Raw genomic sequence first — 57160 nt, 5'->3', positions numbered from 1 at the left:
ATTTTTCGACATCCTTATATATAAAATTTTAAAACAAAAAAACCTCATAATATCTTCTTATCCATGGATATTATGAGGTTTAAATCAGATTTCGTTAAATTGAACCTGTTACTTTTTCTATCAATTCTGCTTGGAAATTCATGCGGCTCATAAGCTGCTCAACCATCTGTCTTTTTCGGCTTGTATTGTTATTAGTAATAACCCAAAAAGGACTTTGTGGAATAGCTTTAGGCTTAGTCGTGTTGCCGTTTGCTAGCAACGTCGCTTCGTTATCTGCAAAGTAAACGCGCTTACGGCCTTTTACTTGAGTTGCTTCTGAAAAGCTTAAAGGGTCGATTTTATGCAGTGTTGATAACACAAGCATGAAACGATCAATGGCTTTCTTTAGTGATGCAAACTCATCTGATATTAGTAGTGAGCGCATTTCTTTAACGCCATCGAACTTCTCTGGAGTAAAGCCTACCTCTTTGCTAACAACGATACCTTTTGGCTCAACGATCTCTTCGATCGGAGCCATGCCTTGGCTATCAACCTGTAACAAGCGGCGCAGAATATCTGAAGCGCTTTCGCCAATACGTTCTGTCTGACCCGCAATAAAACGGTATAGGTCCTCATCAACCTCAATTGTTTTCATTCGCTTTTCACAATCTCAATGTTTAAACTCTGGGGGATTATAGCGAGATCCGCGCGGATACTCTACGTCAAACCCACCATGAATAAGATAAAAATGTCAGTACAGCTCAACTATAAAATTGAAGGTGAGGGTCACACCATTGTTTTGATCCATGGATTATTCGGTAATCTGGACAACCTTGGCTTGCTCGCTAGGGATCTAAAAGCCGATCATCAGGTACTTAGTATCGATCTCCGCAACCACGGTCAATCCTTCCATAGTGACACTCATAACTATCAAGCGATGGCACAAGACGTGGCTCAACTGCTGCATGATCTTAAGTCAGAAGACGTCACTGTGATTGGTCACTCGATGGGTGGCAAAGTAGCGATGGCACTGACACAACATCTTGCGCTGCATAAATTGATTGTCTTGGATATGGCTCCGGTCGCGTACACTCAGAGTCGCCACGACAACGTATTCGCAGGCCTGCAAGCCGTGATAGAAGAAGAGCCGACTTCACGCTCAGATGCACTCAAGGTTCTCGCAAAACATATCGAGATCGATGGCGTTCGCCAGTTTTTAACCAAATCTTTGTTCAAAACAGAGCAAGGCATCATGGAATGGCGCTTCAATGTTGCTTCGTTATTGAGCAACTACCCACATATTATTGGTTGGGAACCGATCGAGAAAACCTCGGTCAAAACCTTGCTCATTAAAGGTGGGGATTCAGATTACCTAACCGCAGAACATCAAGCAGCCGTTCAGCAGCAATTTTCTAACGCAAAAGCGCATGTCATTGCCAACACAGGTCACTGGCTGCATGCTGAAAAACCAGCAGAAGTACTTAGAGCAATTAGAAAATTCATCGCTTAACTGCGCTTTTTCGTGCAGATAAATGAGAGCTGTGTAATTACTGCAGATTAACTTTATCTCACAACAGTGATATAGTGCGCCCAAGCAAAATTGGTATATAAGGTTCCCATGCTTTACGACTACATGAACATCATCGAATCTGTTGGTTTAGATCTCCTGTTTGCCGCGATTTTCTTTTTAATCGGTATGGCAATTAAGGACGTTCTCAAGCAGGGAAATGTTCCTCCATTTGGTCGTCGCATCGTATGGTTAGTACTTTTCCTTGGCTGTGCGGGTTTTATCGCCAAAGGGATAATCCAACTAAGCTGGGAAGGAACTGGGATCTAACGATTCTCTTCCGAACTTTATTACACCGACAACAGACAAAATGAAAGGTAATGATTCTATGGCAAGTGTAGGTCTCTTCTTTGGTAGCGATACAGGTAACACTGAAGCTGTTGCTAAGATGATTCAAAAGCAATTGAGCAAACAGCTCGTTCACGTTCAAGACATTGCAAAAAGCAGCAAAGAAGATATCGATAACTTCGATCTACTGCTGCTTGGTATCCCTACGTGGTACTACGGCGAAGCACAATGTGATTGGGATGACTTTTTCCCAGAGCTAGAAGCTATTGATTTCTCAACTAAGCTTGTTGCTATCTTTGGTTGTGGCGACCAAGAAGATTACGCAGAATACTTCTGTGATGCTATGGGTACTATCCGTGACATCGTTGAAGCGAAAGGCGGTACTATCCTAGGTCACACATCAACTGAAGGCTACGAATTCGAAGCATCGAAAGGTTTAGTTGAAGGCGATGACAGCCAATTCGTTGGTCTATGTATCGATGAAGACCGTCAACCTGAGCTAACTGATGAGCGCGTATCTAACTGGGTTAAACAAATCCACGAAGAGATGTGCCTAGCAGAGCTAGAAGACTAATTCTCTAGTGGTTGTTAATTGTTACAGTTAATAACCATTATGTAGATATGAAAAAACCTCCTTATAGGAGGTTTTTTGCTATTTAAAATCTATTAATTAGCACTCAGCCTCTAATGCTTCATCATCATCTCTAAATTGCGGCTTCTTTCTTACATAGAGGGTGCGTTGAATTTCTGAAACCACATTACCCTGCTTATCTTTCACGTGAATAATAAATTCGGGGAAACACTTTTCACCGAGTTGCGTCTGACGATAGATATCGTCAAGCTGCCCTTGCCTTATCTCAAAATCTGCATACAAGTCCGATTGCCCCGGCTTGATGAAGTTAATGCTCGCTTCTTTATCCCAAACATAATATCGTTCACCTAAAATTCCCATTAACATCAATGAGTAAACGGGATCGGTAAGAGAAAAGATACTGCCGCCATATTGAGTACGATTGGCGTTCTTATTCCACCAGCGTAGCTTAAGTACTGTCTTAACAACCCTAAAGTCAGTGCTAATGTGGGCTATTCGAATACCCGCTCCCCAAAAGGGAGGCCAAATATTAAGAGCAAATTTTACAATGTTGGGTTTATATATTTTTGCGAGTTGCTTATTCATAACAACATTCCATGTTCATATCAGAAACACCGTCACCTTGACTGGTCGTACCTCCACTATAAGTGAGATACTTCCAATTTACAAAACAGATTGTGATGTCAGTAAGTAACCCTTTGAAGTTCGTGGTTTATTGTTATGCCTGACTAAACTATAATGGTATTAATATTGAATTCTGTTAATTGCTGCAGATCATCAACAGGAAAGTATATGTCAGACAATAATCAAGCGCTAAAAGATGCAGGTCTTAAAGTGACCCTTCCACGGCTCAAAATTTTAGAAGTATTACAACAGCCAGACTGCCAACATATTAGTGCTGAAGATTTATATAAGAAGCTGATCGACCTAGGTGAAGAAATCGGTCTTGCAACCGTTTATCGAGTACTTAACCAATTCGATGACGCTGGCATTGTAACTCGTCACCACTTCGAAGGCGGCAAGTCTGTATTTGAACTTTCTACACAGCACCACCACGACCACCTTGTATGTTTAGATTGTGGCGAAGTGATCGAATTCTCTGATGACATCATCGAAGAAAGACAGAAAGAGATTGCTCAGCGTTACAACGTGCAACTAACAAACCACAGTTTGTACTTGTACGGCAAAAGCATTAACGGAGATTGCAAAGGCAATCCAGACGCGCATAAAGCGAAGTAGTAATACAGAACGCTGGCTTAGGCCGGCGTTTTTTATATAGGGCATCATAAAGTATCCATGAAAAGAATCCCGCTAGTTAAGGCTTTTACTTTAATTGAGATGTTGGTTGTTGTAGTGATTATTGCAGTGCTTGCTATTGTTGCCCTTCCCCGTTTTCTTAACATTCAAACCGATGGCCGTATCGCTCTGTTTGACGCTGCTCAATCTCAATTTCAAACTGCGATCACGTTTGCTCACAGTAAATGGCTGGTCAGCGGCGGCGGCAACGCTGAAATGAATGACATGCCAGGTTTTGGGGAAGACGGAGACGGCAATGCTCAATTGGACATAAATGACGTCGGCTACCCACTCGGCGTCGATAAAGGCAACCCTATGGGGCAGCCTTACAACATAGGTCAAGGTGACCAAGGGTGTGTGTCAATATGGAATGCCATTATGACAACCGACCTGACCGCTACTACAGACCCGAACCAGTCCAACAATTTTGATTTTATTACCCGCCGTCAAAACCATAGTTTTGTTGCCAAAGACGGTACTCCTCAAAACAAACTCGCGCTTTGCTACTTCATCTACACTGGAGTCGATTTCGACAGCGATCCTGGTAATGCAGGTTATGTTTTCTGGTACAACTCACGCACGGGTGAAGTAACCCAACAAGACCCTAATAATCCCTAAAACTCTGGCTCTAGTGCTTAAAACGCTAGTTGGTCACTAGAAACACCTTGGTAATCAAATTTAAGACACAAAAAAACCGGCTCTAAGCCGGTTTTTTATTGGGTCGTTTTTAACAAACTAAATACTCAAGCATTAAGCTTCAGTTTTACCCCATGTGTCACGTAGACCAACCGTGCGGTTGAAGACTAGTGCATCTGCTTTAGAGTCTTTCGAATCCACACAGAAGTAACCTGTACGTTCAAACTGGTACGCTTGCTCTGCCACACCTTCTGCTAAGCTAGGTTCAACAAAACCATTTAGCGTAACAAGAGATTCAGGGTTTAGCGTTGCAGCGAAGTCATCAGCAGCGGCTGGGTTTGGCACTGTGAATAGACGATCGTACAAACGAATCTCAGCAGGCAGTGCTTTATCAGCAGATACCCAGTGGATAACGCCTTTCACTTTGCGGCCATCTGCAGGGTTCTTACCCAATGTTTCATTGTCGTAAGAACAGAAGATAGTCGTAATGTTGCCTTCTGCATCTTTTTCGATACGTTCAGCTTTGATCACGTAAGCACCACGCAGGCGAACTTCTTTACCTAGAACCAAACGCTTGTACTTTTTGTTTGCTTCTTCACGGAAGTCGTCACGTTCGATCCAAACTTCGCGTGTAAATGGAACTTCACGAGTACCCATTTCTGGCTTGTTCGGGTGGTTTGCAACCGTTAGCGTTTCTACTGTATCTGCTTCGTAGTTTTCGATAACGATCTTAACTGGATCCAGAACAGCCATTGCACGAGGTGCATTTTCGTTCAGATCATCACGGATGCAAGATTCAAGTGAACCGAACTCAATCATGTTCTCTTGCTTAGTTACACCAATACGCTTACAGAATTCACGAATCGAGCTTGAAGTAAAACCACGACGACGTAGGCCAGAAATAGTAGGCATGCGTGGGTCATCCCAACCTTGAACTAGGTTTTCAACCACAAGTTGGTTCAGCTTACGCTTAGACATCACTGTATATTCAAGATTCAGGCGGCTAAACTCGTACTGACGAGGTTGGCAGTCAATCGTGATGTTATCTAGAACCCAATCGTACAAACGACGGTTATCTTGGAATTCAAGCGTACAGATAGAGTGCGTAATACCTTCCAGCGCATCAGAGATACAGTGAGTAAAGTCGTACATTGGGTAAATGCACCACTTGTCAGCCGTTTGATGGTGGTGAGCAAAACGAACACGGTAGATAACAGGATCGCGCATAACCATGAACGAAGAGCTCATGTCGATCTTAGCACGTAGACACGCTTTACCTTCTTCAAAGCCACCGTCACGCATTTTTTCAAACAACGCTAGGTTCTCTTCAGGGCTGCGGTCACGGTATGGGCTCGCTTTACCAGGCTCTTTTAGCGTGCCACGGTACTCACGGATTTGATCAGGACTTAGCTCGTCAACATACGCTAAGCCTTTATTAATTAATTCCACAGCATAAGCATAAAGCGTATCGAAGTAGTTTGATGAGTAACAAATATCACCAGACCATTCGAAGCCTAACCAGCTTACATCATTCTTAATTGACTCAACGTATTCAACGTCTTCTTTTTCAGGGTTTGTATCATCGAAACGAAGATTACATTGTCCCTGGTAGTCCTGAGCAATACCAAAGTTCAAGCAAATAGATTTAGCGTGACCAATGTGCAGGTAGCCATTTGGCTCCGGCGGGAAACGAGTATGCACGCTACTGTGTGTACCATCCGCTAAATCTTTATCAATAATTTGGCGAATGAAATTCGATGGACGAGCCTCAGCTTCACTCATCTATAGCACCTCTATGTATTTAGTATTGTCAGAGAAAGTTATCTTTCGTCCCCAAGAAAACGGTCGCTTATAGCGCCAGTCAAAGATAGAAAGATCATTGTTGCTAATCATCCACAATTCTTAGCCTTTGCACAATAAGAACCGTCCGTTAATTGCGATTATTTCTGCTATTCGATGAAGAATAGAACGAACCGTGTTCGCTGGTCTTAAGCTGCAGGCACAAAAAAGCCTCCCATGTGGGAGGCTTTCAATTTGACACTTACTTAAGAGTAACTTTACGTCTTAACTAAGTACTTCCCTTACTGTGGAAGTTTTACATCAGATAGGTCTTCGCCTGCACCAATAGCTTTCATTTCGCCAGCTACGATTTCAGCTAGTGGGCCTAGGATAACCTGTAGGTTGTTTTCACCTAGTTTAACCACACCTTTAGCACCAAGTTTCTTAAGAACAACTTCATCTGCAACAGAGCGGTCTTTAAGAGTTAGACGTAGACGAGTGATACAAGCGTCGATTGAAGTTAGGTTGTCGTGACCACCTAGAGCTTTAAGGTATTGACGTGCAAGGTCGCCCTTTGGTGCTTCGCCAGCAGGAGCTGCAACAGCTTCGTCATCATCTTCACGACCTGGCGATTTCAAGTTGAAAGCGCGGATTGCGAAAGAGAAAGTGAAGAAGTATAGAGCACCGAAGCCAAGACCGATTAGTAGTAGTACGAATGGTTTAGTTGCTAGACCCCAGTTCAATACGAAGTCGATAAGACCAGCAGAGAAACCGAAACCGTGCAGAGTACCAAACATGTTAGCAACTACTAGAGACAAACCTGTAAATACAGCGTGCATTGCGTATAGAGCAGGAGCTAGGAATACGAACATGAATTCTAGCGGCTCTGTGATACCTGTTAGGAATGAACAGAATGCAACTGAGAATAGTGCGCCACCAACTTGGCTACGTTTTTCAGCAGGAGCAGCTAGGTACATTGCAAGTGCAGCACCTGGTAGACCGAACATCATTACTGGGAAGAAACCGTTCATGAATACGCCAGCGCCTTTATCGCCGCCGAAGAAACGGTGTAGGTCGCCAGATTTAACTGTTTCAGTTACTTCTTTAACAGTTGCAACAATTTCTGGGTTAACTGAGTTAGCAAATTCAAATGTGTACTCTTGACCAACAACTAAAGTTTTAGCTAGTGCAGGGTCAACACAAAGTTGAGAGAAGCCTTCTGCAGCAACTACGATCTCTTGACAAGAGCCCATACCGAACCAGAAGTACGAGTTCAGTACATGGTGTAGACCTACTGGGATAAGTGCACGGTTAAGAGTACCGTAAACAAATTGACCGATAGCGCCAGACGTTGAAACTGCGTGAGCAAGTGCATCTAGACCAGATTGAACAGCAGGCCATACAACACCAAAGATTGCGCCAGCAACTAGAGCAAATAGACCAGCCATAATAGGAACTAGACGTTTGCCAGAGAAGAATGCTAGCCACTCTGGAAGACGAGTCGCGTGGAATGCATTGTAAGAGTGACCTGCGATGATACCTGCAAAGATACCGCCGAAGAATGACATATTTACACTAGCATCGATGTTTGTTGCGGTTGCTGTCAGAACAAAGTAAGCAACTGCACCAGCAAGACCTGCTGCGCCGTTACCGTCTTTAGAAAGACCAATAGCTATACCCAAACCAAACAATAATGGTAGTTGACTGAAGATTGCGTTACCAGCAGATGCCATGAATGCGATATCGAGTAAGTCTGGTTGACCCAGACGTAGCAGCAATGCCGCAATCGGAAGCGTTGCGATTGGTAGCATTAACGCCTTACCAAGCTTCTGCGCATATCCTAGAATATTCACCAGTTGTTTCCCCCTATAGGATTTTTTAGAATTCGTTTGAGAAACTTATTTTAGTCGCTCAATTTAGTCCTATTCAGTGTATTCAATTAATTTTGCTCCGCAAATTAAAACCTTACCATTTGTGATCCTAATCACCAGTTTTTACCAAATCCAGAGGTTTTTGCTAGCGAGATCATAAAACTTATTTTATCATTCAAAAAAATGAACATTTATGGATAAAATCCAAATCTAATCATTAGGCAAAAAGATGGTAACTCCGGGCTTATAGAGCACCGTGAACAATCATTATTGATGAACCTAAATGTATAATAAAAATCAATCGTTCATATGTTTTTCAACAACTTAAATCGCTTATCATTTTGAAGCCGTTTGCCCATAAAAGATAAATCGTTACGTAAATGATGCTCGCAAACTAAGTCCGCATTTAGGTAACGAACGAATTTAAAAGATCTCACGAAATAAGGATTAGCTGACTATGTACGCGCTAAGTAACTGTAAAATTTACACTGGTAGTGATGTTCTAACCGATCATGCTGTTGTAATCGAAAACGAACTGATCAAAAAAGTCTGTCCTATCTCTGAATTGCCAGAAGGAATCGAGCTTCGCGACCTAGACGGAGCAAACCTAAGCCCAGGTTTCATTGACCTACAACTGAATGGTTGTGGCGGTGTAATGCTTAACGATGAGATCACTGCAGAAACCATGCAGATCATGCACAAAGCAAACCTGAAATCTGGCTGTACTAGCTTCCTACCAACGCTTATCACCTCTTCAGACGAAGATATGCGTGCGGTTATTACGGCAGCTCGTGAATACCATAACCAGTACCAAAACCAATCTTTAGGTCTGCACCTTGAAGGCCCTTACCTAAACGTTGCGAAAAAAGGCATCCATAGCGTCGATCACATTCGTAAATCTGACAACGAAATGATTGAGCTTATCTGTGAGAACCGTGACCTTGTTGCAAAAGTAACATTGGCTCCAGAGCTTAACGACCCTGAACACATCGAACGCCTGCACAAAGCTGGCGTTGTCGTTTCTATCGGCCACACCAACGCAACTTACGCAGAAGCGCGTCAAGGTTTCGAATCTGGTATCACGTCCGCCACTCACCTGTTCAATGCAATGACGCCGATGGTTGGTCGTGAGCCTGGCGTTGTTGGCGCGATTTACGATACTCCTGAGGTTTACGCTGGCATTATTGCCGACGGCTTCCACGTTGATTACGCAAACATCAGAATTGCGCATAAAATCAAGGGAGAAAAGTTGGTATTAGTGACGGATGCCACAGCTCCTGCAGGTGCTGACATGGAATACTTTATTTTTGTCGGTAAGAAAGTATATTACCGTGATGGTAAGTGTGTTGATGAAAACGGCACACTGGGCGGCTCAGCTCTGACTATGATTGAAGCAGTTCAGAATACAGTTGAGCACGCTGGTATCGCTTTAGACGAAGCTCTTCGCATGGCTACGCTATACCCAGCTACGGCTATCGGTGTAGAAAGCAAGCTAGGTCGAATCAAAAAAGGCATGGTTGCAAACCTAGCTGTATTTGACCGAGACTTTAACGTTAAAGCGACTGTTGTTAACGGACAATACGAGCACAATTAAGTATGAATGGCGGACAAATAGGTAACGTAGACTTAGTTAAACAACTAAACAGTGCGGCGGTATACCGACTTATAGACCAACAGGGACCTATCAGTCGTATACAAGTGGCTGATGTAAGCCAACTCGCACCGGCAAGTGTTACAAAAATTACCCGCCAACTTTTAGAGCGCGGCCTAATTAAAGAGGTTGCGCAGCAAGCGTCTACTGGCGGTAGACGCGCTATCTCCCTAACCACAGAAGTAGAGCCTTTTCATTCTGTTGCTGTGCGTTTGGGTCGAGACTACATTCAAATAAGCCTGCATGACCTTGGTGGTCGTGAATTGGCTTTCCAACAGCAAGACCTGAATTATTCAGACCAATCAGACCTTACCCAAGGCTTGGTCAATAACCTCAAAGCTTTCATTGCTGAGCATCAACCAAAGATCGATCAACTGATTGCTATTGGTGTCACGCTTCCAGGCTTGGTTAACCCAACGACCGGTGTTGTTGAGTACATGCCGAATACCGACATCGATAACCTCGCATTAAGCGACATTATTCGCGATACATTCCATGTTGCTTGTTTTGTTGGTAACGATGTTCGTGGAATGGCGCTTGCTGAGCACTACTTCGGTGCAAGTAAAGATAGCCAAGATTCTATTTTGGTCAGTGTTCACCGTGGTACAGGTGCAGGTATTATCGTTAATGGTCAGGTTTTCCTAGGTCATAACCGTAATGTGGGTGAAATTGGTCATATCCAAATTGATCCGCTAGGCGAGCAATGCCAATGTGGTAACTTCGGCTGTCTTGAAACAGTAGCGGCAAACCCAGCTATCGTTGAACGCGTGCAGAAGCTGATTAAACAAGGCTATGAGTCTTCTTTAACAGAGCTTGAGCATATTACGATTCAAGACGTTTGTGACCACGCGATTAATGGTGATGAGCTAGCCAAGCAAAGCTTAGTTCGAGTAGGAAACCAGTTAGGTAAGGCTATCGCGATGACGATTAACTTATTTAACCCTCAAAAAGTTATCATTGCTGGTGATATTACCAAGGCACAAGAGATTGTTTTTCCTGCAATTAAGCGCAATGTAGAGAATCAGTCGTTAACGACTTTCCATAGCGGCCTGCCTATTGTAGCATCACAGATCGATAAACATCCTACGATGGGAGCTTTTGCTATGATTAAGCGCGCCATGCTTAACGGCGTGTTACTGCAGAAGCTTCTCGAAGACTAGAGAAAACAATTCTGATTTTCCGCGGGCCGTGTTTGTATAAACACGGCCCGTTTTTTTAAGCTAGGGAACTACAACAACAAGTTATGGAACTTATATTAATATCCACTGCGTTTATCGCAGGATTTATTGCTTTAAAGTGTCACCTTCCCCCATTAGTTGGTTTTTTGGTTGCAGGCTTTGGGCTTTTTGCCTTTGGCTTTGAAACCAATGACACCATCATTACTTTAGCTGACCTTGGTGTCACGCTGCTTCTATTTACTATCGGCTTAAAGCTCGATATCAAAACCCTATTCTCTAAAGAGATCTGGGCTGGCGCGACAATCCACAACCTTTTGTCCACTCTGTTTTTCGCCGTCGCCCTGTTTGGCTTTAAGTTCTTAGGTATTTCATCGCTAGCTGCCATGTCGGTAGAACAGATCGTTCTGCTCGGTTTTGCTCTTTCATTCTCTAGTACTGTATTTGCGGTTAAGACTCTGCAAGAGAAAGGCGAAATGAATGCGACCTACGGAACGTTAGCGATTGGTATCTTGGTCATGCAGGATATCTTCGCCGTAGTATTCTTAACGGCTTCTACGGGCAAAATACCTGAGTGGTATGCAATTGCTCTGTTTGCCCTACCCTTATTACGCCCACTGTTCTACAAAGTGCTCGATTGGGTTGGTCACGGTGAGATGCTGGTTCTTTCCGGCATCTTCTTCGCATTAGTCGTCGGTGCTGGTTTATTCCATTTGGTTGGTGTGAAACCAGATTTGGGGGCTCTTGTTCTAGGTATGTTACTTGCTGGTCACCCAAAAGCCTCAGAATTATCAAAGTCGCTGTTTAACCTTAAAGAACTTTTCCTTGTCTGTTTCTTCTTGAATATTGGTCTGTCAGAGCAACCAACCATTCAAGGCTTTATGCTCGCAATCTTGTTCTTGCTGATGCTGCCAGTGAAAGGTGTTCTCTACTTCTTGGTACTCAACCGCTTCAAGTTCCGTGTTCGAACGTCTCTACTTGCCTCGCTATCACTGTTTAACTATAGCGAGTTTGGCCTCATCGTTGGTGGTCTCGCCTTCAAGATGGGTTGGATGTCGGGTGATATCTTAGTTGCCGTTGCCATTGCAGTTTCACTGTCTTTTCTAATCGCTGCTCCTTTAAACCGAGCTGGTCATAAGCTTTATCAGCAGTCAGGTAAATGGCTAAAAGAGCATGCGTCAGAAAAGCTTCACCGACGTGATAAGCGAATTGACCCTGGTCGTGCCCAAGTGCTTATTCTAGGTATGGGCCGAATTGGTACCGGTGCTTATGACGAATTACGTACTCGCTATGGCAAGGTCAGCCTAGGTGTAGAAGTGCGTGAAGAAGCCGCGCACAACCACAGAAGCCAAGGCAGAAACGTGATTTCTGGCGACGCGACTGACCCAGATTTCTGGGAGCGAATTCTAGATACAGCAAACGTAAAGCTGGTGATTTTGGCAATGCCTCACCACCAAGGTAATCAAACCGCTTTAGAACAATTAAAGTCACGTAACTTTAAAGGCCAAATTGCGGCTATTGCTGAATATCCCGATCAACTCGAAACACTGAAAGAGAATGGCGTTGATGCGGCATTTAACATTTACAGCGAGGCTGGTAGTGGTTTTGCTCGCCACGTTTGCGAACAGTTAAATCCAAATATCAATAAAATCTAGTATTAGACAGTGTTCAACTAAACCTCTCAAAACTGCCTATTTTTCGCACTTTTGAGAGGTTTTTGTTTAAAAAACCAACCGCAATTAAACATCACACACCAAAAGCACATAAAAATTAGATAATTTCTAACAGAACACCCTTTATATTATTTTTTTGCTCACATCCGGTTGCTTTTTTTAGCCAGAATGGCAAATTGAATGCAGTTGATTTGGAAATTATTTAAAAGGAAGTTCTATGTGTTCAGTATTTGGCATTCTCGACATTAAAAGTGATGCCGCAGCACTTCGCCCTATTGCTTTAGAAATGTCTAAGAAGCTTCGTCACCGTGGTCCAGACTGGTCTGGTATCTATGCTGGTGAAAAAGCAATCCTTGCTCATGAACGTCTTGCTATTGTTGGCTTGAACAGTGGTGCTCAACCACTATACAGTCAAGACAAAAAGTACATTCTTGCAGTAAACGGTGAAATTTATAACCACAAAGAACTTCGTGCACGCTATGAAGATAAGTACCAGTTCCAGACTGATTCTGACTGTGAAGTTATCCTAGCGCTATACCAAGAGATGGGTGCAGACCTTCTAGAAGAGCTTAACGGTATTTTCGCATTCGTTTTATACGACGAAGAGAAAGACGAGTACCTAGTGGGCCGCGACCATATTGGTATCATCCCGCTTTACCAAGGTTACGATGAGCACGGCAACTACTACGTGGCTTCAGAGATGAAAGCATTGGTTGAAGTATGTAAGACGATCAGTGAATTCCCTCCAGGTAGCTTCTACTCTTCGAAAGATGCTGAACCTCAACGCTACTACATCCGCGATTGGAACGAGTACGCTGCGGTACAAGGCAACAGCACAAGCAAAGAAGAACTGACTGAAGCGCTAGAAGCAGCCGTTAAACGTCAACTAATGACTGACGTTCCTTACGGTGTACTTCTATCTGGTGGCCTGGATTCATCAATTACTTCAGCAGTTGCAAAACGCTTTGCGGCAATGCGTATCGAAGATGATGAGCAATCTGAAGCTTGGTGGCCACAACTGCACTCGTTCGCTGTTGGTCTTGAAGGCGCACCAGACCTTATCGCTGCTCGTGAAGTTGCGGACAAGATCGGAACTGTGCACCATGAGATGACTTACACTATTCAGGAAGGCCTAGACGCAATCCGTGACGTTATCTACCATATCGAAACTTACGATGTAACGACGATTCGTGCATCAACGCCAATGTACTTGCTGGCTCGTAAGATCAAAGCGATGGGCATCAAGATGGTACTTTCAGGTGAAGGTGCTGATGAAATCTTTGGTGGTTACCTGTACTTCCATAAAGCGCCAAACGCGAAAGAGTTCCACGAAGAGACAGTACGTAAACTGCTTGCTCTAAGCATGTTCGACTGTGCTCGTGCAAACAAATCGCTAGCGGCATGGGGTGTTGAAGGCCGTGTACCATTCTTGGATAAAGAGTTCATCGATGTCGCAATGCGTCTGAACCCTGAAGATAAGATGTGCGGTAACGGTAAGATGGAGAAACACATCCTGCGTGAGTGTTTTGAAGACTACCTACCAGATTCAATCGCATGGCGTCAAAAAGAGCAGTTCTCTGATGGTGTTGGCTACGATTGGATTGATACATTGAAAGCAACGGCTGAAGCAAAAGTAACGGATCAACAAATGGAAGCTGCTAAGTTCCGTTTCCCTTACAACACGCCAACAACCAAAGAAGGTTATGCTTACCGTGAAATCTTTGAGGAGCTATTCCCTCTAGAATCTGCGGCAGAGTGTGTACCTGGTGGTCCTTCAGTTGCTTGTTCATCAGCGAAAGCGATTGAGTGGGATGAGTCATTCAAAAACTGTGTCGACCCATCAGGCCGTGCAGTACAAGCCGTTCACAACGATGCTTACAACGCTTAGAGCGTTTTGAACAAATCCTAAAGACTAAAAAAGGCGCATTATGCGCCTTTTGTTTTAAGCCTATTTTTATTACTGCAGTTATGCGCGAGCTTGTAGTGCTTCGTTCTCAATACTGATTGGAACGACTTGGCTGATCATTTTCACCAGCATAATCGATCGAGCCTCACCGTCTTTCTGATCGAAAATAGCTTCAACCCCAGCAAATTGGCCACTCTGAATCTTAACTACCTGTCCAGATTCAAACTCAACACAACAATCTTCCACTTCGTTACTGCAGCACTTCTCAAACTCTTTAAGTTCAAACACCAAGTCTCCTTGGACCTCGTGCGGCAGTGAACCGAACTTAATAAAGTCCACAACGCCACGTGTTGAACGAACGGTCGTGAAGCTAGGACCTTGCTCATAATCGAAGCGAACAAAGATGTAAGACGGAAACAGCGGTTCTTTGACCTGCTTTTCTTTCCCTCTCACCACCTTTTTGACTTCTATTTGAGGGTAAAAGCACTCTACCCCCTGATTCTCTAAGTGCTGCTGAGCGCGTTTTTGATCACCACGCTTACAGTAAAGCAAATACCAACGTTTCATTTAACTAGCCATTTTATATTTTTAGATATTTTACCACATGCCTAAAACGGTTGAATCGCCATTAATAAAATGAATCGTTGCTAACGAAAAATAATGCGTAGCAGACCAATTTATCAACAAAAAGTTATAGGTGTCGGAGTGGTTAAGCATTGTACAGAGATCATTTAGAGATCAAAAGACTCATTGTTGTAAGCATATGTATACCCCACCTAATGAGCACACCACTCCCTTTAAACTCAAAATGATACACCAGAGCAATGCATCTAAAGATTTTTATTCAACACGACTTTAATAAAGGTTATTAACCAACCAGCTCAAATCTGGAAAATTAGTTTGCAGCACACTTAAAATGGGCAACATTAAAAGTAAAGATGATTAATATCAATACCTTAGCTAAACCAAGTTGTCGTAACCATAAAATACGTCTATTGCAGACTTTTATCCCACTGTGTATACATGAATGACCATAAAATCTTTTAATACCTAAAATTAGTAAAACTTATGCCAAGCAACCACAACATCTTTGGCCACCCTAGAGGCCTATTTCTACTTTTTAGCACAGAGCTATGGGAACGTTTCTCTTACTATGCGATGCGCGCCATCCTTGTCTTATTTTTGACTGACACTACCCTCAACGGTGGACTGGGTTGGTCAACGAAAGACGCACTCGATCTCTACGGTATTTACACCGGTTTAGTCTACATCACACCATTAATTGGTGGCTGGATTGCCGATAACTACCTAGGTCAGCGTAAATCAATTCTGATTGGCGGTGTATTAATGGCACTTGGCCAATTTACACTGGCTCTACCTAACGGCTTCATCGGTTTAGACCAAGTGAACGCTCTGTACCTTGGTTTAGCACTGCTAATCAGTGGTAACGGTATGTTTAAGCCGAACATCTCAACCATGGTTGGCGATCTGTACCAAGAAGGCGATAACCGCCGTGACGGTGCTTTCACCATTTTCTACATGGGCATCAACTTAGGTGCGCTGCTTGGTGGCTTAATTTCAGGTGCTGCTGTCGATTCATTCGGTTGGAAAGCAGGTTTCCTAGCCGCTGGTATTGGTATGGTTATTAGCTTGATCATGCAAGTGACAATGGCTCAGTCTTGGTTAGGCAACATCGGTTCTGTACCTGCTGCTGCAAGAGCGAAAGCACTGAACAAATCTAAAGAAAAAGCGCCACTGACCAAAGAAGAGTTCGACAGACTAAAAGTGATTCTTATCATGGGTCTGTTCGTGATTGTATTCTGGGCGGGCTTTGAACAAGCTGGCGGCCTAATGAACATCTACACTCAACAATATACTGACCGTATGATTGGTGGCTTTGAAGTTCCTGCTGCGTGGTTCCAATCTTTGAACCCATTCTTCATCATTACACTTGCTCCAATCATTGCTGCGTTCTGGGTGAAACTGGGTAAGCGTGAACCCAACTCTCCTGTGAAGTTTGCAATGGCATTGTTCTTCTTAGCACTGGGCTTTGTGTGCATGATGGGCGCGGTAATGGAGCAAGGCGGTGACCTAACAGTGAAAACATCAATGCTATGGCTAGTCGGCGCTTTCTTCTTCCATACCCTTGGTGAGCTTTGTCTATCTCCTATTGGCCTGTCGTTGGTCACTAAGTTAGCTCCGCTTCGCCTAGCATCATTGATGATGGGTGCATGGTTTGGCTTCAATGCGGTGGCAAACTACGTGGCAGGCCTGGTTGGTTCTCACGTTGGTGAGCTTGGTGCTATGTCAATCTTCAGTGGTATTGCTATCACAGCAACGGTGAGTGGCATATTACTGCTGCTTTGTGCTGGTAAGCTTGTGTCATGGATGCACGGCGTAGAAACCAACATGACGCTTGAAGCAGAGCCTAAAGCTAAGCAAGCAACAGAGACATCTGCGGCTTAACTCTCAAGCTGTTTCAAAACGAAATATCCTGATCAAAAAGGGCTGCTCAATGAGCAGCCCTTTTGTTATTTGTATTATGCGCCTTAATGCTAACGATAAGTCATAATCAAGGCTCAGCATCTGTTAGCGATACAGCGCCACTAACTCTGCCATCATATCGATGTGCGAATCTCTGTCGTTCAGACACATAATGTAGCTAAAGTCCGAACCACCAGCGTCAATGAAAGTCTCTTTACACTGGTCTGAAATCTCTTCCAACGTTTCCAAACAGTCAACCGAAAAGGCAGGTGCCATAATGTCGATCTTCTTGATGCCTTTACTCGGCAGTGATTCAAGTGTCTCGTCAGTGTATGGCTTCAACCACTCTTCTCGACCAAATCGCGATTGGTATGTCATTGTGATATCGTCCGCTGACAAACCTAACTCTGCCGCAAGCAGCTTTGTTGTCGCTTCACAATGCTGAGGGTAGATATCGCCTTCATCAGCCAGTCGCTTCGGAATACCGTGGAAAGAACACACTAAATGATCGGCTCTGCCATTTGAATCCCAATGACTGCGGACGCTTTCAGCCAATGCTTTGGCATAGCTTGGGTGCGCGTAGTAGTCGCGAATAAAGCGATAGCTCGGGATAACTGGCATCTGCTTAAAGGCTTTGGTTAAACCATCAGAAACCGCCGCTGTGGTTGTACCAGAGTACTGCGGATATAAAGGCAGTACGATGATGTCCTCAACGCCCTGCTCCATCAGTTGCTCAACACCAGTCTTTAGGCTTGGGTTGCCATAGGTCATACCCAGTGCAACAGGCATCTCTAGCTTCTTCTGGAGCTTTTCAGCTTGTCTTTGAGAGTACACAAGCAGTGGTGAGCCTTCATCCATCCAGACAGACTGATACAGCTTAGCAACTTTAGGCGAGCGAATCGGTAAAATCACCCCATGTAATATAGGACACCAAAGCCAACGCGTTAGGTTTACAACTCGCTTGTCGTGTAAGAATTCACTCAAAAATCGACGAACGCCAGCGGGGGTCGCCGAATCTGGAGTTCCTAAGTTCACCAGTAAAACACCCTGCTTTTTATTATTTTCCATAGATACCTGAGACCAATATGTGATTTTCTGGAAAGTAATATACTAATCTGCATAAGTTTAAGATCATTGCGCCTCAATGAAAGTCTGAATAATCACTCTTCATATGAGATACACAACATCCACTCTCAATTGCTAGCCACTGCCATCGGGTCTGAACCGTTCTGAATCATGTGCAATCAAATTATCTAGATTGGTATCGTACTAAAAATTGAAACAAAAAAGCGACCCTTAAGGTCGCTTCCAATATATCAAATTCTAAAACTGGCTGTTAGCCAATTATGCTAGTGCTTTCTCAAGTTCTGCACTAACTTCAGCAACTTGCTTAGTACCATCAAACTTAAGGTACTGAGTGTTGCCTGCTTCAGCTTCTTTACCGTAGTAAGAGATTAGCGGAGCTGTTTGATCGTGGTATACACCTAGACGTGCACGAACTGTTTCTTCTTTGTCGTCATCACGTACCACTAGGTCTTCACCCGTTACGTCATCTTTACCTTCTTCTTTAGGCGGATTGTACACAGTGTGGTATGTACGACCAGAAGGAAGGTGAGCACGACGACCAGCCATACGCTCAACAATCACATCGTCAGCTACGTCAAATTCAACAACGTAATCAACAGCGATGCCCATTTCTTTTAGGCCATCAGCTTGTGGGATTGTGCGTGGGAAACCGTCTAGTAGGAAACCTTTCTCACAGTCATCTTGAGCGATACGCTCTTTGATAAGACCAAGGATAATTTCATCAGAAACTAGCTGACCAGCGTCGATTACTGATTTTGCTTGCTTACCAAGCTCAGTACCCGCTTTGATAGCAGCACGTAGCATGTCACCAGTTGAAATTTGAGGGATACCAAATTTGTTCATGATGAAGTTAGCTTGAGTACCTTTACCCGCGCCAGGAGCACCTAGAAGAATGATGCGCATGTTTAATCCTCTTATAAAATTATGATTTATACCGAAGCTCACTATCCCTCCATTCTTGCTCATTTTTAGGATGAACAGAAAGCGTTAAGTAACCATTGAGGCTAAGCAAAACTGTGAACAGAAGCAAAACGGTAAGTTTCGGTATAACGTTTAAAAATCATACAACTGGAGATAGTCGCTTCTTAGCCCCAGCTGATTAGGTCGAGCATTCTATCACATTAATATTCAATTTGGCTGAATTTACGACTAAAGAATGCATCGACAACATTTGTTGTGACGATAACGGTGACGTTGACCACGTTAGGTCAATTTTCAACGACGTTCATAAAAAAAGCCCGCATTTGCGAGCTTTTTATTGTAATTGTTGGCTTAACCTAAAGTCGAAAGACTAACGCTTTGTTAGTAGCTCGTTGATTGCACCCAAGAATTGTGACGGATCTTCCATTGAGCCCTTTTCAGCCAGCATCGCTTGACCAAGTAGCAACTCAACCCAACGACTAAACGCTTGCTCGTCTGCTTCGTCAGCCATCTGTTTAACCAGTGCGTGCTCAGGGTTAATCTCGAAGATGTACTTCACTTCCGGTGCCGCTTGACCCGCAGCTTCAAGAAGCTTCGCCATTTGCGTGCCCATTTCGAAGTCGTCAGTCACAACAACCGCAGGTGTTGTTGCTAGCTTGAAGGTCGTACGAACTTCTTTAACACGACCACCTAGGTAAGATTGAGTGCGCTCTACAACAGATTTGAACTCTTCTTCTGTCTCTTTTTGCTTCTCTTTCTCTTCTTCACCTTCAAACTTGCTTAGGTCTAAGCCTGCTTTAGTGATCGATTGGAACTGTTTACCGTCGAAGTCAGTCAGGTAGTTCATTACGTACTCATCAATACGATCGTACATTAGAACCACTTCAATACCTTTAGCTTTGAACTGCTCCAAGTGTGGGCTGTTCTTAGCGGCAGCGTAGCTATCTGCTGTCAGGTAGTAAATCTTATCTTGGCCTTCTTTCATGCGCTCAACGTAAGATTCTAGGCTGATGGTTTGTTCAGCAGAATCCACTTCCGTTGACGAGAAACGAAGTAGACCAGCGATCTTCTCTTTGTTCGCCATATCTTCAGCCGGGCCTTCTTTCAATACTAGGCCGAACTCTTTCCAAAACTCTAGGTACTTATCATTGTCATTCTTCGCCATGCGCTCAAGCATAGTCAGTACACGCTTGGTACATGCGCCACGAAGAGACTGAGTTACCTTGTTGTCTTGCAGGATTTCACGAGACACGTTCAATGGCAGATCGTTTGAGTCAATCAAGCCACGAACGAAACGCATGTAAGATGGCATGAACTGCTCTGCGTCATCCATGATGAATACACGCTGCACGTAAAGTTTCAAGCCACTCTTGTGGTCACGGTTCATCATGTCCCAAGGTGCTTTCGCTGGGATGTAAAGCAGGCTTGTGTAATCGTTCTTACCTTCAACCTTGTTGTGGCTCCAGGTTAGTGGATCAGCAAAGTCGTGAGATACGTGTTTGTAAAACTCTTGGTACTCTTCTTTCTCGATATCAGACTTGTTACGAGTCCAAAGTGCTTGCGCCTTGTTGATCTGTTCCCAATGTTTCTCTTCGGTGTCTTTACCTTCGTCATCTTTCACTGCTGTGAAGATAGAAACAGGAATGCCGATGTGGTCAGAATATTTACCAATCACTTCACGCAGACGCCACTCATTTAAGAACTCTTTACCGTCTTCACGCATGTGCAGAACGATGTCAGTACCACGAGACTCTTTAGTGATGTCTTCGATTGTGTAATCGCCTTCACCTGCAGAGTGCCACTGAACAGCTTCATTGTTCGGCAGGCCAGCTGCACGTGTGCGAACCGTTACCGCGTCTGCGACGATGAATGCAGAATAGAAACCCACACCAAATTGACCAATCAGTTGAGAGTCTTTGCTTTGGTCTTCAGACAGCTTTGAGAAAAAATCTGCAGTGCCTGACTTAGCAATCGTACCTAAATGCTCAATAACGTTGTCGCGGCTCATACCGATACCGTTATCAGAAATGGTTAACGTGTTTGCTTCCGCGTTGAAAGAAAGTTTTACACCTAGATCTGCATCACCTTGGTAAAGGTCACCGTTCGATAGAGCTTGAAAACGGAGCTTATCAGCCGCGTCAGATGCGTTAGAGATCAGCTCACGTAGAAAGATTTCTTTATTTGAATACAGTGAGTGAATCATTAGATGAAGTAGTTGTTTTACTTCAGATTGAAAGCCACGAGTCTCTTTATTTTGCGTTGCCGTTTCGCTCATTTTTACTCCAAAACATCTATACTTTATGTTGAATAATCATAGGGGCGTAACACTTGATGCCACTCTTCTGTTCATTAACATGAGGATGACAAATGTAAATTCAAGGTCAAAAATCATAAAAACACTGTTTTTTTGATCTGTTTTTATTATCCTTGAGTCTGATAAATATAAAAGAACATAAAAGAAGCCATGATTTGGTGAAGAATTAACGGAACTTCACCTGAGATTTGTCTATTTCGCACCCAAAACAATCAAAAATAGAAGAATTCAATGAGCAATATCGGCACAAAGTTTATTCTCGCACAGCGGTTCGTATTCGACCCAAACAGCAATTCACTTGTTGATCAAATGAGCGACGGTGAAGTCGTTCGTCTTGGTAGCAATGAAAGCCGCATTCTCCTGATGCTGTCAGAAAGACCCAATGAAGTTATCACTCGCAATGAATTGCATGAGTATGTTTGGCGAGACCAAGGCTTTGAGGTGGATGACTCAAGCTTAACGCAAGCCGTATCGACTCTGAGAAAGATGCTCAAAGACTCGACTAAATCTCCTGAATTCGTAAAAACAGTACCAAAGCGCGGTTACCAATTTATTGCAACCGTTGAACGCTCTGCACCACTTTCATCAAATGATCAGCCAGCAGCGGCTGAAATTGCAGAAAATGACGTAGAACCTATCTTAACGTTTGCAACGCCTACAATGACCGAAGAAGCAATGACTGAAGCTGTCGAGCCCGAGTCAATTACAAAGTTTCAAGAAACCAAAGTTGAAGTGGAACCAGCAACAACACCAACTGCTACCCCGGTTAAAGGCACCAATAAGTGGTTAGCGTTTTCGTTATTGCTTGCGGCTTTCATCATGCCAATTCTGGTTTTAACGTTTACTAACCCCGCAGAATCCGAGTTCAGAACATTGACTGAAGTGGATGGTGTAAAGATTCAAACCCCAATCAATCATCCTGATCTCAGTAGTTGGCTCCCTGCGATAGAGAAGTGTGTATTGCGCTACAACACTAATCACACTGGCATGCTGAAACCGACTGAGGTGATTGCAACAGGTGGACAAACCAACAACCTTGCCCTCAACTACATTCACCCGCAAGATTACTCTAGCGAAAATGTAACCCTAAGAATTTACGCAAACCAGTCGGATGTAAACGACATTTGTAACGGTGGTCAGTAACATGAAATTAAAAGTATCGATTATTTTACTGGTTCTATCTGCATTCTTAAGTGGTTGGTTATATTGGGGCAGCGACGCAAAAGTAGAGCGCTTGCTCACTCAGCATGAGTGGCAATCGAAAATGGTGACTCTGATTAGCGACAACAAGCAAGCTGATGCAATCGGCCCGCTGCGTAGAGTTGAACTATCATCGAATGCGAAATACCTACCAAATGGTACGTACCTGAGAATGTCAGTGGTTAGGCTGTACAGCACTCAAACTGCACCTGCGAATGTGATCAACATATCAGAAACAGGTCAGTGGGATATTAACGATAACTACTTACTGGTTTCGCCAACGGAGTTTAAAGATGTGACCTCGGCTCAGCGCCAAGACTTTTCAGAAGAACAGCTAGAGCTGATCACTCAAGTCATTAAGATGGACGCAGAGCAAAGCCGCCGCATAGATATTGTTAACCCGAAGGCACTGCTACTGACTAGCTTAAATCATGGTTCTACCGTATTGTTTTCAAACTAAGATTGGATCGCTATTTACTGTTTATGAATTTACTGTTTATGAATAGCTGAATACCATGAAACGGTAAACCAATAGAAAAAAGGGGCATGAAGCCCCTTTTTTGTTAGCCGTTGGTATCAAATTACGGATGTAGCATTTTAAGGATTAACCATGAAAACGGAACAACCTAATCTGGCGCCAGCGAAAGAGACAGCAACAAAAGCCACAATCGCGATACACTATTGCCGTCAATGCAATTGGATGCTTCGCTCTAGTTGGTTATGCCAAGAGCTACTGCATACCTTCAGCGAAGAAATTGAACAAGTGAGCTTACACCCAGACACAGGAGGCAGGTTCGAAATCTTTTGTAATGGTGTGCAGATTTGGGAAAGAAAAGCAGATGACGGTTTTCCAGAGGCGAAAGTTCTGAAGCAAAGAGTACGAAACATCATTGCTCCAGACAGAGATCTCGGCCACGTGGACTCAAAATAAGCCTTTCACAGCCGATCCAATGATTTAAAGCTGACCACTCACGAGAACATCACCTTCAAGGCTAATGACTTTGAAGGTATTGTTTTCATAGATGCCATAGCTTGCCGCGTGTCCCTCTCGTGGGAATGTCACCGAGCTAGGGTTAAAGATAAAGATGTCATCTTGGTATTCGGCGACAGGAATATGGGTATGACCGTGTGCAATGATATCGCCCGCCTTCAACGCAGGGCGTTTATTGGTGTTGTACAAATGGCCATGCGTTAGGAAGATACGCTGGCCTGATTCTAATAGCACCCACGAGTAATCCATCATCATTGGAAAAGACAACAACATCTGATCCACTTCGCTATCGCAGTTACCACGAACGGCAATGATCTCTTGAGAAAACGCATTCAACTTATCTGCAACCGCCGGCGGGTTGTATCCTTCTGGAATCGGATTTCTTGGTCCATGATTCAGAATGTCACCCAATAGAACTAAATATTGCGCACCAGATGCTTGGTAGAGTTCTAATACCTTTTCTGTTGCTGGCAGCGAACCGTGTAGGTCTGAAGCAAAAAATAATTTCACACGTACTTCTCCATAAAATTTATGAGCCTATTGTACGTATCTAAATGCTACACGTCATCTCTCGCCATACCATTGATCACGATATTATTGTAACTAACCATACCGACTATCTTGTTATCACGAACTACTGGCGCACGACTGATACCAAAGCGTTCAAACAGGCGAGCGCAATACTTTACGTTCATCTCAGCAGACACGCTTAGCGCTGGCTTGGTCATGATCTCATAAACATTGGTTCGCTTTGGAGATCGGTTCTTAGCCAGTACTTTCTTGGCAATGTCATTCATCAATACGATACCGTATTCGTCATCTTCGTGGCGTTTATCGACAATGATTGCCTTCACTTTGTGCTTTTTAGCCATCTCTATCGCTTCTAACACCGTGGTTAGCCCATCGATAATCACATACGTATTGGCCATGACATCGCCTACTCGGATCTTTTCACTGGTACTCATAGCTCATCCTCCACAACCTTTGTTAACGTCTCGACTTGATGCGCAACCCCGACTGCGTCTTCGATATCGATCTGCACCGCTATACCTTGTCCTGACTCCTGGTCAAACTCGCCGACTTCGCCAATAGTTTCAAGAATATGCCTAGCTAAGTGTTCCTCAACCACAAACAGCAACACATCTTTTTGCACCTCTAACGTTAAGCCGAAGAAGGTGGTTTTTTGGTTTAAGCCTTGCCCTCTGGCGTTATTAATCACCGTTGCTCCAGTCGCGCCCGCATCACGCGCGGCATCGAGCACAGTGTCGGTCTTGCTCTCTTCTACAAACGCTAGGATAAGTTTAAAGCGCATCTTTGCTCTCCTTAGAGGTATGTAAACGGTTTAACCATTGTGTTATTTGGGCATAGCCCATCACTGAAATGATGGGAAATAAGCTGGCAAAGGCGATCAATCCAAAGCCATCAATGACAGGATTTCTTCCTGGTACGGTTGAAGCAAGTCCAAGCCCGAGCGCCGTCACTAAAGGGACTGTCACCGTTGATGTAGTGACGCCACCCGAATCGTAGGCTAATGGGATAATGAGTTTTGGGGCGTAAAAGGTTTGAATGACCACGACGACATAACCAAAAATGATGTAGTAATGGATCGGGTCACCCGCAACGATACGGTAGCTGCCCAGAGAGATACCGATAGCAACGCCCAATGCCACGGCGATCCTCAGCCCATTGACGCTGATACTGCCACCGGAAACTTGGTTCGCCTTAATCGCTACAGCTATCAAAGAAGGCTCGGCTATCGTGGTGCTGAAACCAATACAAAACGCAAACAGGTAAACCCAGTAATAATCAAACCAAACCAAAGCAAGACCAGAACTGATCTTAAACTCAGTCAAAAAGCTTGGCTCGGTGAGTTGCATTGCCATCGTCTCCCCTAGAGGGAATAACGCGAGCTCCAATCCCATCAAAAAGAGTGATAAGCCAAGAATGACGTAGAAGAAACCGATCAGCACTTTGGCTAGGTTATTGACTGGCTTTCGTAATACCGCCAACTGAAAACCGAAGATGATGATCGCAATCGGGATCACATCCATCACAGTGCCGAGAAAGGTGTCGATAAATTGTTGAACACTGATCATGTCACCACCATCCCGTACACCATGACAAACATCATCGGCAGCAACGAAGCAAACGCGATCAACCCAAAACCATCTATCATCGGATTACGCCCTTTAATTGCCGAGGCTAAACCCACCCCTAACGCAGTTACTAATGGGACGGTGATCGTCGATGTCGTTACTCCACCAGAGTCATACGCAATTCCAATGATGTTTTCCGGAGCAAATGCAGTGAGCACGACCACTCCAATATATCCACCGATGATCATGTACTGGATTGGCCAACCTTTTAAGATTCTCAGCACACCGAGTAAAATAGCGATACCGACTGACAGTGCCACAGTAAAGCGCAGGCCATTGGCATACTGCTCCATTTCATCTAACGTATTGGGGATTACACCTCCCTCAGCTGCCACTTCTGCGGCTTCGGCAGCGACTGCGGTTAACGCTGGCTCGGCTATGGTGGTACCAAAACCCAAACAAAAAGCGAAGATCAATAACCAGAACACACTCCCCTTTCTGGCAAATGCTTGAGCCATCGATTCGCCAATTGGAAACAACCCCATTTCAAGGCCAAAGATAAAGAAAGTGAGTCCAAAAACGACGAGCACTAAGCCAGTCAGAATAGATAAAAGATGAGGAAGTGGCTCTTGTAAGACAGCAAGCTGGAAGAAAGCGATTACCGCCACGATTGGCAATAGATCCCTCAGGCTACCTAACATGGATCGAAACAAAGCAAGCACCGCCGTCATCGCAATTCCTTGTCGCTGATTATGAATTAATAATAATCATGGCAAATCCTTATCATTGCTTATGTGACAAATATTACGCAGTTGGTAACATATCCGAGTAAAGTGCATAAGTGTGATGACGGTACACATCCTGACTTGATGAATTTAATTTCACTCCTTTGTAAATTGAAAAAGGCGTAATTTGGGCATCACACGATTGAAACCTTATGATCGTTATAGTGATTTTTTCGTATTGATTGGCGACTAAAAACAAGCCATGTCTATAATTATGTTTAATAGGGAGATTGGTATGAAGATATTGTTAACGGGTGGTACTGGATTTATTGGCTCTGAATTGGTCAAGAGTTGGAACACTGACGACGTGACATTGCTGACGCGGAGTCCTGAAAATGCGAAGCAAAACCTAAATCACCTCAACCAGAACAACCTTCATTACATTCAATCCCTTGATGAGCTCAGTGATCTCAATGACTTTGATGTGGTGGTCAACCTCGCGGGTGAACCGATTGCCGATAAGCGTTGGAGTACAGAGCAAAAAGAGAGGATCTGTAACAGTCGCTGGCACATCACTGAAAAGCTGGTCGAATTAATTCATGCCAGTAACAACCCGCCACACGCTTTTATTAGCGGTTCAGCCGTCGGCTACTATGGCGATCAACAGCAGCACCCATTTGACGAGTCACTGCAAGTAGAAGATGAAAGCTTTCCTCATAAAGTCTGTGCCCACTGGGAAGAGATAGCCAAGAGAGCACAATCAGAAAGCACACGCGTGATACTACTGCGAACAGGGGTTGTACTTGGCGAGAATGGCGGCGCACTCAAGAAGATGCTATTGCCTTATAAACTCGGCGTCGGTGGTCCAATAGGTTCAGGTGAGCAGTACATGCCATGGATTCACATTCTCGATATGGTGAGAGCCATCAATCACTTGTTGTCACTCCCCCACGCTCAAGGGGAATTCAATATGTGTGCCCCTCACCCTGTGACCAACAAACTGTTCAGCAGCACGTTAGCGAAACAATTAGGCCGACCGCATTTCTTATTCACGCCGAAATGGGCAATGTCGATTCTCATGGGGGAATCATCTTGTTTGCTATTTGACAGCATTCGCTCCAAGCCGAAGAAACTCACTGAGATGGGATTCATCTTTAGTTACTCAAGAATCGAGCCAGCACTAAAAAACTTGTTACAACATCAAGACTAATTCTTTACCCTAGAGCGATAGAGACTCTAATAAAGGATTAAGTGTGAACAAGTCGATTCTGATTACCGGTTGCTCAACAGGTATTGGCTATACATGTGCTCATGCACTTCAAAAGCGTGGTTTTCATGTCATTGCATCTTGTCGTGATCCACAAGATGTTCAACGCCTTCAAGATGAAGGCCTCACCTGTATTCAATTAGATCTTTCCAACCAAGAAAGTATTGAGCATGGCGCCAAGCTTGCTATTGATCTCGCACCTAATGGATTGTATGGATTATTCAATAACGGTGCTTACGGTCAAGCAGGGGCACTAGAAGACTTACCGACCCAAGGACTCAGAGAACAATTCGAAACCAACTTCTTTGGTTGGCATCATCTCGTCTGTCAGATCCTTCCGCACATGCGCGAGCGTGGCGAAGGTCGAATCGTACAAAACAGTTCCGTATTAGGTTTTGCAGCCATGAAGTATCGTGGTGCTTATAATGCTTCTAAATTCGCGATTGAGGGTTGGACAGATACCTTACGATTAGAACTGCATGGCAGCGGTATACAGATCTCATTACTGCAACCAGGGCCAATTGAGACTCAATTTAGAACCAATGCCTTGAAAGCGTTCAATAAATGGATCAACATTTCTGGCAGCGCCCACCAAGACGCTTACCAACAACAAAAAGATCGACTCGAAAAAGAATCATCGAATAACGCTTTTGTCCTGCCTCCAGAAAGTTGTATTGAGCCGGTATTCCATGCTCTCACCGCCGACAAACCCAAGCTAAGATACCGAGTTACGACCCCGACTAAAGTGTTCGCGGTATTGAAAAGGATTCTACCGAGTCGCTTGCTAGACCCTATTTTGAGAAAAGCTGCATAAATTACTAACTTTGAATGCAGAGTCGCAAACTTTAATGTAACGATGTAATTTTTCCGTAACAATAAGATGTCATGATTATCCTATCCCATCAGTTATTCCCAATTGATGGTTCTACTCTGGAAATCTCATGACTTTAAACCGCCTTAATTGGGTAGGTGTGGGTCTGGCAATTACGCTGTTTATACTGTTTTGAGTATCTCACGCAACGCCTCACTGACTACCTCGATGATAACGCTATGCCTTCCATGTTGAGATAACAACTCTATCAACATCGAAGCATAGCGTTTTTCTATTTTTGGTTCTTTTTATCCGAGATAACCGAGTTAGATCTTGAAGTTACCGACTAACCCCCCCATATTTGCAACGTATCCACAAAACAAACCTCAAGGAACGTAAATGCAATCTCCGCATATTGTTGAACTTAATGAGCAGAACTTTCGTCAAGTATTAGAAGGTTCGATGCAGACCCCTGTACTCATCCATTTTGGGGCACCAATGAGCCAAGAGAGCGCCCAAGTCATTCCTGAACTGCAAACTTTAACTCAGCAATACAACGGTGCCTTCACCTTAGCCCTGCTCAATTGCGAACAAGAGCAAGCTATTGCTAGCCAGTTTGGTGTTCAAGCACTGCCCACTATTGCACTGTTTGTTAATGGTCAGCCAGTCGATGGGCTCGGTGGCCCTCAAAGCATAGAAGCTATTGTCGATATGCTCAGCAAACACCTTCCTAGCCAAGATGAACTTGCTTTGCGTCAGGCTCTTGAGCAAATGCAAGCTGGCGAGCACACACAGGCACTAGCAGCAATGCAGCAACTTCCAGCAGAGCTGACGAATAAAGGTGAAGTAAAACTGGCGATCGCAGAGTGTTTGTTAGAAACGCAACAATTTGACCTTGCTGAAACTCAGCTAGCAACTATCCCTCTTGAGTACCAAGACAACTACTACAAAGGCTTAGTTGCAAAGCTTAAACTTCATAAACAAGCAGCAGACAGCCCTGAAATACAAGCATTAGAAGCAGCTCTTCAGCAAAATCCGAGCGACGCTAAAACAGCATCTGAATTAGCATTGCAATATCACCAAGTGAACCGCAGTGAAGAAGCTATGGATCTATTATGGTCTTTCCTAGCCAAAGATCTTAATGCTCTCGATGGTGACATGAAGAAAGAGTTCATGGACATCTTGAGTGCGCTTGGACAAGGTAACCCAGTTGCCAGTAAGTACCGTCGACAACTGTACTCTCTGCTTTACTAGTTAAACCTAAAAAGCCGTAGATTAAACATCGAAAATTGACAATTCAATCAATTAGTTTATCGCATAATAGAATGTAAAATGGGCCATAAAATCAATATTTTATGGCCCATTTCTCGTTTATAAATTTGCTCAGAATTTAAATATGAGCCAGTATCAATACTGAACTATCAAAAACTCAAACTTGCAAAGGATTTTGTATGCCTATTGATACCTTGATTACTATCGGCGTCTTTACTGCCGTCGCACTGTTATTTATCTTCGCTGGCGTAAAAACCGTTCCACAAGGCAACAACTGGACCGTTGAACGCTTCGGGCGATACACACACACCCTTAAACCGGGTCTTAACTTAATCATTCCATTTATTGATAAAGTTGGACAGCGCATCAGCATGATGGAGCGTGTTCTCGACATCCCAGCACAAGAAGTCATCTCCAAAGATAATGCTAATGTCATGATTGATGCTGTCTGCTTCGTACAAGTTATCGATGCACCGAAAGCGGCTTATGAAGTCAATGACCTTGAGCATGCGATCCGTAATTTAACCCTCACCAATATCCGTACTGTACTTGGCTCTATGGAGCTGGATGAAATGCTTAGCCAGCGTGACATGATCAATACCAAGCTGCTAAATATCGTGGATGAAGCAACCAACCCATGGGGCGTAAAAGTTACTCGCATCGAGATCAAAGATGTACAGCCACCAGCCGATCTGACCGCTGCGATGAATGCCCAGATGAAAGCCGAGCGTAATAAACGTGCTGATATCTTAGAAGCAGAAGGTGTACGACAAGCTGAGATCTTGAAAGCAGAAGGCCACAAGCAATCAGAGATCCTGAAAGCAGAAGGTGAGAAGCAAGCGGCAATATTGCAAGCAGAAGCCCGTGAGCGTGCCGCAGAAGCAGAAGCTAAAGCGACAGAAATGGTATCAACGGCAATTGCTCAAGGTGACATGCAAGCGGTCAATTACTTCATTGCACAAGGCTACACCGACGCACTGAAATCAATTGGTCAAGCAGAAAACGGCAAGATCATCATGCTACCACTCGAAGCAACTGGCCTTATGGGTTCTGTAGCGGGTATCGCGGAGATGTTTGCACATAAGAATGACAAAGGTAGTAAGGACTAACTTATGGTCGAATTACTAGAACAAGTAAACCACTGGCATTGGTTAGCGTTTGGTCTAGCATTGTTAGCGCTTGAGCTAATTGGAACCGCTGGTTACTTTTTATGGATAGGCATATCTGCCATGCTGGTCGGTGCCCTATTAGGAGCATTACCAATTGGTTGGCAGATGCAATGGCTGTCCTTTGCTAGCTTCTCTCTTATTACCACTTGGTTGTGGTGGAGAAGACAACTCTCGAATGACAAGCAATCGGATGCAGGGCGAGAGTTAAACCAAAGAGAAAAGCAATTGGTAGGTCAAACCGTTATTTTAAGTGAAGACGTAAAGAAAGGTAGCTGTCGAATTAAGTTCGGTGACTCTTCTTGGTCAGCAAAGGCCAGTCAAGATATTCCATCTGGAACCGAAATTAAGATTGTCGCTTTAGACGGAATCGTTCTAATAATAGAACCTTTATAAACAAGAGCTATATGAAGCCTGCATTTTCAATAAATGCAGGCTTTTTCTATTTTTGAACCTTAATAATATTCGAATTATCATTGCGATAGATTGAATTGAAAAAAAAATAAGTTCTTATTTCGTAAAGCTAAAAAGTTTGATTGAGCTAAAAAGGTATAAGAAAGCCAGATTTCTTACCCAATATATATATGAATAGTTAACCTTACTCTCGCTTATTTATAATTATTAAAAATGTTAAGTCCGTCCAATTTTTGAAATTTTCTTTTCCTTGTCCATACTTTCAATTATCTCAATTAGAGATAAACCTAATGGAGTTTGTATGAGACATTTTTTAATAATTCTAACGGCTATTTTCAGCTTGTCATTTGGAAGCGCTCTAGCGAGCAGTCAGTCTCCTGGTAACGGAAACATGGGGCCTATCGTTAAGTGTTCAGATGGTAACGCAGTCACTCATGTACCACTGTTGATCTGTAAACATTACGGCGGAAAGGTGCTGTGATAGGTGCTGTGATAGGTGATTAAAGTCAGGCTAGTAATGAAATTGCTGCCTGACGATTATTTAGAACTGGAATAACCTAACTGCGGCCAGATAGATTATTCAAGATAGGACATTCCGTTGAAGTATCTCCAGGGCAGTCATGTACCCAAGATTGTAGCTGCACCTTCATCTTGTTTAACTCCGCAAGCTTCAACTCTATTTCATCTAACTTCTGAGTAGCCTTCTTCTTTACTTCGTAGCTTTGTCTGTTGGGATTCATTGCCAACTCAACCAGTGACTTACACTCATCGAGAGTGAAACCAACCATTTTAGCTCTCAAAACGAACTCTAACTGTTCGATATGAATCTCGCCATATTGCCTGTAACCATTTTCTGATCGGTGCGGTGGGCTCATCATGCCTTTACTTTCGTAAAAACGAATGGATTTCGCTGTTGTACCAACACGCTTCGCTACTTCACCAATATTCACAATCTTACCTGTAAGCCTAAAATGAAAAACCGCAGTACTGCTGTTATACAATACTGCGGTTGAAAAACATAGCTAGAGACTTACGTTAGAAGCCTACTCTTGCTCTAATAGCCAAATCATAGTTTGAGATTTTTCTTCGCTGTTTAGCTTATTGAACCAATATGAAACCATTTCGATTTCTTTTGAGCCTTCTAGTGATGTTGGGGTAGCGTTTTTACGATTCTTGAATGCCCAATCAGTCACAGCAGCTTGCTCTTCTTTTGTCGCTTGACCATACCAGTAATTAACCATCTCTTGAGCTTGAGACGCTTTTGGTTCTTCAGCAACTACAGCCGCAACAGGTACCGCAACCGGAGCAACAGCGATAGCCGTATGATTATTTGCACCGTTATAAATTGTGTCGATATACGCTTTCGGCACAATGAAAGTTGTACTCATCACTGAGTTTTGTCCATCAAGTGTAAATTCTAAATTCTTTTTTCTTGCTTGCTGGATGTCAGCTTCGCTCAATGGAAATTTAATATACTGAGTCTTTGTGCAGTGTTCGCTGCAGCTCTCTCTTGGAAGTTGTCTCTCTTCAAGGTCTATCGTCTTACCAAAAAAGCTAACGGTTTCGTATTCTTTATAGCTCTGGAAATAGCTTACATCCATGGTAATGGAAGATTCTGGAGCCGAATTCTGCGTTATTTCTTTGTTGTATGTAAAGTAGAGTGACGATTTCAGGATGTCTGCCCCGACATTCGCTTTACTTTCCGCTACATAAGATTGCCCAGTCACTTGAATGTAGCCACCTTTTGGCTGTACATCAGCAACTGAGTCTGCAAAATTACTTTGTGAATCGAGTGAACTACAAGCTCCCAAAAATAATGATAATACGACTACACTAACTTTATTCATTATGACTAATTCCTTATGTTCACTATGGAAAAACGCTGGCAAACAAAATTTACCAGCGTTTTGATTTTTATCTAACTGTTTAAGCTAAAGATTCTAGCTTAGAAACCGTATTCAAGACCAACGCGAGTTACGATATCTGTATCAGCGTCACCAACAGTACGACCCGCTACACGTAGGTAAGGTACGAAACCGTTATGAACAGCCATTAACTGACCAGAAATAGTGTTGCTGTCTGAGTTAGCGTCTTTCTTACCGTTTGTTTCAGACTCAAGGTTAGCTGCGTAGCCTAGTTTGAAACCGATTGGACCATTCCAGTATTGACCGATGATAGAGTAAGAATCTTGAGTTACTTTGCGGATGCTGTTATCTAGCTCTTCGCCTTTATATGCTGCAGCGAAACCGAAACCTGCTGGTAGGCTAGCTTCGAAACCAACAATGTATGCGAATGTATCATCATCGTAACCAGCTACTTCAGGAGCCTGTTCTGGGTTACCGTTTTCATCAAAAGACCAATCACCACCAGACGCGGCAACGACACGAGTACCAGATTCAACCGCACCCATTAATGTTACTTTCTCGAAGCTGTACTTAGCACTTGCGCCAACAAAGTTTGCGTCACGAGTTGCTGCACCACCACCGTTGTCGTTATCGTCACGACCAACAGAAGCTGCAAAAGAGAAACCGCCAAATTTAGCTGAATCGTAACGAACTTGGTTAGATTGACGATCGTAGTGACCGTTGATGCCGCCCCAATCGAATACAGAACCTAGACCAGGGTTAGAGAATGGCCAGTCGACGATTTCGTATAGTGGAGTAAGAACACGACCCACACGCAGGTTACCCCAAGAGCCAGAAGCACCAACGAACGTATCACGGAAACCAAGCACACCGCCTGAAACGCCGCCATGACCCCAGTCTGTGCTATCTACGTAGCCAGATTCAATCTGCATTGTGATTAATACGTCATCAAACATCTCTTTATGAGCACGGAAGCCGATACGAGATTCATTCTCTACAGCGTAACCAGTACTAGAGTCGTTGTTGTCAGTTGTGTTGTAGTTAACTAGAGAGATAGCTGCAACACCGTATACGTCAACGTTGAAATCAGAGTTGATACCAACTTCTTTCGCCATTACGCCTGTCGATAAAAGTGCAACGGATGCACCTAGTAGAGTACGTTTGAAAATTTTGTTTTCCATGGAATAAAACTCCTAAAAATGGATATAGCTGTTTGAATATTCCCCGCCTAAAGTTGGCCGCCGTAGAGAGAAATACCTTTTCTTGTTTGAGAACCCTAAACTCTGAATTCTCTATTTCCTTTCTGGTTATACACATCATGTGCATCCATGGCATTAAGACTAACTTCGCCCTCAAAAAGATCAATGAGAACTTAATTTTCATCTAAAAAAATATGAGTTGGTGCAAATTTAATAGGTACTTAGTGATCCAGATCGATAAATAGAAAAATCCTCACCAAAACAAAATCAATACCAATAAATTCAACAACTTGAGGTAATTATCACTTTGTAAAAATAGATATGACTCGCATTTTTGATACAACTACAATGGTATTTCATTAATGTTGAGCAGCGTCACTGTCCTGATTTTAGAGTTCGTATAGGAACAAAATTCTCAACAATTAAAAAGCCCTCATTTTTATATCAGAAACAAAAAAGGCACTCCCTTGAAAGGAGTGCCTTTGAGCTTTTTTTATCTGTATTTACTTACGAAATAAGGGCTATTAGATCTTCTTCTGTTCTTATTTCGATACCTAAATCTTGTGCTTTAGTTAATTTAGAACCCGCAGCTTCACCGGCAAACAAGATGTCCGTTTTCTTCGATACGCTACCCGTCACTTTCGCACCTAATGCTTGTAACGCAGCTTTAGCTTCACTTCGACCTAATTGCGACAATGAGCCTGTTAACACAACGACTTTACCTTCTAATGGTAGCTCTTGGTCATCGGCAGCTTCTTTGATGATTGGCCAATTCACACCTAGCTCTATCAGCTGATCGACGACCGCTCTGTTTTTCTCTTGTGAGAAGAAGCTGGTGATATGGCTAGCAACGATGTCACCAATATCTGACACTTCAACTAATTGTTCATGAGTAGCTGCTTGAACCAGTTCCAACGTCTTAAAGTGTTGAGCTAAGTTCATAGCCGTCGCTTCACCGACTTCACGAATACCGAGTGAATAGAGGAAACGTGCTAACGTTGTGTCTTTGGCTTTATTCAGCGCACTCACCACATTTTGCGCCGATTTAGGCCCCATACGATCAAGAACTGTAATTACGCCCGCGCTAAGCTTGAACAAGTCAGCGGGCGTTTCTACCATTTCACGGTCCACAAGCTGCTCTATCACTTTTACGCCAAGGCCATCGACATCCAACGCCTTTCTCGACACAAAGTGCTTAAGCGCTTCTTTACGCTGCGCCTGACAGACTAAACCGCCAGTACAACGCGCTACAGCTTCCCCCTCGACACGCTCAACCGTAGAGCTACATACAGGGCAAGCATCAGGGAAAACAATGTCTCTAGCCGTTTCAGGGCGACGATCTAGTACAACAGCCACAATTTGCGGAATAACATCACCTGCACGGCGAATAATAACGCTGTCGCCTACCTTCACGCCTAAACGCGCAATCTCATCGGCATTGTGTAAAGTGGCATTGCTGACTGTCACGCCACCAACGAAGATAGGTTCAAGTTTAGCAACCGGCGTAATAGCGCCAGTACGGCCCACCTGAAATTCAACGTCATTGAGCAGTGTAATCTCTTCTTGAGCTGGGAACTTATAAGCAATTGCCCAACGTGGCGCTCGTGCAACAAAGCCAAGTACTTCTTGAGCCGCGATATCGTCGACTTTGATAACAACGCCATCAATCTCGTAAGCCAGAGCATCACGACGAGTCATAATATCTTGGTAATAGGCTTTCACGTCTTCGAGAGAGCTCAGTTGCTTAGTCTCGGGGCACATAGGTAAGCCCCAACCTTTAAGCTGTAAAAAGCGTTGGTAGTGACTATTTGATAGCTCAGCGCCTTGTACAACACCTACACTGTATGCGTAGAAAGCTAGCGGACGTTTCGCAGTAATACGAGAATCAAGCTGACGCAGGCTACCTGCGGCAGCATTACGTGGGTTAACAAATACTTTCTCGCCTTTCTTCAACGCCATCTCATTCAACTTATCGAAACCCGCTTTTGGCATAAACACTTCGCCACGAACTTCAATACGCTGCGGCCAGCCTTCACCTTGTAACTTAAGTGGGATAGAGCTGATCGTACGCACGTTTTCAGTGATGTTTTCACCCGTCGCACCGTCACCACGTGTCGCAGCCTGAACTAAAATACCATTCACATAGAGTAGGCTAACTGCAAGGCCATCAAGCTTAGGTTCACAACAGAAAGTCTTGAGGTTAGCGGTTGGCGCTCTATCAGACATTCGCTTATTGAACGCATCCAAATCTTCATCAGAGAAAGCATTGTCCAGAGAAAGCATTGGGATCTCATGAGTCACTTGAGTGAAACCATCGAGAGGCTGACCACCAACACGTTGGCTCGGAGAATCTACCGTCACTAGTTCCGGGTTCTCTTCTTCGATCTTTAGCAATTGCTGCATTAATCGATCGTACTCGACATCAGGGATCTCAGGGCTATCTTCTACGTAATAACGAACGGCGTGATAATGCAGAGTTTCTCTTAACTGCTCTAAGGTAACTTGAATCGATTCTTTCATATCATTCTCTATCGTGATTGAAATATCAAAAAGGGCTCCCTTAGGAGCCCTTTTCTATAAATATAGATTATTTACAAGGCTAAACAATACGGCTAGGCATTCGATGCCGTCATAAAGTCTCTGATTTGCTTGCGGTAGTCAGATAAACGGTTTGGTGTCATTAAGTTGCGTGACTCATCCAACACGTTTCCGCCCATATCGTCAGCAATTTTCTGCGCCGCACTCAGCATCACATTGAAGTTTTGATCAGCTTGACCATAACAAGGCAACGTCATAAAGAACGAAATACCTTTAGTCGTGAAGTCAGCAGGATCATCATGTTCTAGCGTTCCTGGCTGCATCATGTTTGCAACGCTGAAAATAACCTTTGGTGCATCTGTAGATTGTGCAAAGCAGTGGTAAATAGACATCTCACCATAAGTTAAACCGTTGTTCTCCATGCTGCGGAAAAGTTCAGTCCCAACGAATGGGATCTCTCCAGCACAGTGAACATTAAGAACGATCACTTCTAAACCAAGTTCTTCATCTGGTTTTGCTTCTTCAACAGTCGCACTTTGCGGAGTCACGACTTCTTTCGCTACAACTGGCTCTCTTTGAGTAAGCGTTTCGTTTGGAACGACTGGCTCATCAACTGTTTCAGAAGGCTCTTCAAACGAACCGTACTGCACTTTAAAGCCGGCATGGTTTTCTTTTTGCTCGTCAGTCAACTCAAAGCTTGGAACTTCAGGCTCAACGTCCTTCTCTTCCTCAATCACTTCAGGTTCACTTTCAACCTTAATTGGGTCTTCTACGCTGAAAGAAGGAAGATCATTTAATTCGATATCATCTTCGTAAGCTTCTTTCGCTTGTGGCGCTGTTAGCGGATCTGAGTCGATCAGCGGATCAGTATCAGAGGGTGAAACAGCAAAATCCGGCTCTTTACGTTCTTTTCGGATTATCTCAAAATCATCTTCTGGGGCGAATGAACGGTTTGGAATAGTTTCTGCTTCATCTAAGCTGTCGTTATCAAGCTTACCGAGCGGCTTATCTCCAAACTTTGCTTTCCCTTCTTTTTTACTCGTCCATAGACCATGGAACAATAATGCGGCGATAGCTAATGCGCCAACAATAATGAGTACAAATCGCAATTCCTGCATTTTTCGCTCTCAGCTTTCTTAGTCAACTAGCTATAAACACGCTGTCACTAAGTTGGGTTAATTTGGCTAATCTCACTACTCTATCAAAAGTAGCCACTGTTTTAGAACAACTTAATACAATTAGTTCCTTACATGGTGTGATTTTCACCACGCTTTTTTTCTTAATTTCGGTCGAGTACACTAGACATGTTTGCTATTTAACCAAATTCACATGTGACCTAATTTAAATATGACTATTGAATCTGTTCCCCGCTCCGGCTTTGGCTATTTTATTTTCGGAATAAAAATCGCTTTATCACCGAGCATTCGTAAGTTTGTACTAATGCCACTTATCGCGAACGTGTTACTCGTTGGTGGTGCCTTGTTTTATATCTTCTCCAACCTAAACACTTGGATTGAAGGTTGGATTGGTGCATTGCCAAGTTTCTTGTCGTGGTTGTCATACATTTTATGGCCATTACTTGTGTTAACCGTCTTGGCCACATTCTCGTATTTCTTTAGCACGCTCGCTAACTTCATTGCCGCACCGTTCAACGGTTTACTCGCGGAAAAAGTTGAAGAGTTGTTGAGCGGTAAAAAAGTTAATGACGATGGTTTACTTGATGTCCTCAAAGATACCCCACGTATATTAGCGAGAGAATGGCGCAAGCTTGTCTACATTCTGCCAAAAGCGATCGGTTTATTCCTACTTTTGTTAATTCCAGCACTAGGGCAAACCGTTGCTCCGTTTTTATGGTTCATTTTCACAGCATGGATGTTAGCGATTCAATACGCCGACTACCCGTTCGATAACCATAAAATCAAATTTGATGACATGAGAAACAATTTGAAACAAAAACAAGGCAAGAGCTACAGCTTTGGCGCGCTTGTTTCTGTGTTCACCACAATTCCAATTCTAAACCTGATCGTAATGCCCGTTGCCGTTTGCGGCGCGACGGCAATGTGGGTTGCTGAGTTTAAAGACCAAGCTCTGCGTTCTCGTCTATAGTTCTCGTCTCTAACCCTTTCTACACTTCCTAGTTTCGCCTATCTTTTTGAAGTTCTGATTTCAATAAAGATAGGCGTCAATTCTGCTACATATCTATATGATATAACTTTTTAATCCTTTTACCTTTTTTTCAACTTGTTTAATCTAAATTCAAGCTGAACAAACATCGAAAGACACTAGACGGTAAAGTGATTGATATACTACGTTTAGTTCTGTCATTAAATGAAGGAATATCGCATGAGCAAGATCTACGAAGACAACACCCTAACGATTGGTAACACACCTCTAGTCCGCCTTAACAAAGTAAGCAAAGGTAACGTCCTAGCTAAGATCGAAGCTCGTAACCCAAGCTTCAGTGTTAAATGTCGTATCGGTTCAAACATGATCTGGGAAGCAGAAAAAGCGGGTACGCTTAAGCCAGGTATCGAGCTTGTTGAACCTACCAGTGGTAACACAGGTGTTGCACTTGCATTCGTAGCAGCAGCACGCGGTTACAAACTAACGCTAACTATGCCTGAATCAATGAGCCTAGAACGTCGTAAGCTGCTTAAAGCGCTTGGCGCAAACCTAGTGCTGACTGAAGCACCAAAAGGTATGAACGGTGCGATTGCTAAAGCAGAAGAGATTGTTGCTTCAGACCCAGACAAGTACCTACTACTTCAACAGTTCAACAACCCAGCCAACCCACAAATTCACGAGCAAACGACTGGTCCTGAAATTTGGGAAGCAACAGACGGCGAAATCGACGTGTTTGTAGCGGGTGTTGGTACGGGCGGTACTATCACAGGTACAAGTCGTTACATTAAAGGTGAAAAAGGCAAAGCGATCACTTCAGTAGCGGTTGAACCAGCAGAGTCTCCAGTGATTGCACAGGCACTTGCAGGTGAAGAAATCAAACCAGCTCCACACAAAATTCAAGGTATCGGTGCAGGTTTCATCCCTGGAAACCTAGATTTAGAGATTATTGACCGTGTTGAATCGGTAACTTCTGAAGAAGCGATTGAGATGGCTCAACGCCTAATGAAAGAAGAAGGTATTCTTGCAGGCATCTCATCTGGCGCGGCAGTTGTAGCAGCAAACAGAATCGCCGAACTACCTGAATTTGCAGGAAAAACTATCGTTACTGTACTACCAAGCTCTGGTGAGCGTTACCTAAGCACAGCCCTATTTGCTGGCATCTTTACGGAAAAAGAGAACCAACAATAATATGTGGTCAAATCAATTTTTCGTCCAAAAAAGCCCCGTTTAGGGGCTTTTTTGTTGATCCCTGCCCCACCTTTGGTAATATCGGGTCTGTTTTATTTTTCGCTTCAAAATAAAAGAAGCAATAAACAAATTCTGAAAGTCATGAGTACTCAGCAAAAGACGACCATGGCTGGATAAAAATTTATAACCAGTCTAAGTTCTAACACGAACATGGCGTACTAGCCTCTAGCGCATTTGGGCTAAAGCAGTTAAGCTAATCTGGTTACAAACTTACAAAAAATAAATTAATTGGGGTATATAAAATGTACGAGAAGCAAGTAGAAATCACAGCAGAAAACGGTCTTCACACTCGTCCAGCTGCACAGTTCGTTAAAGAAGCAAAATCTTTCGACGCTGACATCACAGTGACTTCTAACGGCAAAAGCGCTAGCGCGAAAAGCCTGTTCAAACTACAAACTTTAGGCCTAGTAAAAGGTACTAACGTTACTATTTCAGCTGAAGGTCCTCAAGCTCAGCAAGCAGTAGACCACCTAGTTGCTCTTATGGATCAACTACACTAATACGGTCTCCTTCTTTCAAAGCCATTTTGCATAGCAAAGTGGCTTTGTTCGAAATAGATAGGAATAAGCGCGACATTAGTCGACGACTTAAAGTCACACACTCTCCCGTTTACAGTTGAACAACTAAGGTAAGGCTATGATTTCAGGCATCCTAGCATCTCCTGGTATTGCTTTCGGTAAAGCACTACTACTTCAAGAAGATGAAATTGTCCTAAACACTCAATCTATCTCTGACGACCAAGTTGAAGCAGAAGTACAGCGTTTCTTTGACGCTCGTAACAAATCTTCTCAACAACTTGAAGTTGTTAAGCAAAAAGCACTTGAAACTTTTGGCGAAGAAAAAGAAGCAATCTTTGAAGGCCACATCATGCTGCTTGAAGATGAAGAGCTAGAAGAAGAGATTTTAGCACTCATCAAGAAAGACAAGATGCACGCAGACAACGCGATCCACACTGTGATCGAAGAGCAAGCTGTTGCACTAGAGTCTCTTGATGATGAGTACCTAAAAGAACGTGCAACTGATATCCGTGATATCGGTACTCGTTTCGTTAAAAATGCTCTAGGCATTAACATTGTATCTCTAGCAGATATCAATGAAGAAGTTATCCTAGTAGCTTACGACCTAACGCCATCTGAAACTGCACAAATCAACCTAGACTACGTTCTTGGTTTCGCTTGTGACATCGGCGGTCGTACATCTCATACTTCAATCATGGCACGTTCTCTTGAACTTCCAGCTATCGTTGGTACTAACGATATCACTAAGCAAGTTAAGAACGGCGACATGCTTGTGCTAGACGCGATGAACAACAAGATCATCATCAACCCTTCAGATGCTGAATTAGCAGAAGCTAAGAAAATCAAAGAAGATTTCGAAGCAGAAGCAGTTGAACTAGCAAAACTAAAAGATTTACATGCTGAAACTCTAGACGGTCACCGTGTAGAAGTTTGTGGCAACATCGGTACAGTAAAAGACTGTGACGGTATCCTGCGTAACGGCGGTGAAGGCGTTGGTCTGTACCGTACTGAATTCCTATTTATGGACCGTGACGCGCTTCCTACTGAAGAAGAGCAATACGTTGCTTACAAAGAAGTAGCAGAAGCAATGGAAGGCGAGTCAGTGATTATCCGTACTATGGATATCGGTGGCGACAAAGACCTACCATACATGGACCTTCCACAAGAGATGAACCCGTTCCTAGGCTGGCGTGCAGTACGTATCAGCTTGGATCGTCGTGAAATCCTACGTGACCAACTACGTGGCATCCTACGTGCATCTGCACACGGTAAACTACGTATCATGTTCCCAATGATCATTTCTGTTGAAGAGATCCGTGAACTGAAAAAAGCAATCGAAGAGTACAAAGTTGAACTTCGCGCTGAAGGCCTAGCTTTCGATGAAGAAATCGAAATCGGCGTAATGGTTGAGACTCCAGCAGCTGCTGCAATCGCACACCACCTAGCGAAAGAAGTATCTTTCTTCTCTATCGGTACTAACGACCTAACGCAATACACTCTTGCGGTAGACCGTGGTAACGAAATGATTTCTCACCTATACAACCCACTATCTCCTGCTGTTCTTACAGTAATCAAGCAAGTGATCGACGCATCACACGCTGAAGGTAAGTGGACTGGTATGTGTGGTGAGCTTGCTGGTGATGAGCGTGCAACGCTACTTCTTCTTGGTATGGGTCTAGATGAGTTCTCTATGAGCGGTATCTCTATCCCTAAAGTTAAGAAAGTAATCCGTAACTCTAACTTCGCTGAAGTTAAAGCTATGGCTGACGAAGCACTATCTCTACCAACAGCTGCTGAAATTGAAGCTTGCGTAGAAAAGTTCATCGCTGAGAAAACTCAGTAATCGCCAATCGCTTAATAACGTTAGACGGCTAAAAATAGTCGTCTAATTTGTTAGATTGGTATAGTATATTCTACAGAATAAAACTAAACGTTAGGAGCATGACACAATGGGTCTGTTTGACAAACTGAAAAAGCTTGTATCTGATGACAGCGCTGATGCTGGTGCAATCGAAATCATCGCACCTCTTTCTGGTGAAATCGTAAACATCGAAGATGTGCCAGATGTAGTTTTCGCTGAAAAAATCGTTGGTGACGGCATCGCGATCAAACCAGCTGGCGACAAAATGGTAGCTCCAGTTAACGGTACTATCGGTAAGATCTTCGAAACTAACCACGCATTCTCTATCGAGTCTGACGACGGTGTTGAGCTTTTCGTTCACTTCGGTATCGATACTGTTGAACTTAAAGGCGAAGGCTTCACTCGTGTAGCTGAAGAAGGTCAATCTGTTAAAGCTGGTGACACTATCATCACTTTCGACCTAGCGCTTCTAGAAGAGAAAGCAAAATCTACGCTTACTCCAGTTGTTATCTCTAACATGGACGAAATCAAGGAGCTGAACAAGCTTTCTGGTTCTGTAACTGTTGGCGAAACTCCAGTTCTTAAAGTAACTAAGTAATTTCGATTACTTATCTGCTTTAATTAAAACGCTACCTAAGGGTGGCGTTTTTTGTGCCTGTTATATTGCTCGAGTTCCTTAAACAACAGTTCTGATTACTACTCCCACCTTGCTGTAAACAATCCCTCAATAAGCCACAGTAATCCCAATCCTTAATTACCGACTAACACCTACTTTGTATTAAACCAAGTTAAACGCCATTCTAGGCGCTGCTACCGCACGTTAAATCACGGGGGATGACTTCAGGCAGACAACAGTTCTCTGATATCTCGCTCGACTCGATTCTGAGATGACGACTAAAGACTTCGATTCAGGTAAACAATGGATCAATACCACCCAATCGTCGTCCTTCGCTCACCAAATAACAGGCAATAAAAAACCCAGCCGAAGCTGGGTCCTGTTTAGCGCTCATCTCTCACCACGAGCTAATTTGTGGAAGCCTAACGTTAACGCCTATGAACAACATATAGTCAACGTGGCCTTTCAATCGATTAACCTAGTAGGCTAAGTGCCGAGTTCGGAGCTTGCTTCGCTTGAGCAAGAATCGAGCTTGAAGCTTGAGAAAGGATCTGAGACTTAGTCATCTGAGTCGTTTCTTTCGCGAAATCGGTATCTTTAATACGGCTCTTAGATGCGTTAACGTTCTCGTTAATGTTGTCTAAGTTGCTGATAGCGTGGTCGAAACGGTTTTGGAAAGCACCCAATTCAGCACGGTGGCTATCTACATACTTAAGTGCCGCATCGATAACAGCTACAGACTCTTGTGCGCCGCCAACTGATGTTACATCGATAGTGTCAACCGTTACGTCTTTACCTGCTTGAATACCTAACTCACCAGCAAGACCACCAGAGAAAGACACATCGCCGCTCACTTTGTTGTTGCCAGTGAACATTTGTAGCTTGCCGTCTTCAGTTACAGATGCTTTAACAGAATCTTGTTGACCGTTGATGTACGTTGCTAGCTCTTCAATGTCGTCACCCGCTTTTGCGCTGATGTCGATTTCTTGTGCTTGACCGAAGTTATCAGTGAACGACATTTTCAGGTCGTTAGAGCCTGATTGAACGTTCCAATCTTTATCTTTCGCGTTCTCAGTTTGGTAGCTCTTACCACCCATCTGAGCGTTATCAGAGCGCATGTCTTTCAGTTGAAGCATTACCGCTTCACCGTTATCCGCACCGATTTGGAATGATTTAGTACCATGAGTACCGTTAAGCAGTTTATTACCACCAAAAGACGTCGTTTCCGCGATACGGTTTAGTTCGTCGTTCAGTGCTGTTACTTCTTCTTGAATCGCTACACGCTCAGATTTTGAGTTTGAGCCGTTTGAAGATTGTAGAGACAAATCACGCATACGTTGCAGGATGTTAGTCGTCTCGTTCATTGCACCTTCAGCTGTTTGTGCAATTGAGATACCGTCGTTCGCGTTACGTACAGCAACATCAAGACCACGACTTTGAACGTTCAAACGGTTCGAGATTTGTAGGCCAGCAGCGTCATCTTTTGCGCTGTTGATTTTTGAGCCTGAAGCTAGACGCTCCATTGATGTTTGTTGTGCGCTGTTTGCGTTGTTTAGGTAACGTTGCGCTGTCATCGCTGAAACGTTTGTATTTACATTCACTGCCATGGTGACTTCTCCAATTGATTTTCCGGTATAGCGGTTTCCGACGTCTCGGAAAACCAAGTAGTTATCTCTAAGTTACTTTTAATAACGGCGTGATTGGCGAAACCTTTAGGAAAAAAACAACAAATTTAAAGAAATAGCGGTAAAACAGAAGAAAGCGTGACTGGTCGTAAAATTATCGAAAAAAGATGAGAAAATCGCTAAAGTTGCCGGGAAGTCAGTCGAGTGAGAAATTGTATTTTTATTCGCCAAAAAGCACCGGCCAAGCTGAAATGCTTTTATAAGATTGTAGGTAATTCATTAACCTAATAACGTTAAAGCTAGATTCGGCGCTTGCTTGGCTTGAGCGAGTATCGTTGTGCTCACTTGCTGCAGTATTTGTTGCTTGAGCATTTGAGTGGTTTCTTTGGCGTAGTCGGTATCTTTGATTCGACTGTTTGATGTCGCCAAATTCTCATGAACGTTTTCAAGATTGTTAATGGCATGATCAAAGCGGTTTTGCATTGCCCCTAATTCAGAGCGATGGCTATCGACATACTTCATCGCCGTATCCAAAATAGAGACGGCGCGCTGAGCACCACCCACATCCGTTACATTGATGTCATTAACTGACTCGTAATAGCCCGCTGACATCGAAAGCTCACTGGCTAATGAACCTGAAAAAGAGATGGTACCCGCGGTATCTTCACCTGACATATAAATCTGAAGTTGTCCGTCATCATTAACAGAAGCCGATAAGAGATCCGTTTGACCATTAATGTAAGTCGCCAACTCTTCGATATCATCGCCCGCTTTCGCGTTGATGGTGATCTCTTGTGGCTGACCAAAACGATCGGTAAACGACATCGTCATATCATTCTGGTTTGATTTCACTTCCCATGAATCACTGGCCATGCCATTAGCAACGTAGCTAAAGCCGCCCATGTTGATGTCATCAGTACGCATGCTTTTCAAACCAATCTGCACAGCTTCGCCCGAACTGCCGCCGATTTGAAACGAGGTGTGCCCAAAACTGCCGTTAAGGAGTTTTTTACCACCGAATGAAGTGGTTTCGGCAATTCGATTCAGCTCGTCATTTAACGCGGTGACTTCTTCTTGAATAGCGATTCGTTCCGATGAACTATTCGAGCCGTTACTCGCTTGTAGGGATAAGTCTCGCATGCGCTGCATGATATTAGTGGTTTCATTCATCGCCCCTTCTGCAGTCTGCATAATGGAGATACCGTCGTTAGCATTTCGAACAGCAACATCAATGCCACTCATCTGTGCTTCTAATCGATTTGAGATCTGTAAGCCAGCCGCATCGTCTTTTGCACTATTAATACGGCTCCCTGAAGCTAAGCGCTCCAAAGATTGGTTCAGCATGTTATTAGCGTTAGAGAGGTTTCTCTGAGCCACTAACGCCGAGACATTCGTATTGACAGTTATAGCCATAGACCTTCGCTTACAAAAAGAGGAATAAAACTCACGATTGCTCTTATATCGACCAGTTCATATAAAGCTTTAATAAAAAAGGAGCCCTGAGGCTCCCTTTCTTTGCTGCAGATGAGGTGATTTACTTAATCGTTAATACACTCAACATGTCAGTTGAAGGTGCAAAGTAGTAAGCGCCAGTCACTGCTTTGGTAAAGCGAAGCAGTTGGTCTGTTTTGCCATCAGTTACGCCGTACATGCTCTCTAACATCGCATCGAAGTTATGACGAACGTTACAGTAAGCAATGAACAATAAGCCGTGGTCGCCCGTAGCAGTACCGTAAGGTAGACTGTGGCGAACAATCTTAAGCCCCTTGCCTTCTTCTTTGATATCCACACGGCCAACGTGAGACGCCGCAGGAACATCATCTAACTCAATTGAATCAGGTTTAGTTCGGCCAATCACTTTCTCTTGTGCCGATACATTCAAACGATTCCAAGCTGGCAGGTTATGCACAAAACGCTGCACCATTACATAACTACCACCAGCGAATTCACCCTCAGGCACAATAGCGACTTCAGCACGTTGTGCGTCTTTCGGGTTTTCAGTGCCATCAACAAAGTCTGTCATGTCACGAGAGTCTAGGAAGCGATAACCATAAGTTTCATCAACCACTTCAACATCAGCTGCTACTTCAGATAGCAATTTACGCAAGATAAAGAAGTGCAGATCATGTCGGTTTGAATGACAGTGAATCAGAACGTCAGACAGTGTGCTCGGTGCTGTGATATCACCTTCACCCAGCACAGGGAAGTCGATCAAATCAGCGGGCGCTGCTTGCTCGAACCTATCCCAAAAAGCTTTTGAGAACGCAACCGATGCCGTTAAGTTCGCATCAGGCTGAGTTTGGTTTAGTTCGTCGATTAGAGTCGGAAGCTTTTGAATTTCTGCTAGTACATTAGCAGTATTAGCGTTCACTTTAAGTTGAACGTAAAGCGCGAAAGGCCCAGCTTCAGGCAAAATAGCACTTTGAACGTTAGGCTGCTCATTTGAAACATTAAGCATAGATTATTCCTTCCAGTTTTAGATTCTAAGTATAATTGTGAATGGGACAAATGTTTTGATGAGAATCAGTCTTCGAGCTCAACCACTTTAAAGCAATCCCTTGCAGCATGGCTATTGGTTAGATAAAGCGCTAACCACAGCAGCAACAATAGGGTGATGCCATTTGACCAACGGAACCATCCGTTATCCAAATAGATTAAATAAATCGTATGGGAGCCCTGTGCCAAGATAGCCATCATGGTAACCCAACGTCCCCATGACACGACTTTGTTAAGGCGCTTTCTATCTGGCGATCTTAGCCCAAATAACCACATCAGCAGCAAACTAGGCACACTCAACGCGATCCCGACATAAAACATCTGATGGTCTGGGTAGATTATCTCAAGAATATCGGTTCCCGATTCTCGGCTTGCGCCTGCAACAATGAAAACGACCAAGGCTTTCGCAAGAAACAACCAACCTAGCCAGAGCAAGATTGGAGCTTTCAAAAAGCCGTGCTTGTCGTATTGTTCTATGGAGTACCGCACAAATCTCACTTTCACTTATTTTCAAACCAACACTTTAACGCAAATCATTCATACTTAACTAGCTTTGCGTTATCTTAGTAGCCAATCCGTTTTAATTGTCGAACTCAGTATGAAAAACAAAACTAATACGCCCTCTGTTGAATCTCAACAGGAAGCACTGAAGATAGCCAAAGCGACTCAAAAGCCAGCTCAAACCAAAGAACAAACTAAACTGATTGCTCAGGGTATCGAGAAAGGCATCGCACTGTACAAGAAACAGCAAAAAGAACGCAGCCGCCAAGCCGATAAAGCGAAGAAGCGCGTACAGAAAGAAAAACAGACTCAACAAGCTAATCAACACCAAGAAGACACGATCGAAACAAGTGTTGAAACACCATCAAATCACGCCACTAAACTGCCGTGGTTACTACTGTTCGCAAGCTGGGTAGGCTTCGCGATTTATTTGATGAAATAACAGGATAAGCGTATGAAAAAGGAATTAATCGCTTTGGCTATGAGTAGCGTGTTACTCGGTTGCACGACACCGACATCAACGCCTCATAGCGAAGCTGCCAACGTGCAAATGGATTACCATGGCGTGATTAATATCGATAAATGTCAGTATAAAGGGGAAGTCACAGGCAGCGAAGGCCATTGGTACAACTACCTGTTTTACCCAAATGACACATTGATTCAAGGCGCCATGAATCAACTCAAGTCGAATACGATTGAGCTAGGCGCAGATACCGTGATATTCACACTTCCCCAAGATTTTTCCACATCCGTGACTATGCTGGGAACTGCCTATCTGTGTAAGTAAATAGAAACGTAATGGGGTAGCTCACAACTCATATTAGCGAGATGCTCCCTACTATTTCTATTCTAAAAAAAGAAAGCCAGCTTTCGCTGGCTTATGCACTAAATCCAAGGCTTGTTGCTATATCGCCTTTACGCTGGATAACCCATTGACTGTCAAATGGCCCCCAGTCGGATAACTGGTAATAGCCATCATTATGACGTCGCCCATCTTGAACAAACATAAGTTCGATACCGATCCCCGGTAACGCCTTGAGTACATCTTGAATAGTACGACGAGGCCACCCCGTTTTTTCGATGAGTTTAGGCACATTTGGCCTATCAAGGCTTTCCACTAACAATGCTAAATATAGCCGCCTTGCAAAAACAGGACTCAACTCCATTGACACCTCCTATATATGTGCAGCTCAATTATTTCTTTTTTCGCTGACAACATGTTGAGGCTGATCAATAAGTCTCCAATAGTGACATTTTCTTACGCTTTTTTTTCACTCTATGAAATATTCATCACTCTATTTTGTCTGAGTTGCTGCTTCCTGATAGGATTCAACTCATAACAATGAAATAAAATCACTCAAAGGAAGAATAATGACTATCACCATGTTTGGTATCCCAAATTGCGACACCATTAAAAAAGCAAAGAAATGGCTCGAAGCTGAAGGTATCGAGTTCGAATTTCACGATTATCGCAAACAAGGCATCACAGAAGAGCTAGTAACAAGCTTCTGCTCTGAGCTAGGTTGGGAGCTTGTGCTAAACAAACGTGGTACGACTTATCGCCAACTTTCTCAAGAACAGAAAGACACCCTAACAGAAGAAAAAGCGGTGACTTTGCTTGTTGAACAACCTGCAATGATCAAGCGCCCAATCTTAAAAGTTGAGGGTAAGCTTCACATCGGATTTAAAGCCGACCAATACGCGGCTATTTTTGCTTAGATCGTTGTATTTACATAGACAGACAACAGGACGTTGATCAGTGAATCAGCGCCTAAAAATTAATGACTAGACGTTTTATTTAAACAAGGAATTCAAGGATGACAGATAGCCCAACTTTGGCTCTGGCAAAAGACCTAATCAGCCGTCAATCGGTAACACCAGAAGATGCAGGCTGCCAAGACCTGATGATTGAACGCTTAAAAGCACTCGGTTTTGAAATCGAAGTGATGGTATTTGAAGATACGACCAACTTCTGGGCTCGTCGTGGTACTGAAGCGCCTCTGTTTGCTTTTGCTGGTCACACTGATGTGGTACCTGCAGGCCCAATCGAACAGTGGAACACTAAGCCATTCGAACCGACTATCGTAGACGGTTTCCTACATGGCCGTGGCGCTGCTGATATGAAAGGCTCTCTGGCTTCAATGATTGTTGCCGTCGAGCAGTTCATTGCCAAACACCCAGACCACACAGGCTCAATTGGTTTCCTGATCACTTCAGATGAGGAAGGTCCTTTCATCAACGGTACTGTACGTGTTGTTGAAGCATTAATGGCGCGCGGTGAAAACATCGATATGTGTATCGTTGGTGAACCATCGAGCACTGAGTTCGTGGGTGATGTCGTGAAGAACGGCCGTCGTGGCTCTATCACTGGCGACCTAACGATTAAAGGCACACAAGGTCATGTTGCCTACCCTCACCTAGCAAACAACCCAGTACACAGCTCTCTGCTTGCTATTAATGAGCTAGCAACAACTGAGTGGGATAAAGGTAATGATTACTTCCCGCCAACCAGTTTCCAAATTCCAAATGTGAGTGCGGGTACTGGTGCTTCAAACGTGATCCCTGGTGAGTTTAATGTTCAGTTTAACCTACGCTTTAGTACAGAGTTAAGCAACGACATCATCGTTGAGCGCATCACAACGACACTCGACAAGTATGATTTCGAATACGACCTAAGATGGACATTCAATGGCGACCCGTTCTTAACAGACGCAGGTTCACTGCTTGATGCTATTGTTGATGCAGTGGGTCACGTCAATGATGTGAAACCAGCACTGCTAACGACTGGCGGTACATCTGATGGTCGCTTTATTGCACGTATGGGCGGACAAGTGGTTGAACTAGGCCCTGTGAATGCAACGATTCACAAGGTTAACGAATGCGTGAAGGTAGCCGATTTAGAAAAGCTAACTGACATGTACGAAAGAACATTAGTGAACCTATTCGCTAAATAGTCTTTCATCAGCGATTCATAGCATCCAATTATTGAGAGACTCGTTATGACACCAGAGCAGCTTACCGGACAATCAGATTCTCATCTAGAGCCTAGCCTGATCGGCACCAAGACCTTCTTGGTCCACAGTGAGGTTAAGAATGACCTGAATAATTTGATTGAAGCTGCTCAGCTCGCTGGTTTTAAAATGGAGATTGCCAGTGGCTTTCGCGACTATGAAAGGCAATCTCTGATTTGGAACCGTAAGTTTTCTGGCGAAGCTCCGATATTAGATTCAGAAAGCCAACCTCTTGATGCTTCAAAACTGACCGAACAACAAAAGCTATCGGCTATCCTGAGATGGTCTGCGCTTCCCGGCGCGAGTCGTCATCATTGGGGTTGTGACTTTGATGTCTTTGCTCGAAACAACTTACCAGAAGGTACACAGCTGCAATTAGAACCATGGGAATACCTTACTGGCCACCAGCAATCGTTTTACCAATGGCTATCAGTTCATGCTGCACAATTTGGTTTCTTCTTTCCTTACAGCCAAGATTTGGGTGGTGTGGCGATCGAACCATGGCATATCAGCCATCGCAAAGTATCGGAGTCGTGTTTATCACAGTTATCTCCGACTTTACTTGGCAAGCAACTCCAATCTAAGCCAGTATTAGGGTATGAGATTATTATGGAGCAGCTAGACGAGATCTATGCACGCTTCGTAGCGAATATCAGTCATTAGGAGCGCTTATGTTGGAGTGGCTTACAAACCCTTGGGTTATCATCATCATCGTAGTTAGCGTTGTTGTGGGTAACATCGCAGCGCTCAAACAGACAGCCAATATGGATCTGACGGGGCGTGGTAAAACTGAGCGAGATTTAGATAAGCTCAATCGCTCGGATAAACTTAACCAAGAGAAAGCTGAAAAAGAAGAATCCAAAGACAATAAAGACGCATAGCCTTTTGCTTTGGCTAATCAGCTTGATTGACCAATTTTGATTGACCAATGTAGCCTGATGACAACGAATACAATAAAAAAGAGGACACAGTGTGTCCTCTTTTTTATTTGCTTTTGCTAATCACAAGGCTGATTTAACTCAGCTTGTGACGGCTTGAATGACTACTCAGCTTTCGCTTCTTTGTCATCTTTGGTTTGGTCAGCAATATGCGCTAATACCGGAACCATAGACTTAAGCAGCTCTTCTTCTACTGGCTTACCTGATGCATCCGTTACGTTGATTGACGTACGGTTGCCAAGGTCACCAAATAGGAAGTTGTAAGTGCCTGGCGCTAAGTCGATAGGCTGTAGGCCAATTTCTTCCCAGAACTCATCATCTGGTGCTGCGTACTTCGCCTTCACCGTACCCTGAGATTGATTGCGTTCTTCAAGCTCAAAGCCCATTTCAGGCAACAAGTTAGGCAGACGCTGCCAGAATACATTGTATGGCGTACGAGCAATAATCACAGGGAAACCACTACGGTCAGCACCCATTGAAATTGGAATACGCTTCACCAACTCTTGCGCTTTCAGCGCCGCTTCAGCACGAAGGTTTTCATCGTACTTAGCCATAACTAGGTTGGTCAGGAACGCGTTGTAACGCTCTTTATTGGTTGCCGTTACTGTTTTCTCTTCAGTACCTTCACGCCAATCAATCAGATTAATCTTGAAGCCATGACGGTTGTTTGCTTGGAAGCGAGAGATAGAGTAACGACTACCAATCTCTACGTCTTCATCTTCAGAAACCCAAGTTACCCAATCGGTCTCAATCTCATTCTCTGATTGCTCACGAATACCAATACCACGTTGAGCCAGCATATCTACAGCCGTTTGCCACACGCGGTCTGCCTCTTCTGCGCGAAGAAGCCATAGTGTCACTTCACCGTTTTGACGCTCAGCACGAGCACCCGGGATCAGTTCAAGAACCTGTTGCGGTGGACGAATATCCACTTCACGACCAGTACCACCACTGAATTCACCGCTTGGGATGTCAAAATTTGGGTAGAACTGAGGCTGAGCATCTACAGGCAATTGCCATTGTGAAAACTCAGGTGTTTCTAAGTATTCGAAATCATCTTTGGCTTGGCGACGTTGAGTCGGGTTGCCAGAACATGCTGTAAGAACGAAAACAGCCAGTGACCCAATCACTAGCTGGTGAGAATACTTCATTTATACTCCTAAATGCCGAAGGTTCGCTTCGGCATCACTTCATACGTTTTAGTAAATGCACGCTTCAGTCATTGCTTGAGCAACAACAGGTTGAGCTGGCTCTGACAGTTCAGTCAGCGGTAGACGTAAGCCACCTTCAGCAATCAGACCCATTTTATGAACCGCCCATTTTACGGGAATAGGGTTAGACTCAACGAACAAATTCTTATGTAGAGGCATCAAACGCTCATTGATCGCTTCCGCTTCTTCAAACTTACCTTCTTTTGCTAGCTTGAACATGGTTGCCATATCAGCGGCTGCAACATTGTTCGTTACAGAGATCACGCCATCGCCACCACGCTTAACAAATTCTAGGCCTGTTAAGTCATCACCACTTAGTAAGATAAAGTCTTCGCCACAAAGTTCACGGTGAATTGCAATTCTGTCGAGATCACCCGTCGCATCTTTCAGTGCAACGATGTTTTCGATCTCAGCAAGACGAGCAACCGTTTCTGGCAACAAGTCTACCGCAGTTCGACCTGGAACATTGTATAGAATTTGTGGAACGTCACTGACTTCAGCAATCGCTTTGTAGTGTTGGTACAAACCTTCTTGAGTCGGTTTGTTGTAGTAAGGCGTTACGCTCAGGCAACCAGCAATACCAGAACCATTCAACAAACGGCTGAATAGAACAGATTCATGAGTTGCATTTGCACCTGTACCAGCGATAACGGGAATACGACCATCAGCAAATTCAACGATCTTGTTGACGACTTTGACATGCTCTTCAATAGTGAGTGTTGAAGACTCACCTGTTGTGCCAACCGCAACCAGACCATCACTACCTGCAGCAATATGGTGCTCAACTAACTTTTTAAGGCTGTCGAAATCCACTTCACCATCTGTATTAAATGGCGTAACTAGCGCAACGATACTTCCTGAAAACATGTCTATCTCCCTTAATTTATTCTTTTTGCATGTTACTGTAAGCCAATCAATAAACACAAGACATTAAAGTGGCTTACCGGCAACATCTGCATTAAATATTGTCGTATGTTTGAGGTAAAACGACTTCTAACGGCGTTCTACCTAGAATTTGGGTAACCTGCACTCAATCTAGCGGATAGCACATCACTGGATGTCAGTAACAAGTAAGCTGTGCTCTCATCGCTCTATCTCATTTTTTAACGCGCTCGATATTCTTATCATTGGTTGCATGTTCGAAGCAAGGTCGCACATAAAAAGCCCCGCACGCACGCTTATTCCACGAGCTAACTGTGCTAACATGCATGAATCAATGGAATATAAAGAGACGTGATTTTATGACTCAACATCTAGTAATCACAGCTGTGGGCACTGATCGCCCAGGTGTATGCAACCAAGTGGTTCATTTAGTCACCCAATCAGGCTGTAACATTATTGATAGCCGTATCGCCCTGTTTGGCGAAGAATTTACGCTTATCATGCTGCTGTCTGGAAAGGCAAACAACATTACCCGCGTTGAAACCACCTTGCCCTTGCTTGGACAAGAGCACGACTTGATTACGATTATGAAGCGAACCTCAACTCATGATGTTATTGAGAACTCTTACACAGTAGAGGTGTTCGTTGAGTCAGACGATAAAATCGGACTTACTGAGCAGTTTACCCAGTTCTTCGCAGACCGAAACATCGGCCTCGATTCGTTAAGTGCACGAACCATCAATAAATCTAAGGTTCAACTCGACAACGACCAATTCCATATCTCTATTACCGCTTCTGTGCAATCAGAATGTAACTTGATGCAGCTACAAGAAGAATTCGATTCGCTGTGTCAGAGCCTATCAGTCCAAGGCTCGCTCAACTTTATCAAAAACAGTCTTTAAAAAGGAAATGTCATGAATACGCTAACGGCTGGTGTTCCAGCACCTGCTTTTTCTCTTCCAGATCAAGATGGCAATATCGTATCTCTTGGTGACTTCAAAGGTAAAAAAGTACTTTTCTATTTTTACCCTAAAGCAATGACTCCAGGTTGTATTGTGCAAGCGGAAGGCCTGCGTGATATCAAAACACAGCTTGATGACCTAAACGTGGTTGTTCTAGGTGTGAGTGTTGACCCAGTAAAACGTCTACCAAACTTCGTTGAGAAGAAATCTCTAAACTTCACCCTGCTATCTGATGAAGACCACAGCGTTGCTGAACAGTTTGGCGTTTGGGGCGAGAAAAAATTCATGGGTAAAATCTACGACGGTCTGCACCGTATTAGCTTCCTAATTGATGAAGAAGGTCAGATTGAACATGTCTTCAACAAGTTCAAGACTAAGACTCACCACGAAGTGGTTCTAGATTACTTCAATCAAGAAGCTTAAGGGCGATTTGAGTGAGTTAATGACTTAGATTCATCACTTTCTAAGGCAATAGCAACACTCATTAAGCTAATTATTAAGCTAAGAGCAAAAAGGCCGAACATCATGGATGTTCGGCCTTTTTCTATAACAAGATCAATTACTTTTGATGTTCGGGGTCATCGTCTAATGCGTGACTCGGTAAGGCATTCCAAACCGCCTTAACTAACGTTGCCAACGGGATAGCAAAGAACACGCCCCAGAATCCCCACAGTCCACCAAACACTAACACGGCAACAATAATGGCCACTGGGTGCAGGTTCACCGCTTCAGAGAAAAGAACAGGAACGAGCACGTTACCATCTAGCGCTTGGATAATACCGTAAGCGAGAAGCAACCAGTAAAACTGAGGTTCTAATCCCCACTGGAACAAACCGACAATCGCGACAGGAACGGTCACAGCCGCCGCACCGATATAAGGAATCAGTACCGAGAAGCCAACCGCGACAGCCAGCAGAGCTGAATAACGTAAATCTAGAATCGCAAAGGTCACGTAGCTGACACCACCGACGATCAAGATCTCAAGGACCTTGCCGCGAATATAGTTCGAGATTTGTTGGTTCATCTCAACCCAAACCTTGGTCGCTAGACGACGGTTTTTAGGCAACACGCCACTCGCCATGCTGATCATCTCTTCTTTATCTTTTAATAAGAAGAAGATCAGCAGCGGCACAAGAATCAAGTAAACCGCAAGCGTAGCCAAGCTCACAAGAGAAGCCAAAGAACCTTTAACAACACTTTCACCAAAGCCTAATGCTTTGTTTTTCGCGTTAGACACAATCGATTCAACGATCTGCAAGTTTGCTAACTCAGGATAGCGCTCAGGAATCGTCGCGATGAACTTCTGTAAGCCGCCATACATACTTGGAATATCATTGATGAGGTTACCCACTTGCTCCCAAATGGTAGGCACTAAACCAAACAGCGCCAGCAACATCAGGCTAAAGAACATCATGATCACCAACATCACCGAAGGCGTTCTTGGAACACCGAGTCTTTGAAGTTGGGTAACAGGCCACTCAAGCAAATAAGCCAACACAATCGCAACCAAGAGTGGTGCAATTAGGTGACCAAAGAAGTAGATCGTAATAAAGCCGAAGAGAATGATGGCAACCAAACTGACAGCATGGGGATCAGAGAAACGTCGTTTATACCAACGATTGACCATTTCAAGCATCTGACTGCAATTCCTTTTTAGTGACGAGGAGATGATGGTAATTAGAGCAAACCTCAGTGATGACGTCATAGGCTTGCTTAGACAAATAAGTAACAATATCTTTCATCGAACTGTTATCAGACACATAAATTGACAATGACTGCCCTACTTCTAACTTTACACTGTGACGCTTGGCTAATAATAGCGCCATTGGACAGCGCTCTTGGCGTAAATCTAGAATATTAGGTGTCATTCTTGAGCTCGATGCTTATTATAAGGGTCGTATTGTAATCTGTTTTTGAAAACGCGCCATCATTCATTCATCCTCCTTCATGATAGCGCACGCACTTGGCAAAGGTTAAATCAGATAAAGAACCAATTTCCATTGCACTTGTCTTACTGTCAGAAGAAACGGAGTATTACTGACTAATATGTTTAAACGCGCTCGCTCAATTGCTTGCTTATGCATCGCAGCTACATTAAGCACCCCAACTATGGCGAATACCAATAGTTTGGAGCTACCAGATATCGGTACCGCTGCTGGCGGCACACTCACTATCGACCAAGAGCTTATCTATGGTGATGCCTACATGCGCATCATCAGAAGTAGCCAGCCTATCGTAAACGACCCAGTTCTAAATCTATATATTGATACTCTTGGCCATCGTCTGGTCGCGAACGCAAATGATGTAAAGACACCTTTCCAGTTCTTTATGATCCGTGACCGCAACATCAACGCCTTTGCTTTCTTTGGTGGTTATGTTGCTTTGCACTCAGGTCTATTCCTGCA

At 43.7% G+C, this 57160-nt stretch carries 61 protein-coding genes (2 of these 61 only partly in view); 33 read left to right on the top strand and 28 right to left on the bottom strand.

The genetic code is table 11. The features are described 5' to 3' along the window. Window positions 1–2: a 2-nt sliver of a phosphoglucomutase (alpha-D-glucose-1,6-bisphosphate-dependent) gene (pgm, locus tag AB6D93_RS12845; RefSeq protein WP_017061952.1), read on the bottom strand. It extends 1645 nt beyond the left edge of the window; just 2 of its 1647 coding nucleotides fall inside the window; its start codon straddles the left edge of the window (only 2 of its three bases are visible, at window positions 1–2); its stop codon lies beyond the left edge, outside the window. Window positions 3–94: 92 nt separating this feature from the next. Continuing rightward, a complete protein-coding gene (gene seqA, locus AB6D93_RS12840; RefSeq protein ID WP_017061953.1) occupies window positions 95–634 on the bottom strand; it encodes a replication initiation negative regulator SeqA in 540 nt (179 codons plus the stop codon). A 93-nt stretch (window positions 635–727) separates the two neighbouring features. Between seqA and AB6D93_RS12835 the strand changes: the two genes are divergently transcribed. The 3 genes from AB6D93_RS12835 (at window position 728) to fldA (ending at window position 2408) form a co-directional block, all read left to right on the top strand. Continuing rightward, complete coding sequence (locus tag AB6D93_RS12835) at window positions 728–1489, top strand: alpha/beta fold hydrolase (RefSeq protein ID WP_017061954.1); 762 nt, start codon at window positions 728–730, stop codon at window positions 1487–1489. 108 nt (window positions 1490–1597) lie between these two features. Beyond that, on the top strand, window positions 1598–1816 hold the full coding sequence (locus AB6D93_RS12830; protein ID WP_004737900.1) for a DUF2788 domain-containing protein: 219 nt from the start codon (window positions 1598–1600) through the stop codon (window positions 1814–1816). Between the two features lie 58 nt (window positions 1817–1874). Then, window positions 1875–2408: a flavodoxin FldA gene (gene fldA / locus AB6D93_RS12825; RefSeq protein WP_010436745.1), complete on the top strand. Its 534-nt coding sequence runs from the start codon at window positions 1875–1877 to the stop codon at window positions 2406–2408. 96 nt (window positions 2409–2504) lie between these two features. Here the strand turns inward: fldA and AB6D93_RS12820 are convergent, their stop codons facing one another. After that, the gene (locus tag AB6D93_RS12820) at window positions 2505–3011 is read right to left on the bottom strand and encodes a DUF4442 domain-containing protein (protein WP_017061955.1); all 507 of its coding nucleotides are present in this window, start codon (window positions 3009–3011) and stop codon (window positions 2505–2507) included. 207 nt (window positions 3012–3218) lie between these two features. Here AB6D93_RS12820 and fcrX point away from each other — a divergent pair, with 207 nt between their 5' ends. Then, window positions 3219–3665 carry a ferric iron uptake transcriptional regulator FcrX gene (gene fcrX, locus AB6D93_RS12815; protein ID WP_017061956.1) on the top strand — a complete coding sequence of 149 codons (447 nt, stop codon included), beginning with the start codon at window positions 3219–3221 and terminating at the stop codon, window positions 3663–3665. A 57-nt stretch (window positions 3666–3722) separates the two neighbouring features. Then, complete coding sequence (locus AB6D93_RS12810) at window positions 3723–4340, top strand: prepilin-type N-terminal cleavage/methylation domain-containing protein (RefSeq protein ID WP_032547229.1); 618 nt, start codon at window positions 3723–3725, stop codon at window positions 4338–4340. A 132-nt stretch (window positions 4341–4472) separates the two neighbouring features. Here the strand turns inward: AB6D93_RS12810 and glnS are convergent, their stop codons facing one another. Then, window positions 4473–6140, bottom strand: coding sequence for a glutamine--tRNA ligase (glnS, locus tag AB6D93_RS12805; RefSeq protein WP_017063407.1), 1668 nt, complete (start codon window positions 6138–6140; stop codon window positions 4473–4475). Between the two features lie 299 nt (window positions 6141–6439). Beyond that, window positions 6440–7990 (bottom strand): N-acetylglucosamine-specific PTS transporter subunit IIBC, encoded by a 1551-nt coding sequence (nagE, locus tag AB6D93_RS12800; protein ID WP_032545860.1) that lies wholly within the window; start codon window positions 7988–7990, stop codon window positions 6440–6442. 475 nt (window positions 7991–8465) lie between these two features. On the opposite strand from nagE, the gene nagA reads away from it, so the two are divergent. The 4 genes from nagA to asnB all read left to right on the top strand — a co-directional run bounded on the left by nagA (window position 8466) and on the right by asnB (window position 14395). After that, window positions 8466–9602, top strand: coding sequence for an N-acetylglucosamine-6-phosphate deacetylase (nagA, locus tag AB6D93_RS12795; RefSeq protein ID WP_102332541.1), 1137 nt, complete (start codon window positions 8466–8468; stop codon window positions 9600–9602). Window positions 9603–9604: 2 nt separating this feature from the next. Next, window positions 9605–10819 carry an ROK family protein gene (locus AB6D93_RS12790; RefSeq protein ID WP_017062194.1) on the top strand — a complete coding sequence of 405 codons (1215 nt, stop codon included), beginning with the start codon at window positions 9605–9607 and terminating at the stop codon, window positions 10817–10819. Window positions 10820–10902: 83 nt separating this feature from the next. Further along, window positions 10903–12489: a cation:proton antiporter family protein gene (locus AB6D93_RS12785; RefSeq protein ID WP_102320163.1), complete on the top strand. Its 1587-nt coding sequence runs from the start codon at window positions 10903–10905 to the stop codon at window positions 12487–12489. Window positions 12490–12724: 235 nt separating this feature from the next. Further along, a complete protein-coding gene (gene asnB / locus AB6D93_RS12780) occupies window positions 12725–14395 on the top strand; it encodes an asparagine synthase B (protein ID WP_102332542.1) in 1671 nt (556 codons plus the stop codon). Between the two features lie 78 nt (window positions 14396–14473). Here asnB and rfaH read toward each other — a convergent pair whose 3' ends face one another. Next, a complete protein-coding gene (gene rfaH, locus AB6D93_RS12775) occupies window positions 14474–14980 on the bottom strand; it encodes a transcription/translation regulatory transformer protein RfaH (RefSeq protein ID WP_017062197.1) in 507 nt (168 codons plus the stop codon). Between the two features lie 501 nt (window positions 14981–15481). Here rfaH and AB6D93_RS12770 point away from each other — a divergent pair. Beyond that, entirely contained in the window at window positions 15482–16879 is a 1398-nt protein-coding gene (locus tag AB6D93_RS12770) for a peptide MFS transporter (RefSeq protein ID WP_017062198.1), read from the top strand. Between the two features lie 123 nt (window positions 16880–17002). Here AB6D93_RS12770 and hemH read toward each other — a convergent pair whose 3' ends face one another. From hemH to htpG, 3 genes are all read right to left on the bottom strand, one after another. Beyond that, window positions 17003–17965, bottom strand: a complete 963-nt coding sequence (gene hemH, locus AB6D93_RS12765; RefSeq protein WP_102332543.1) for a ferrochelatase — start codon at window positions 17963–17965, stop codon at window positions 17003–17005. Between the two features lie 276 nt (window positions 17966–18241). Then, window positions 18242–18886, bottom strand: a complete 645-nt coding sequence (gene adk / locus AB6D93_RS12760; protein WP_017062200.1) for an adenylate kinase — start codon at window positions 18884–18886, stop codon at window positions 18242–18244. Between the two features lie 388 nt (window positions 18887–19274). After that, entirely contained in the window at window positions 19275–21179 is a 1905-nt protein-coding gene (gene htpG, locus AB6D93_RS12755) for a molecular chaperone HtpG (protein WP_102332544.1), read from the bottom strand. 270 nt (window positions 21180–21449) lie between these two features. On the opposite strand from htpG, the gene AB6D93_RS12750 reads away from it, so the two are divergent. The 3 genes from AB6D93_RS12750 (at window position 21450) to AB6D93_RS12740 (ending at window position 23349) form a co-directional block, all read left to right on the top strand. Continuing rightward, entirely contained in the window at window positions 21450–22361 is a 912-nt protein-coding gene (locus tag AB6D93_RS12750) for a transcriptional regulator (RefSeq protein WP_102332545.1), read from the top strand. Window position 22362: 1 nt separating this feature from the next. Continuing rightward, window positions 22363–22878, top strand: a complete 516-nt coding sequence (locus tag AB6D93_RS12745) for a regulatory protein ToxS (protein ID WP_102332546.1) — start codon at window positions 22363–22365, stop codon at window positions 22876–22878. A 150-nt stretch (window positions 22879–23028) separates the two neighbouring features. After that, on the top strand, window positions 23029–23349 hold the full coding sequence (locus AB6D93_RS12740; protein ID WP_017062204.1) for a SelT/SelW/SelH family protein: 321 nt from the start codon (window positions 23029–23031) through the stop codon (window positions 23347–23349). A gap of 24 nt (window positions 23350–23373) precedes the next feature. Here AB6D93_RS12740 and yfcE read toward each other — a convergent pair whose 3' ends face one another. Genes yfcE through AB6D93_RS12715 form a run of 5 tightly spaced genes read right to left on the bottom strand, consistent with a single transcriptional unit; the run spans window position 23374 to window position 26236 of the window. Beyond that, window positions 23374–23919: a phosphodiesterase gene (gene yfcE / locus AB6D93_RS12735; RefSeq protein ID WP_017068995.1), complete on the bottom strand. Its 546-nt coding sequence runs from the start codon at window positions 23917–23919 to the stop codon at window positions 23374–23376. 47 nt (window positions 23920–23966) lie between these two features. Then, window positions 23967–24374 carry a CBS domain-containing protein gene (locus tag AB6D93_RS12730; protein ID WP_017062206.1) on the bottom strand — a complete coding sequence of 136 codons (408 nt, stop codon included), beginning with the start codon at window positions 24372–24374 and terminating at the stop codon, window positions 23967–23969. Beyond that, window positions 24371–24721 carry a P-II family nitrogen regulator gene (locus AB6D93_RS12725; protein ID WP_017062207.1) on the bottom strand — a complete coding sequence of 117 codons (351 nt, stop codon included), beginning with the start codon at window positions 24719–24721 and terminating at the stop codon, window positions 24371–24373. The genes AB6D93_RS12730 and AB6D93_RS12725 overlap by 4 nt, the downstream gene beginning before the upstream one ends. Continuing rightward, a complete protein-coding gene (locus tag AB6D93_RS12720; protein WP_017066002.1) occupies window positions 24711–25505 on the bottom strand; it encodes a DUF1538 domain-containing protein in 795 nt (264 codons plus the stop codon). The genes AB6D93_RS12725 and AB6D93_RS12720 overlap by 11 nt, the downstream gene beginning before the upstream one ends. Continuing rightward, a complete protein-coding gene (locus AB6D93_RS12715) occupies window positions 25502–26236 on the bottom strand; it encodes a DUF1538 domain-containing protein (protein WP_017072437.1) in 735 nt (244 codons plus the stop codon). The genes AB6D93_RS12720 and AB6D93_RS12715 overlap by 4 nt, the downstream gene beginning before the upstream one ends. Before the next feature lie 289 nt (window positions 26237–26525). Here AB6D93_RS12715 and AB6D93_RS12710 point away from each other — a divergent pair, with 289 nt between their 5' ends. The 6 genes from AB6D93_RS12710 (at window position 26526) to AB6D93_RS12685 (ending at window position 31641) form a co-directional block, all read left to right on the top strand. After that, window positions 26526–27440, top strand: coding sequence for a TIGR01777 family oxidoreductase (locus tag AB6D93_RS12710; RefSeq protein ID WP_102332547.1), 915 nt, complete (start codon window positions 26526–26528; stop codon window positions 27438–27440). Window positions 27441–27483: 43 nt separating this feature from the next. Further along, window positions 27484–28311 carry an SDR family oxidoreductase gene (locus AB6D93_RS12705; protein WP_017061923.1) on the top strand — a complete coding sequence of 276 codons (828 nt, stop codon included), beginning with the start codon at window positions 27484–27486 and terminating at the stop codon, window positions 28309–28311. A 396-nt stretch (window positions 28312–28707) separates the two neighbouring features. Then, window positions 28708–29562, top strand: coding sequence for a co-chaperone YbbN (locus AB6D93_RS12700; RefSeq protein ID WP_102332548.1), 855 nt, complete (start codon window positions 28708–28710; stop codon window positions 29560–29562). A gap of 197 nt (window positions 29563–29759) precedes the next feature. Further along, window positions 29760–30689 carry an SPFH domain-containing protein gene (locus tag AB6D93_RS12695; RefSeq protein ID WP_102332549.1) on the top strand — a complete coding sequence of 310 codons (930 nt, stop codon included), beginning with the start codon at window positions 29760–29762 and terminating at the stop codon, window positions 30687–30689. A gap of 3 nt (window positions 30690–30692) precedes the next feature. Beyond that, entirely contained in the window at window positions 30693–31142 is a 450-nt protein-coding gene (locus AB6D93_RS12690; RefSeq protein WP_017061926.1) for an NfeD family protein, read from the top strand. A 319-nt stretch (window positions 31143–31461) separates the two neighbouring features. Beyond that, on the top strand, window positions 31462–31641 hold the full coding sequence (locus tag AB6D93_RS12685; protein ID WP_017061927.1) for a hypothetical protein: 180 nt from the start codon (window positions 31462–31464) through the stop codon (window positions 31639–31641). 76 nt (window positions 31642–31717) lie between these two features. Here AB6D93_RS12685 and cueR read toward each other — a convergent pair whose 3' ends face one another. From cueR to zipA, 5 genes are all read right to left on the bottom strand, one after another. Beyond that, window positions 31718–32110, bottom strand: coding sequence for a Cu(I)-responsive transcriptional regulator (gene cueR / locus AB6D93_RS12680; RefSeq protein ID WP_017061928.1), 393 nt, complete (start codon window positions 32108–32110; stop codon window positions 31718–31720). A 93-nt stretch (window positions 32111–32203) separates the two neighbouring features. After that, window positions 32204–33007, bottom strand: a complete 804-nt coding sequence (locus AB6D93_RS12675; RefSeq protein WP_017063394.1) for a DUF2057 family protein — start codon at window positions 33005–33007, stop codon at window positions 32204–32206. Between the two features lie 98 nt (window positions 33008–33105). Next, the gene (locus tag AB6D93_RS12670) at window positions 33106–34206 is read right to left on the bottom strand and encodes a porin (protein WP_102332550.1); all 1101 of its coding nucleotides are present in this window, start codon (window positions 34204–34206) and stop codon (window positions 33106–33108) included. A gap of 525 nt (window positions 34207–34731) precedes the next feature. Then, window positions 34732–36744: an NAD-dependent DNA ligase LigA gene (gene ligA / locus AB6D93_RS12665; RefSeq protein ID WP_102332551.1), complete on the bottom strand. Its 2013-nt coding sequence runs from the start codon at window positions 36742–36744 to the stop codon at window positions 34732–34734. A 92-nt stretch (window positions 36745–36836) separates the two neighbouring features. Further along, window positions 36837–37880: a cell division protein ZipA gene (gene zipA / locus AB6D93_RS12660; protein WP_017061932.1), complete on the bottom strand. Its 1044-nt coding sequence runs from the start codon at window positions 37878–37880 to the stop codon at window positions 36837–36839. Window positions 37881–38109: 229 nt separating this feature from the next. Here zipA and cysZ point away from each other — a divergent pair, with 229 nt between their 5' ends. The 5 genes from cysZ (at window position 38110) to crr (ending at window position 43111) form a co-directional block, all read left to right on the top strand. Further along, window positions 38110–38868: a sulfate transporter CysZ gene (gene cysZ / locus AB6D93_RS12655; RefSeq protein ID WP_029235129.1), complete on the top strand. Its 759-nt coding sequence runs from the start codon at window positions 38110–38112 to the stop codon at window positions 38866–38868. 237 nt (window positions 38869–39105) lie between these two features. Then, complete coding sequence (gene cysK, locus AB6D93_RS12650) at window positions 39106–40074, top strand: cysteine synthase A (RefSeq protein ID WP_017061934.1); 969 nt, start codon at window positions 39106–39108, stop codon at window positions 40072–40074. A 302-nt stretch (window positions 40075–40376) separates the two neighbouring features. Further along, the gene (locus tag AB6D93_RS12645) at window positions 40377–40634 is read left to right on the top strand and encodes an HPr family phosphocarrier protein (protein ID WP_004734263.1); all 258 of its coding nucleotides are present in this window, start codon (window positions 40377–40379) and stop codon (window positions 40632–40634) included. A 136-nt stretch (window positions 40635–40770) separates the two neighbouring features. Then, window positions 40771–42495, top strand: coding sequence for a phosphoenolpyruvate-protein phosphotransferase PtsI (gene ptsI / locus AB6D93_RS12640; protein WP_017061935.1), 1725 nt, complete (start codon window positions 40771–40773; stop codon window positions 42493–42495). A 106-nt stretch (window positions 42496–42601) separates the two neighbouring features. Beyond that, complete coding sequence (gene crr, locus AB6D93_RS12635) at window positions 42602–43111, top strand: PTS glucose transporter subunit IIA (protein WP_004737851.1); 510 nt, start codon at window positions 42602–42604, stop codon at window positions 43109–43111. A 491-nt stretch (window positions 43112–43602) separates the two neighbouring features. Here the strand turns inward: crr and AB6D93_RS12630 are convergent, their stop codons facing one another. From AB6D93_RS12630 to AB6D93_RS12615, 4 genes are all read right to left on the bottom strand, one after another. Further along, window positions 43603–44736, bottom strand: a complete 1134-nt coding sequence (locus AB6D93_RS12630; RefSeq protein WP_102333439.1) for a flagellin — start codon at window positions 44734–44736, stop codon at window positions 43603–43605. 297 nt (window positions 44737–45033) lie between these two features. Then, entirely contained in the window at window positions 45034–46167 is a 1134-nt protein-coding gene (locus tag AB6D93_RS12625; protein ID WP_017063389.1) for a flagellin, read from the bottom strand. A 121-nt stretch (window positions 46168–46288) separates the two neighbouring features. Next, window positions 46289–47212, bottom strand: a complete 924-nt coding sequence (locus AB6D93_RS12620) for a Dyp-type peroxidase (protein ID WP_102333438.1) — start codon at window positions 47210–47212, stop codon at window positions 46289–46291. Window positions 47213–47277: 65 nt separating this feature from the next. Further along, a complete protein-coding gene (locus AB6D93_RS12615; protein ID WP_017060696.1) occupies window positions 47278–47739 on the bottom strand; it encodes a DUF2919 domain-containing protein in 462 nt (153 codons plus the stop codon). Between the two features lie 109 nt (window positions 47740–47848). On the opposite strand from AB6D93_RS12615, the gene AB6D93_RS12610 reads away from it, so the two are divergent. Beyond that, a complete protein-coding gene (locus AB6D93_RS12610; RefSeq protein WP_065585043.1) occupies window positions 47849–48193 on the top strand; it encodes a DUF2956 domain-containing protein in 345 nt (114 codons plus the stop codon). Window positions 48194–48205: 12 nt separating this feature from the next. Next, on the top strand, window positions 48206–48538 hold the full coding sequence (locus AB6D93_RS12605) for a DUF4156 domain-containing protein (protein ID WP_065585044.1): 333 nt from the start codon (window positions 48206–48208) through the stop codon (window positions 48536–48538). 91 nt (window positions 48539–48629) lie between these two features. On the opposite strand, the gene AB6D93_RS12600 is transcribed toward AB6D93_RS12605, so the two are convergent. Then, the gene (locus AB6D93_RS12600; RefSeq protein ID WP_004734273.1) at window positions 48630–48917 is read right to left on the bottom strand and encodes a helix-turn-helix domain-containing protein; all 288 of its coding nucleotides are present in this window, start codon (window positions 48915–48917) and stop codon (window positions 48630–48632) included. Window positions 48918–49122: 205 nt separating this feature from the next. On the opposite strand from AB6D93_RS12600, the gene AB6D93_RS12595 reads away from it, so the two are divergent. The 4 genes from AB6D93_RS12595 (at window position 49123) to AB6D93_RS12580 (ending at window position 51643) form a co-directional block, all read left to right on the top strand. Then, a complete protein-coding gene (locus tag AB6D93_RS12595) occupies window positions 49123–49470 on the top strand; it encodes an ArsC family reductase (RefSeq protein WP_017060699.1) in 348 nt (115 codons plus the stop codon). 98 nt (window positions 49471–49568) lie between these two features. Then, window positions 49569–50705 carry a succinyl-diaminopimelate desuccinylase gene (gene dapE / locus AB6D93_RS12590; RefSeq protein ID WP_017060700.1) on the top strand — a complete coding sequence of 379 codons (1137 nt, stop codon included), beginning with the start codon at window positions 49569–49571 and terminating at the stop codon, window positions 50703–50705. Between the two features lie 45 nt (window positions 50706–50750). Beyond that, entirely contained in the window at window positions 50751–51425 is a 675-nt protein-coding gene (locus AB6D93_RS12585) for a M15 family metallopeptidase (protein ID WP_102333437.1), read from the top strand. A gap of 8 nt (window positions 51426–51433) precedes the next feature. Then, window positions 51434–51643, top strand: coding sequence for a DUF2897 family protein (locus AB6D93_RS12580; protein WP_017060702.1), 210 nt, complete (start codon window positions 51434–51436; stop codon window positions 51641–51643). Window positions 51644–51804: 161 nt separating this feature from the next. Here AB6D93_RS12580 and bamC read toward each other — a convergent pair whose 3' ends face one another. Both bamC and dapA read right to left on the bottom strand, forming a co-directional pair. After that, window positions 51805–52851: an outer membrane protein assembly factor BamC gene (bamC, locus tag AB6D93_RS12575; protein WP_017060703.1), complete on the bottom strand. Its 1047-nt coding sequence runs from the start codon at window positions 52849–52851 to the stop codon at window positions 51805–51807. Between the two features lie 48 nt (window positions 52852–52899). Continuing rightward, window positions 52900–53778 carry a 4-hydroxy-tetrahydrodipicolinate synthase gene (gene dapA / locus AB6D93_RS12570; RefSeq protein WP_017060704.1) on the bottom strand — a complete coding sequence of 293 codons (879 nt, stop codon included), beginning with the start codon at window positions 53776–53778 and terminating at the stop codon, window positions 52900–52902. A 374-nt stretch (window positions 53779–54152) separates the two neighbouring features. Between dapA and AB6D93_RS12565 the strand changes: the two genes are divergently transcribed. Together AB6D93_RS12565 and bcp are read left to right on the top strand one after the other, a co-directional pair. Next, window positions 54153–54695 carry a glycine cleavage system protein R gene (locus AB6D93_RS12565; RefSeq protein WP_017060705.1) on the top strand — a complete coding sequence of 181 codons (543 nt, stop codon included), beginning with the start codon at window positions 54153–54155 and terminating at the stop codon, window positions 54693–54695. Window positions 54696–54707: 12 nt separating this feature from the next. Then, window positions 54708–55178 carry a thioredoxin-dependent thiol peroxidase gene (gene bcp, locus AB6D93_RS12560; protein ID WP_017060706.1) on the top strand — a complete coding sequence of 157 codons (471 nt, stop codon included), beginning with the start codon at window positions 54708–54710 and terminating at the stop codon, window positions 55176–55178. A gap of 136 nt (window positions 55179–55314) precedes the next feature. Here bcp and AB6D93_RS12555 read toward each other — a convergent pair whose 3' ends face one another. Both AB6D93_RS12555 and AB6D93_RS12550 read right to left on the bottom strand, forming a co-directional pair. After that, window positions 55315–56391, bottom strand: a complete 1077-nt coding sequence (locus AB6D93_RS12555) for an AI-2E family transporter (RefSeq protein WP_017060708.1) — start codon at window positions 56389–56391, stop codon at window positions 55315–55317. Next, the gene (locus AB6D93_RS12550; RefSeq protein ID WP_017060709.1) at window positions 56384–56623 is read right to left on the bottom strand and encodes a sulfurtransferase TusA family protein; all 240 of its coding nucleotides are present in this window, start codon (window positions 56621–56623) and stop codon (window positions 56384–56386) included. The genes AB6D93_RS12555 and AB6D93_RS12550 overlap by 8 nt, the downstream gene beginning before the upstream one ends. A gap of 178 nt (window positions 56624–56801) precedes the next feature. Here AB6D93_RS12550 and AB6D93_RS12545 point away from each other — a divergent pair, with 178 nt between their 5' ends. Next, a protein-coding gene (locus tag AB6D93_RS12545; RefSeq protein WP_017060710.1) for a M48 family metallopeptidase crosses the window boundary here: on the top strand, window positions 56802–57160 show its beginning. Its footprint extends 1096 nt past the window's final position; 359 of the gene's 1455 nt are visible here — the first part of the coding sequence; its start codon is at window positions 56802–56804; the stop codon falls past the right edge of the window.

Source organism: Vibrio sp. 10N.247.310.23, from assembly GCF_041467155.1.
In the GTDB taxonomy this organism is placed as follows: domain Bacteria; phylum Pseudomonadota; class Gammaproteobacteria; order Enterobacterales; family Vibrionaceae; genus Vibrio; species Vibrio crassostreae_C.
The sequence above is the reverse complement of the archived record's forward strand: the minus strand, read 5'-3'. Positions and strand labels throughout refer to the sequence as shown.

Excerpts from the sequence above, each read along its gene's own strand:
- seqA (WP_017061953.1), bottom strand. The coding sequence starts at position 634 with ATGAAAACAATTGAGGTTGATGAGGACCTATACCGTTTTATTGCGGGT.
- AB6D93_RS12835 (WP_017061954.1), top strand. The coding sequence starts at position 728 with ATGTCAGTACAGCTCAACTATAAAATTGAAGGTGAGGGTCACACCATT.
- AB6D93_RS12830 (WP_004737900.1), top strand. The coding sequence starts at position 1,598 with ATGCTTTACGACTACATGAACATCATCGAATCTGTTGGTTTAGATCTC.
- fldA (WP_010436745.1), top strand. The coding sequence starts at position 1,875 with ATGGCAAGTGTAGGTCTCTTCTTTGGTAGCGATACAGGTAACACTGAA.
- AB6D93_RS12820 (WP_017061955.1), bottom strand. The coding sequence starts at position 3,011 with ATGAATAAGCAACTCGCAAAAATATATAAACCCAACATTGTAAAATTT.
- fcrX (WP_017061956.1), top strand. The coding sequence starts at position 3,219 with ATGTCAGACAATAATCAAGCGCTAAAAGATGCAGGTCTTAAAGTGACC.
- AB6D93_RS12810 (WP_032547229.1), top strand. The coding sequence starts at position 3,723 with ATGAAAAGAATCCCGCTAGTTAAGGCTTTTACTTTAATTGAGATGTTG.
- glnS (WP_017063407.1), bottom strand. The coding sequence starts at position 6,140 with ATGAGTGAAGCTGAGGCTCGTCCATCGAATTTCATTCGCCAAATTATT.
- nagA (WP_102332541.1), top strand. The coding sequence starts at position 8,466 with ATGTACGCGCTAAGTAACTGTAAAATTTACACTGGTAGTGATGTTCTA.
- AB6D93_RS12790 (WP_017062194.1), top strand. The coding sequence starts at position 9,605 with ATGAATGGCGGACAAATAGGTAACGTAGACTTAGTTAAACAACTAAAC.
- AB6D93_RS12785 (WP_102320163.1), top strand. The coding sequence starts at position 10,903 with ATGGAACTTATATTAATATCCACTGCGTTTATCGCAGGATTTATTGCT.
- asnB (WP_102332542.1), top strand. The coding sequence starts at position 12,725 with ATGTGTTCAGTATTTGGCATTCTCGACATTAAAAGTGATGCCGCAGCA.
- rfaH (WP_017062197.1), bottom strand. The coding sequence starts at position 14,980 with ATGAAACGTTGGTATTTGCTTTACTGTAAGCGTGGTGATCAAAAACGC.
- AB6D93_RS12770 (WP_017062198.1), top strand. The coding sequence starts at position 15,482 with ATGCCAAGCAACCACAACATCTTTGGCCACCCTAGAGGCCTATTTCTA.
- hemH (WP_102332543.1), bottom strand. The coding sequence starts at position 17,965 with ATGGAAAATAATAAAAAGCAGGGTGTTTTACTGGTGAACTTAGGAACT.
- adk (WP_017062200.1), bottom strand. The coding sequence starts at position 18,886 with ATGCGCATCATTCTTCTAGGTGCTCCTGGCGCGGGTAAAGGTACTCAA.
- htpG (WP_102332544.1), bottom strand. The coding sequence starts at position 21,179 with ATGAGCGAAACGGCAACGCAAAATAAAGAGACTCGTGGCTTTCAATCT.
- AB6D93_RS12750 (WP_102332545.1), top strand. The coding sequence starts at position 21,450 with ATGAGCAATATCGGCACAAAGTTTATTCTCGCACAGCGGTTCGTATTC.
- AB6D93_RS12745 (WP_102332546.1), top strand. The coding sequence starts at position 22,363 with ATGAAATTAAAAGTATCGATTATTTTACTGGTTCTATCTGCATTCTTA.
- AB6D93_RS12740 (WP_017062204.1), top strand. The coding sequence starts at position 23,029 with ATGAAAACGGAACAACCTAATCTGGCGCCAGCGAAAGAGACAGCAACA.
- AB6D93_RS12730 (WP_017062206.1), bottom strand. The coding sequence starts at position 24,374 with ATGAGTACCAGTGAAAAGATCCGAGTAGGCGATGTCATGGCCAATACG.
- AB6D93_RS12725 (WP_017062207.1), bottom strand. The coding sequence starts at position 24,721 with ATGCGCTTTAAACTTATCCTAGCGTTTGTAGAAGAGAGCAAGACCGAC.
- AB6D93_RS12720 (WP_017066002.1), bottom strand. The coding sequence starts at position 25,505 with ATGATCAGTGTTCAACAATTTATCGACACCTTTCTCGGCACTGTGATG.
- AB6D93_RS12715 (WP_017072437.1), bottom strand. The coding sequence starts at position 26,236 with ATGACGGCGGTGCTTGCTTTGTTTCGATCCATGTTAGGTAGCCTGAGG.
- AB6D93_RS12710 (WP_102332547.1), top strand. The coding sequence starts at position 26,526 with ATGAAGATATTGTTAACGGGTGGTACTGGATTTATTGGCTCTGAATTG.
- AB6D93_RS12700 (WP_102332548.1), top strand. The coding sequence starts at position 28,708 with ATGCAATCTCCGCATATTGTTGAACTTAATGAGCAGAACTTTCGTCAA.
- AB6D93_RS12695 (WP_102332549.1), top strand. The coding sequence starts at position 29,760 with ATGCCTATTGATACCTTGATTACTATCGGCGTCTTTACTGCCGTCGCA.
- AB6D93_RS12690 (WP_017061926.1), top strand. The coding sequence starts at position 30,693 with ATGGTCGAATTACTAGAACAAGTAAACCACTGGCATTGGTTAGCGTTT.
- AB6D93_RS12685 (WP_017061927.1), top strand. The coding sequence starts at position 31,462 with ATGAGACATTTTTTAATAATTCTAACGGCTATTTTCAGCTTGTCATTT.
- AB6D93_RS12675 (WP_017063394.1), bottom strand. The coding sequence starts at position 33,007 with ATGAATAAAGTTAGTGTAGTCGTATTATCATTATTTTTGGGAGCTTGT.
- AB6D93_RS12670 (WP_102332550.1), bottom strand. The coding sequence starts at position 34,206 with ATGGAAAACAAAATTTTCAAACGTACTCTACTAGGTGCATCCGTTGCA.
- ligA (WP_102332551.1), bottom strand. The coding sequence starts at position 36,744 with ATGAAAGAATCGATTCAAGTTACCTTAGAGCAGTTAAGAGAAACTCTG.
- zipA (WP_017061932.1), bottom strand. The coding sequence starts at position 37,880 with ATGCAGGAATTGCGATTTGTACTCATTATTGTTGGCGCATTAGCTATC.
- cysZ (WP_029235129.1), top strand. The coding sequence starts at position 38,110 with ATGACTATTGAATCTGTTCCCCGCTCCGGCTTTGGCTATTTTATTTTC.
- cysK (WP_017061934.1), top strand. The coding sequence starts at position 39,106 with ATGAGCAAGATCTACGAAGACAACACCCTAACGATTGGTAACACACCT.
- AB6D93_RS12645 (WP_004734263.1), top strand. The coding sequence starts at position 40,377 with ATGTACGAGAAGCAAGTAGAAATCACAGCAGAAAACGGTCTTCACACT.
- ptsI (WP_017061935.1), top strand. The coding sequence starts at position 40,771 with ATGATTTCAGGCATCCTAGCATCTCCTGGTATTGCTTTCGGTAAAGCA.
- crr (WP_004737851.1), top strand. The coding sequence starts at position 42,602 with ATGGGTCTGTTTGACAAACTGAAAAAGCTTGTATCTGATGACAGCGCT.
- AB6D93_RS12630 (WP_102333439.1), bottom strand. The coding sequence starts at position 44,736 with ATGGCAGTGAATGTAAATACAAACGTTTCAGCGATGACAGCGCAACGT.
- AB6D93_RS12625 (WP_017063389.1), bottom strand. The coding sequence starts at position 46,167 with ATGGCTATAACTGTCAATACGAATGTCTCGGCGTTAGTGGCTCAGAGA.
- AB6D93_RS12620 (WP_102333438.1), bottom strand. The coding sequence starts at position 47,212 with ATGCTTAATGTTTCAAATGAGCAGCCTAACGTTCAAAGTGCTATTTTG.
- AB6D93_RS12610 (WP_065585043.1), top strand. The coding sequence starts at position 47,849 with ATGAAAAACAAAACTAATACGCCCTCTGTTGAATCTCAACAGGAAGCA.
- AB6D93_RS12605 (WP_065585044.1), top strand. The coding sequence starts at position 48,206 with ATGAAAAAGGAATTAATCGCTTTGGCTATGAGTAGCGTGTTACTCGGT.
- AB6D93_RS12600 (WP_004734273.1), bottom strand. The coding sequence starts at position 48,917 with ATGGAGTTGAGTCCTGTTTTTGCAAGGCGGCTATATTTAGCATTGTTA.
- AB6D93_RS12595 (WP_017060699.1), top strand. The coding sequence starts at position 49,123 with ATGACTATCACCATGTTTGGTATCCCAAATTGCGACACCATTAAAAAA.
- dapE (WP_017060700.1), top strand. The coding sequence starts at position 49,569 with ATGACAGATAGCCCAACTTTGGCTCTGGCAAAAGACCTAATCAGCCGT.
- AB6D93_RS12585 (WP_102333437.1), top strand. The coding sequence starts at position 50,751 with ATGACACCAGAGCAGCTTACCGGACAATCAGATTCTCATCTAGAGCCT.
- AB6D93_RS12580 (WP_017060702.1), top strand. The coding sequence starts at position 51,434 with ATGTTGGAGTGGCTTACAAACCCTTGGGTTATCATCATCATCGTAGTT.
- bamC (WP_017060703.1), bottom strand. The coding sequence starts at position 52,851 with ATGAAGTATTCTCACCAGCTAGTGATTGGGTCACTGGCTGTTTTCGTT.
- dapA (WP_017060704.1), bottom strand. The coding sequence starts at position 53,778 with ATGTTTTCAGGAAGTATCGTTGCGCTAGTTACGCCATTTAATACAGAT.
- AB6D93_RS12565 (WP_017060705.1), top strand. The coding sequence starts at position 54,153 with ATGACTCAACATCTAGTAATCACAGCTGTGGGCACTGATCGCCCAGGT.
- bcp (WP_017060706.1), top strand. The coding sequence starts at position 54,708 with ATGAATACGCTAACGGCTGGTGTTCCAGCACCTGCTTTTTCTCTTCCA.
- AB6D93_RS12555 (WP_017060708.1), bottom strand. The coding sequence starts at position 56,391 with ATGCTTGAAATGGTCAATCGTTGGTATAAACGACGTTTCTCTGATCCC.
- AB6D93_RS12550 (WP_017060709.1), bottom strand. The coding sequence starts at position 56,623 with ATGACACCTAATATTCTAGATTTACGCCAAGAGCGCTGTCCAATGGCG.